This window comes from Serratia sp. CoH_134_PS_4, assembly GCF_058190535.1.
The window spans coordinates 230,397-288,067 of record NZ_JBXWKI010000004.1; the positions used below are offsets into that span (position 1 = coordinate 230,397).

Here is a 57,671-nt window from a genome sequence, read left to right on the forward strand (position 1 = left end):
GGCTGATCCAGGCCTTTAACGGGTAAGGATACCCCATCAGCGCCGGAGCAAGCTGCTCAGTGAACTGCCCCGCAACAAAGGGGTACCAAGGCCCACGGGCCGGGTACGGTTTATCGCCTTGCTCAACCTTACGGCGATACTCGTCTGATTGTTCATACGCCTGTTTGCTGCGCGACAATACCAACCCTTTTGGCTTCACCATGCCCGGGAAAGTTTTTAAGTCATAACGCGGCCCATCGGCAAACTCCTTGAACTTACCGCCGCCGACCGAGACGCCGCCCTTAAGGTTCAGGTTACCGATCAGCGCATTGAGCATCATCACCGCCCAGCTGTTATAAAAACCGTTGCCGCTCATCATACCGCCGTGGGCAATCACCGCTGCCTGCCGCTGGTAAGAGGTGAACTCTTTGGCCAACGCGGCAATGGTCTCGGCGCTGACACCACACCGGGTGCCGTATTCGGCCAACGTGAAGCGTTCAGCGGCCTGTTGCAGGCAAAGAAAACTCGAGCGTACCTGAACCTGTGAACCGTCGGCGAGACGTAACTGTTGCTCCACCCGCAACGGCCCCTGTAAAGCCTCATTCGCCGGCACTGGCTTAGCCCGCTGCGTATCCCAGACCAAAGACGGGCTTTCGGCTTCCCCGGTTGCCCCTCCGTCCAAATGCACCTGACGTAAAAACTGCCCGCACAACGGGTGATCCTCATCGGTCACAACCAAATGCGTGGCGTTGGTCCAACTCTTTTCGCCGGCGGCCTGCATCGCCACCTCGCCAGGTAATGCCAGGTAGTCGGCGTTATAGCGTTCTTGCTCAATAATCCAACGGATCATGCCCATCGCTAATGCAGAGTCCGTACCCGGCAACACCGGCACCCAACGGTTGTGATCATTGGCCAACGTGGTGGTCAGTGGCAGCGCCGGCGCCACTACCACGTAGCGGAATTCATCACGCATGCGAGCATTGGCTAACTGCCGCCCCTGTCGCTTGAACGGGTTGCCCGACTGCGCAGGGGACGTACCGAGAAATAGCCCAAAACGTAAATGATCCCAATCGGGTTTGACGTGCGCATTCGTTTCCAGATCCCCCATTAAGGCCCCGGATCCCGCGCGGTAAGCCAACCCGCAATAAGCCCCATGATGGCCGAAGTTGCGCGTCCCAAACGCATTCTGTGCAAAACGCTTGATAAAAGCATCTCGGCCTTCATCACCGGCATTAGTGACCAGCAGCTGATTGACCTTTGGCCCCAGTGAAGGTTGTTCCGGATCAAGCGGAGTTTCAAGATCGCGGATCGCCCGTAATCCCTCAACTGGCCCCTCGCCAAAAAGGTCACCGCCCTCCACCACCTCATGGATCAACTGTTCAAAGCTGATCCGTTGCCATTGGCCACTGCCACGTGACCCTACCCGCTTCATCGGCTCCAGGACGCGATAAGGGCTGGTCAGCCCTTCCAACAACGTCGCCCCACGTGCACAGGCCGTCGAGCGCTGTTCAAGACCCGCATCGCCCCCCAGGCGGTTGAGCGCATCACTCACCGGCAGCGAATAAGGAAAGTGGTGATCATGAGACAACGGATGATACGGGTTACCCGCCACGCGTAATATTTGCTGGCTTTCGCGATCCACCCGGACCCGTAAGCCACACAACGTCCAGCAACCAAAACATTGCGTCATGGACACCGCTTGCTGCGGGTTGGCCTGCCAGCCATCAGGATGCCGGGTCCCCTCTGTCGGTAGCGCGTTGGCACTGATTCTGTCCAGCGTCAATTTACCGCTGCTGCCGTCGCGCAGGCCGGTAAAGACTTTTTGCACCATCTCGCTGTAGCTGGCACCAAACAGCGTCAATCCACCCAGAGCGAGACCGCCTTTCAACCACTGACGCCGCGTTGACTTAGCCATAGTGTCTTTTCTCCATCAGCTGATGCTGCAATTCACGAATTCCAATGATTAACGCAATCCACAAACCCAGGGTGCCCAGAATCGCCAACAGCCCTTCACTGCCCAGCGGCAACACATAGGGATTAGCCACTGCATTGAATTTGGGTAACGTTTGGGTTTGCATCAGCAACATCCAACGCGTACCCCAGCAAAGCAACAGCGCCGCAATGCACTGCATCAACAGCCCATGAACACTTAGCCGCTGGTCGAACATTCGCCATGCCAACATCAACAGCAATAACGTCATCGCGATAAAGGCGATACCGGCCACCCACCAGGCAATGCCCTGAGCCGCCAACGTGTGTAACGCAGAAGAAGAGGTGCTGCCATCCACCCACCAACCAAGACAAGAAAGACACAACAGCACAAGCGTGACGGCCTGATAACGCGCCAGGCGTGGCTGCCATTGAGGTTCCTGACGTAGCCAGTAGGCCAGCAGCGGCGAAACGGCCTGCATGGCGGTAAGCAGCAGTAACCAAGGCAGCCAAAGGCTGAACCACAGCGGCTGCGACCGAAGAACGGAAACCTCACGCCCGGTATAGAGCAAGATACTGGCCGCCGACACCAAGGTCGCCAATGCCACCCAGCGCAGCCACGCTTCCTCACGCCATGCCGGTCGGACCATCAGCCAACGTGCCCAAAGCGGCAAGGTTTTTGGCCTTAACTGATTACGCAGCAGCAAGACGAAATAGCTGACCACTAACAGGGTAAACAGCGGTAAAAACAGCGAGCCGAGTGACATCCACGACCAGGGGGCGAAGTACGCGTAGAAATGCCAGATGCGCGCGGGTTGATGCAAATCGGCACTCAAGGCCAAGGGCGCAACGGTACCGCTTACCACTGCCAACGACACGGCAGCCAATTCCAGACGTGACGTCTTATTTGGATCGCGCCAACGCAGCCAAACGGCAATAATGATGCAGCCGCATGCCAGGCCAATAAAGAAAAAATACTGTACCGCCCAAGGTAACCAGGCGATCTCCTGCGGGCGGGCCATAATTTCGCGAATCATGCGTGCACCTCCTGCCACAGCGCCGGCTGTCCCCGAACGTGACTGACAAATGCCTCATCAAGCCCCAGATAGAACACCTGAGGATGGGTTCCCTGTTCAGGTTTCAGTACCTTAAGCTGCACCTGATGCTCATCCAGAGCACGCCTTAGTGCACCTTGGCGATCGTTGAGATCACCGATCATTCGCGCACCACCAACGCAAGACTCGACGCACGCAGGCAGCAGGCCGGCATCCAGCCGATGCACGCAGAAAGTACATTTATCGGCAGTCTGGGTTTCATGATTGATAAACCGTGCCTCATAAGGGCAAGCCTGTACGCAATAGGCACAGCCGACGCAACGGGTGTTATCGATCACCACAATGCCATCCTGACGCTGGAAAGTGGCCTGTACCGGACACACCGGCACGCAAGGCGGATTATCACAATGGTTGCACAACCGCGGTAACAGCACGTTGGTGGTCGAGTCCTGTCCTTCAAGAGTGACCTGGTATTGCAGTACACTGGTGCGGAATTGTCCCTGCGGCAGCCGGTTTTCTACTGCGCAACTGACTGTACAGGCCTGGCAACCGATGCAGCGGCGCAGGTCAATCAACATCGCCATGCGTCTTTTACCGTCACCTTCCCGCCGAGCTGGCTGCAACTGCCACCCTGACTGTGCCAATGGCACCAGTGCGGCACCGGCTGTCAGCGCACCGAGTCGTTGTAAAAATTGCCGTTTCCCACTGTCCATTGATTTCTCCCAATAAGTATTCGCCGGGGAATTGATACAACGGAGTGTAAAAACGGCAACCGATCGCCAATATTGTGGTTTACCACATTCCCGGCATCGGCTTGATCCAGGACAATTCAACCTGGTGATACAGGTCATAAAAGCGGAGATGATGTGAAAAGAGCGGCGCTATTCCTGTTGCTGAGCAGTTGGTTAAACGCGGCTTGGGCGGGACAATGGACTATCGCAGTACTCGCACTGCGTGGTGATGCTCATGCACTGGCCCAATGGCAACCCTTGGTCGACCATCTCAATCGTCAGTTTCCCCAGGACAGCTTTCAATTGTTGCCGGTGAGCCTGTCCGGTATGGGTGAAGCAGTCCGCAGCGAACGCGTCGATTTTTTGCTCACCAACCCGGCACAATACGTCCAGTTGGATAACCGCTACCCATTGCGTTGGCTGGTTTCACTGCGTTCCTCCCCATCGTCGCAACAGGCGTCAAACAACGTGGTCGGCAGCGTCATATTGGTGAGGCGCGACAGCCCTGTCACCACCGCCAGCCAGCTCGTCGGTCGAAAAGTTGGCGCAGTCGCCGCTGACGCATTTGGCGGTTACCTGCTGGGATATAAAGAACTCCTTGGCGCGGGTCTGCGCCCGGAAAAAGATCTGACGCTGCACTTCAGCGGTTATCCGGCAGATGCCTTGCTGTATCAGTTGCGCGATGGCGCACTGGACGCCGTGATTGTGCCCGTTTGCCTGTTGGAAAAAATGCAAACGGAAGGGTTGCTGCAAGCCAGTGGCTACCGCGCCCTGTTGGAAAAACACAGTGGCCAGCACTGCCTGACGAGCACTGAGCTTTACCCTAATTGGTCATTTGCAGCCTTAAACCACGTGCCAGATCGGCTGGCCGACGAGTTGACCCGCCAGTTACTGCAAATGGACATACCCCGTTTACCTGTTTGGGGTGCCCCAGCATCATCTCATCAGGTCAATCAGTTGCTGCATGATCTGAATATTCACCCAACGCAGCGCTCACTCTGGCAGGACGTGTCTCTTTGGGCGCAACAGCACCTGCTGTTACTCAGCGCCATTATCGGCGCGATGGTGTTGCTGGGCGCCAACCATCTGTGGATTGGTCATTTGGTGCACCGGCGTGGACGTCAGATCGAACAGATGCATCAGACGTTACGCGCCAGAGAAGCAGCCCTGGCTCAAGCGCAAAGGCTCAGCACGCTGGGCGAGATGGCCTCTGGCTTTGCTCATGAGCTGAACCAACCGCTGGCCGCAATTCGTCATTATGCGGAGGGGTGCCGCATTCGTCTTGAACGTAGCGATAGCCAACATGCGCTGCTGCCGATACTCGAACAGATTGGCCAGCAAGCACAGCGTGGTGCGGAAAGCATTGTCAATTTGCGACGCTGGGCGAGTAAAACACCGCAACATGAAAGCGCGAAGCCACTCTTGCTGCGCCCACTGGTGGAACACCTTCTAAAATTGATGCAGATCGAACAACAATACCCGCAGTGCCGTTTAACCCTTGCCATCCCGGCCCAAAGTCAGTTGTACAGCCAGGCAACGCTGTTGGAGCAAGTGCTCACCAATATATTGAGTAATAGCCTGCAAGCCGGTGCCCAACACATTTTCTTGCGGCAGGAAACCAACCAACATCAACAACGGCTAATCATAGAAGATGATGGCGGCGGCCTGAGCGCAGAACAACTGGCACTGCCGTTTGTACCCTTCCGCAGCACTAAGCAGGAAGGTCTCGGGTTGGGGCTGGTGATCTGTCAGAAACTGCTCAAGAGCCAGGGTTGCGATCTGACGCTGGAAAATTATATGGCTCCCTCACAACGGCAAGGGCTACGCGTTACCTTGCACTTCCCTGTTATTCAAAAGGAAACTCGCCATGGCGCTGATACATCTGGTCGATGACGATTTTGCGGTTACCGACGCCTGCCGCTTTTTACTCGAGGGACTGAACTACCGGGTACAGATCTGGCACGACAGCCAAAGGTTTGTCGACAAGGTCGATCTTTACCAATGTGGCGTAGTCATGTTGGATATCCGCATGCCAGGATTGGACGGGCAGCAAGTTCATCAGCAACTGCGCCGGCAGGAAAGTACGCTGGCGGTGGTGATTGTCACCGGCCACGGAGATATTTCTATGGCGGTGGCGGAAATGAAATTGGGTGCATTGGATTTCTTGCAAAAACCGATCGCCGCCGCCCCGCTGATTGAAGCGCTCGAACGCGGGTTAGCCCACTCCCAACGCCTGGTTGAGCGCCACCAACTGCAACAGCGTTTCAGTGCGCTGACGCCGCGCGAGCGTGAGATTGCCCGTGCTGTGGCCGCTGGGATGACCAATAAACTGATCGCCGACCGGCACTTTATTGCGGTTCGTACCGTAGAGGTTCATCGGGCCAAAGTGATGGAAAAAATGCAGGCAGCCAGCCTTGCGGAACTGGTGAACTCACTCAACCAACTGACGTCGATTGAGCGCCCGTAAACCCAAAAGTCATGGTCTATAGGCAAAAAAATGCCGGTCGGAATAAACCGACCGGCATTGTATTTTCAACTCACGGGCAAATCACGGCATAATCGAAGGCTGATCTGCGCCTTCTTTTTCCACTTTCTGCTGCAGCATGTGTTCGCGTTTCATACCCAGTTTCAACGCCAGCGCGGACGCCACGTAGATAGAGGATATGGTACCGATAGACACACCGATCAACATAGCCAGAGAGAAGCCATGCAGCATCGCGCCACCGAAGATGTACAGCATCAGAACAACCATCAAGGTTGTACCGGATGTCATCAGCGTACGGCTTAGCGTCTGGGTCAGTGACACGTTCATGATTTCGTAAGGCGTCCCGCGGCGGATCTTGCGGAAGTTCTCACGAATACGGTCAGAAACCACGATGCTGTCGTTCAACGAGTAACCGATAACCGACATCAATGAAGCGACGATGGTCAGGTCAATCTCAATATGGAACAACGACAACACGCCCATGGTGATGATCACGTCGTGCGCCAACGCAATAACCGCCCCCAGCGCCAAACGCCATTCGAAACGGAAACCGACGTAAATCAGAATACAGATCAGCGCAACCAGCAGCGCCATGCCGCCGTTTTGCGCCAGTTCGGTGCCCACGCTCGGGCCGACGAACTCAATCCGTTTTACGCTCGCGTTTTTATCGACCGACTCGTTAATCACGCCGATCACTTTGTTACCCAGTTCCTGGCCTGCGGTACCTGTCGCAGGTGGCATACGCACCATCACGTCACGGCTGCTGCCAAAGTTCTGAATAACCGGGTCCTGGAACCCGGCTTTTTCCAGCGTGTCGCGCATCAGATCGAGGTTGGCAGGTTTTTCCAGGCTGATTTCAATGACGGTACCGCCAGTGAAGTCCAGACCCCAGTTAAAACCACGCACCGACATAATGGCGATTGACGCGATCAACAGCACCAGCGAGATGCCGAAGGCCACGTAATCCCAGCGCATAAAGTCATAAACTTTACGGCCGTAGTTGAGTTGTTCAACAGTATAATCCTGTGCCACAACGCACTCCTCAGATAGACAGCTTATTAATGCGCTTGCCGCCGTAAAGCAGGTTGACGATGGCACGGGTACCGACAATTGCGGTGAACATGGACGTCGCCACACCGATTGCGGTGGTAATCGCAAAGCCCTTGATTGAACCGGTGCCCACTGCGTACAGAATGACTGCGGTAATCAGGGTAGTGATGTTGGCGTCAACGATACTGGAGAACGCGCCTTTATAGCCTTCATGGATCGCCTGCTGAACGGAACGCCCGTTCTTCAGCTCTTCCTTGATACGTTCGTTAATCAGTACGTTGGCATCGACAGCGACCGCCAGCGTCAGCACGATACCGGCAATCCCCGGCATGGTCAGTGTCGCCCCGGGTAACAGGGACATCACGCCGACAATCAGCACCAGGTTGGCGACCAGCGCCGTGGTGGCGATCATGCCGAACTTACGGTACCACACCACCATAAATACGATGGATGCCACCAAGCCCCACAAGCAAGCTTCCAAACCTTGGGTGATGTTCTGTTGCCCCAGGGTTGGGCCGATAGTACGCTCTTCCACAATCTGGATAGGCGCAATCAGCGCACCGGCGCGCAGCAGCAGCGAAAGCTGGCGTGCTTCGTTCGGATTGCCAATACCGGTAATACGGAAGCTGTTGCCCAGACGCGACTGAATGTTAGCCACGTTGATAACTTCTTCCTGTTTCACCAGAATTGCACGGCCGTTGGCGTCTTTCTTGCCGCTGTCCTTGTACTCCACAAACAGGGTCGCCATCGGTTTACCGATGTTGTCCTTGGTGAAGTTAGACATGGCAGTACCGCCGGCGCTATCCAGTGAGATATTAACCTGCGGCTGGTTGTATTCGTCGGTGCTGGACGTCGAGTCAGTGATGTGATCACCGGTCAGGATCACACGCTTGTACAGCACAACGGGCTGGCCTTCACGCGTGTCTTTTACTTCTGAGTCACCCGGTACACGGCCGTTGGCTGCCGCTGTGGCATCCGCATTGGTGTTAACCAGACGGAACTCCAGCGTCGCGGTAGCGCCCAGAATCTCTTTGGCGCGCGCAGTATCCTGAATACCCGGCAGCTCGACCACAATGCGGTCAGAGCCCTGACGTTGCACCAGCGGTTCGGCAACGCCGAGCTGGTTAACGCGGTTACGCAAGATAGTGATGTTTTGTTGCACCGCATATTCGCGAGCTTCGCTCAGACGGGCATCCGTCAAGCTGGCTTTCAGGGTGTTGGTGCCGTTGGCAGAGAACACCATATCGCGCTGACGCGGGCTGAGGTAGCTGATGGCCTGATCGCGGGTAGCATCGTCACGGAAGCGCACTTCCACGCCGTTGTTGTCCAGCTTGCGGATAGACGCATAAGGAATGCCCTTTTCACGCAGCTCGCTGCGCAGGGTATCCATAGTCTGCTCCTGCAGCTTGCTCAGCGCAGTGTCCATGTCCACTTCCATCAAGAAGTGCACACCACCGCGCAGGTCCAGACCGAGTTTCATCGGCTCTGCACCCAGCATGGCCAACCAGGCCGGCGTAGCCGGAGCCAGGTTCAGCGCAACGACAAACTTGTCACCCAACTCAGCCATTAAGGCTTCACGGGCGCGCAGCTGAATGTCAGGATTGCTAAAGCGAGCCAGGATAGCGCCGTTTTCCAGCGCAATCGACTTGCTCGCGATCTTGTCTTTTTCTAATACGGTACGGACTTGGTCCAGCGTAGTTTCACTGGCGGCGACACCGCGCGCGCCAGTGATTTGTACAGCCGGATCCTCACCATAGAGGTTGGGAAGCGCATAAAGCAGACCGACGATGATCACCACAATCAACATCAGATACTTCCACAAAGGATAACGGTTTAGCACGGCAATTCCCTTAGGGAAAACAAAATTACAGGGCCTTCATGGTACCTTTCGGCAGAACGGCCGCCACGAAGTCACGCTTGATCATCACTTCCGTGGTGTCGTTCAGCGCAATGGCGATGATGCCGGTGTCAGCCACTTTGGTTACGCGGCCAATCAGGCCACCCGTGGTCAGCACTTCATCACCTTTACCGATCGAGTCCATCAGTTTTTTGTGCTCTTTAGCGCGTTTCTGCTGTGGACGCAGGATCATGAAATAGAAAATCAGACCAAAAACCACCAGCATAATGATCAGAGAGTACGGGCTTCCCTGAGCCGGGGCCCCTGCGGATGCGACGGCGTCAGAAATGAAAAAGCTCATTGAAATTCCCTCATTAAGTTATCAATTATTAATTCAAGCGTTTCTACCCTTCATCTTTCAAACTGCGGCGGTGTTGGCTTTCCTCTTTCACCCCAGCCACTTAGCTATCTAAGCTCCTGGGGATTCATTCGGTTGCCGCCTTGCTGCAACGTGAAATCTATTGGGCAGTTAAAGGTGGAATCGGTTTACCGATCCGACCGTAGAAGTCCGCAACAAACAGCTCTAATTTACCCTGTTCAATGGCCTCGCGTAAACCCGCCATCAGGCGTTGGTAGTGACGCAGGTTATGAATGGTGTTCAATCGAGCACCCAGTATTTCGTTGCAACGATCGAGATGATGCAAGTAGGCGCGGCTGTAATTGCGACATGTGTAGCAATCACAGTCTTTATCCAGCGGAGAAGTATCATCCTTGTGCTTGGCATTACGGATTTTTACCACACCGTCAGTCACGAACAGATGGCCGTTACGGGCATTACGCGTTGGCATCACGCAGTCGAACATATCGATACCGCGACGCACGCCTTCAACCAGATCTTCCGGCTTGCCAACGCCCATCAGGTAACGTGGCTTATCTTCCGGAATTTGCGGGCAAACGTGTTCAAGAATACGGTGCATATCCTCTTTTGGCTCGCCTACTGCCAAGCCGCCCACAGCGTAACCATCAAAACCGATATCCACCAGCCCTTTTACTGATACATCACGTAAATCTTCGTAAACACCGCCCTGAATAATACCGAATAACGCATTCTTATTATTCAGTTCGTCAAAACGCTGGCGGCTACGCTGCGCCCAGCGCAGCGACATTTCCATCGAACGCTTCGCGTAATCCCAATCTGCCGGGTAAGGCGTACATTCGTCGAAGATCATCACGATGTCAGAACCCAGGTCATACTGGATTTCCATCGATTTTTCCGGGCTAAGGAACACCTTATCGCCGTTAATCGGGTTACGGAAATGAACGCCTTCTTCTTTAATCTTGCGCATCGCCCCCAGGCTGAACACCTGGAAGCCGCCTGAATCGGTGAGGATCGGGCCGTGCCACTGCATGAAATCATGCAGATCGCCGTGCAGCTTCATGATTTCTTGCCCTGGGCGCAGCCACAGGTGGAAGGTGTTACCCAACAAGATCTGTGCACCGGTCTCTTTCACTTCTTCCGGCGTCATGCCCTTTACCGTGCCGTAGGTGCCGACAGGCATAAAGGCCGGCGTTTCTACCACGCCACGGTCAAAAATCAGGCGGCCACGGCGGGCGCGACCATCGGTAGTGTCTAATTCGTACTTCACAAAGCCTCCAGCATCAGAGAAACAGTCTGATGTCATTAATACCCAATGATTTAGGGCATACCTCGAAAATTTATTTGCCGACGGACTCTTGTTCCGCCTGCGGGTTACGGGTGATGAACATCGCATCGCCGTAGCTAAAGAAACGGTATTGCTCGGCCACCGCCTGCTGATAGGCATGCATGGTATTTTTATAACCGGCAAAAGCGGAGACCAACATAATCAGCGTCGACTCCGGCAGGTGGAAGTTGGTCACCAGTGCGTCAACCACCTGGTAATGGTAACCCGGGAAGATAAAGATGCTGGTGTCGTCGAAGAACGGGGCAATTAATGCCTCTTTACTGGCGTTGGCGGCGCTTTCCAGCGAACGCACCGACGTGGTGCCGACGGCTACCACGCGCTTGCCGCGTGCTTTACACGCCAGCACCGCGTCAACCACATCCTGCGGCACTTCCGCGTATTCGGCGTGCATGACGTGTTCTTCAATAGTTTCGACCCGCACTGGCTGGAAGGTGCCCGCGCCCACGTGCAGGGTGACAAACGCCATCTCTATGCCTTTCTCGCGCAGCGCAGCCAACAGCGGCTCGTCGAAGTGCAGCCCGGCGGTCGGGGCCGCGACGGCACCCGGTTTTTCGCTGTAAACCGTTTGATAAAGCTCGCGGTCGGCGTCTTCGTCCGGGCGATCGATATACGGCGGCAATGGCATGTGGCCGGCAGCATTCAGGATAGTGAACACGTCGCGTTCATCGTTGAAACGCAGTTCAAAAAGCGTATCGTGACGCGCCACCATAGTCGCCGCGATACTTTCATCGTCACCCAGCAGCAGGTCGGTGCCTGGCTTGGGGGCTTTAGAAGCGCGCACATGTGCTAACACCCGATGATCGTCCAGCACGCGCTCCACCAGGACTTCAATCTTGCCGCCGCTGACCTTACGGCCGAACATACGTGCGGGGATCACACGGGTGTTGTTGAACACCAACAGGTCACCTGCTTCCAGGTTATCCAGCAGATCGGTGAAGACGCCATGCTTAAGCTCCCCGCTCGGCCCATCCAACTGCAGCAAACGGCAACCGCTGCGCTCAGGTTGGGGATAGTGGGCAATCAGGGACTCGGGAAGTTCAAACGAAAAATCGGCGACGCGCATGGCTCTATTCACTTCTTCATTGTTTATACCCGATGGCTTTCAAGTTGCAGTTAGGCAGCCAGCCTGCGCATCCCCGCAGGCTCACTTGAGTAAGTGACCGGGATGGGCAAGTGCAGCCAACAACACTGCGGCTTGAAAGGCGACGAGTATGTTGGTCATAAAAAAACAGGCGGCCTAGTCTAAAGCTGCGGGCGGTCAGCGGCAAGAAATAAGGAGGATTTGCATGACTTCAGGTATAGTTGCCCGATGAATTATCTCGCTCATCTCCATTTAGCCTCACTGGCGGAAAGCTCACTACTGGGCAATTTGTTGGCCGACTTCGTGCGTGGCAACCCCGCAGGCGAATACGCTCCCGAGGTCGTGGCCGGCATTATGATGCACCGTCGCGTCGATGTATTGACCGACAGCCTGCCGCAGGTCAAGGCCTGCCGCGACTACTTCACCGATGAGCATCGGCGCGTAGCCCCCATCACACTCGACGTCGTGTGGGATCACTTCCTTGCGCGTCACTGGCAGCAATTGGAGCCCTCTCTTAGCCTGCAGGGTTTCACGCAGCAAGCCCGTAACCAGATCGCCCCGCATCTGCCGATGACACCACCGCGCTTTCAGAATTTAAATGGTTATTTATGGCCGGAACGTTGGTTGGAGCGTTACGCAGAGCTGCCGTTTATCGGCAACGTGCTGGCCGGCATGGCTAGCCGTCGTCCACGCCTGGCGGCACTGGCTGGCTCCTTCGCCGACGTGGAACGCAACTATCATCAGCTTGAAATACAATTCTGGCAGTTTTATCCGCTGATGATGCAACAAGCCAAAGATAAAAAGCTGTAAGGCCGAAGTAAAACCGTTGAAAATGCGACGCTTTACAATAAATTGCTTTTTAACCCTTGCCCTTTTGCGGGAAAAGGTTATTTTTAAAGCTCGCTAAATTTAATTGCCGACTTTGATAGGTAAAAGCTATCTCATCGATTGGTCTTTTACCCTTTATTCACCACGTCGTGGCCCCTATACTGGCCCTTGCTTTTACATCAACCCCTTAACACCTATTACAGGAGTAATTATGGTCCTGGTAACTCGTCAAGCCCCTGACTTCACCGCAGCTGCCGTACTGGGCAGTGGCGAAATCGTTGAAAACTTCAACTTCAAGAAGCACCTGAACGGCAAACCAGCTGTCCTGTTCTTCTGGCCGATGGACTTCACCTTCGTATGTCCTTCTGAGCTGATCGCTTTCGATCACCGCTATGAAGAATTCCAGAAGCGTGGCGTTGAAGTGGTTGGCGTTTCATTCGACTCCGAATTTGTACACAACGCATGGCGTAAAACCCCCGTCGAGAATGGCGGCATCGGGGAAGTGAAATACGCAATGGTTGCTGACATCAAGCGTGAAATTCAGAAAGCTTACGGCATCGAGCACCCAGAAGCAGGCGTTGCCCTGCGTGGTTCTTTCCTGATCGACAAAGACGGTGTGGTTCGTGCTCAGGTTGTTAACGACCTGCCAATCGGCCGTAACATCGACGAAATGATCCGTACCGTTGACGCGCTGCAATTCCACGAGCAACACGGCGAAGTGTGCCCGGCTCAGTGGGAAAAAGGCAAAGCAGGTATGGGCGCATCTCCAGACGGCGTCGCTAAATACCTGTCCGAGAACGCTTCCAAGCTGTAATTTTCAGCCTGTGAGTGTATCAACCGGCCCTTGCGGCCGGTTTTTTTTGCGCCAAATTAGGGCGCGCTGCCCACTTTCCGTGCTTCATTTCCTTGTTTCCGCTCACATTTCTCCGGCTGTTTCCCGCGTAATCCCTTAACTGTAGCTAGTATCAATAGGCTGGCCCGCACTTTGCAGTGCAAACATGGCAAGCCAAACACAATAAGAAAACTGACAGGGTAGAATAACTATGTTTTTACAAAAATGGAGCAAACCGCTGACCATGGCAGCGCTGCTCGTCAGCAGCAGCCTGTATGCTGCGTCCAATCCAGCTGTTGAAGCCAAAAACGGCATGGTGGTGACATCACAACATCTGGCATCACAGGTTGGTGTCGATATCCTTAAGTTGGGCGGTAACGCGATTGATGCCGCAGTCGCTGTTGGCTATGCGCAGGCGGTGGTTAACCCATGCTGCGGCAACATCGGCGGCGGCGGTTTTATGACGGTGCATCTGGCTGACGGCACCGATACCTTTATTAACTTCCGTGAAACTGCGCCGGCAGCGGCCAGCGCCAATATGTATCTGGATGCCGACGGCAACGTGAAGAAAGGCGCCAGCCTGTACGGTTATCTGGCGGCGGGTGTCCCCGGCACCGTGCTTGGCATGGAAACCGCGCGCAAGAAATACGGCAAACTGAGCCGCGAACAGGTGATGGAACCGGCCATCAAACTGGCGCGTGAGGGCTTTGTGCTGACCCGTGCCGATACCGATATCCTCGACACCACTGTCGCACGCTTTAAGCAGGATCCGGAATCCGCCAAGATCTTCTTGCGCCCAGACGGCACGGCGCTACAGCCGGGCGATCGTCTGGTGCAAAGCGACCTGGCCAATACCCTGGAAGCCATCGCCAAAGGGGGGCCTGATGCCTTCTACAAAGGAAAAATCCCGCAGGCGGTAGAAGCGGCAGCCAAACAAGGTGGCGGTATCCTGATAGCAGCCGACTTCGCCAACTACAACGTCACCGAAACCCCGCCGATTACCTGTAGCTACCGCGGTTATAAATTTGTTTCGGCACCGCCACCCAGCTCAGGCGGCGTGACACTGTGCGAAATCCTCAACGTGGTCGAAGGTTACGATCTCAAAAGCATGGGCTTTAACTCGGCGGCAGCGATTCACACCATGACCGAAGCCATGCGCCACGCCTATATGGACCGCAATACCTACCTCGGTGACCCGGAATTCATCAAAAACCCGATCGACAGACTGGTCAGCAAAAGCTACGCCGAAGAGATCCGCAAGAAAATCGTCGCCGATAAAGCCACGCCGTCAGAGAATGTCCAACCCGGCATGGAACCTCACGAAAAACCGGAAACAACCCACTACTCGATTGTCGATCATGACGGTAACGCCGTCTCCACCACCTATACCGTCAACGGTCGCTTTGGCGCGGTGGTGATTGCTCCGGGTACCGGCTTCTTCCTCAACGATGAAATGGATGACTTCACCGTCAAAGTCGGTGAGAAAAACCTCTATGGGCTGGTGCAAGGTACCGCCAATAGCATTGCCCCCGGTAAGCGCCCACTATCGTCAATGAGCCCAACACTGGTGACCAAGGACAATAAAATCTTTATGGTGCTTGGCTCGCCGGGGGGATCACGCATCATTACTATTACCTTGCAGACGGCACTGAACGTGATCGACCACGGTATGGCTCCGCAAGAAGCCGTAGATGCGCCGCGTATCCACCATCAGTGGCTGCCGGATGAGGTTTACTACGAACAGCGTGGGGTTTCGGCCGATACGCTAAAACTTCTCAGCGGCATGGGCTACAAGATGGTAGAGCAAACGCCGTGGGGTGCAGCTGAATTGATTCTGGTCGGTTTACCCGGCGCGGTTGGCGTCAGCCCGGCCAACTCCGGCAACGACTCAGCAGTCTCTGGCAAGGTGCGCGAAGGCTACCTGTACGGAGCTAACGACGTTCGTCGCCCAGCGGGCTCTGCGGTAGGCTATTGATTTCACTGGGCGTGTGAACGCCCACTAACCCAGTCAGGGGCCGGTTTACCGGCCCCTGTACAGCGTTAACCGATTCGTCGCCACAGGGTCACTGATTCCTCGCCTAATTGCAGCGAGACAGCATTCTGCCCGTCATGCAACTCGCCGTCCCCTTCCAGCCGTTGCCATTTGCCTGCGGCCAGCAGTGGACTATGCTGCAAGGTCACTGCGCCACTGCCTCCACGCTGTAACGCCACCAGCACTTGCTCCTGTTGATAGATGCGCACAAACACCAACGTTTCACCGGAGGCGTGCAGTACCTGACAACCACCGCGGCGCAGCGCCAGGCTCCGTTTACGCAATGCCGCCATACGCTGGCACAGGGCCAACAAGCGCTGGTCCCACTGGCTTTCGTCCCACGGGAAAGGCTTGCGACAGAAGGGATCATTGGCACCATCCAGGCCAATCTCGTCGCCATAATATAAACACGGCACGCCGATCCAACTCATCAGCCACACCGCCGCCATCTGCATGCGCGCCTGATTGCCTTGCAATAGCGTCAGAAAACGTGCGGTGTCGTGGCTGTCGAGCTGGTTGAACTGGATCAGTTGGCGGCCATGTGGCAGCCCGGCTCGGTAGCCATCCATCCACTGGGCGCAGTCCGCAGCATCCATCTGCACCGGATGGTGTGCGACGTCCAGCCCAGCAAGGAACCCTCGTACCGGTAGAGCGAACCCCATGTAGTTCATTGCTGCATCTTCCACGCCGGCATGCAACCAGCGGCGTGCATCACCAAAATGCTCACCCAATACGTAAGCTTGTGGATTTTCCTGTTTTACCGCCTGATAAATACCCGCCAGATGCTGCAAATTGCCGGTAGCACCGCCGTTCTCCCCCAACATATGTACGACATCCAGTCGCCAACCATCAATGCTGTACGGCGGGCGTAGCCAGTGGCGCACCACGCTGCCATCCCCCCGGTAAATCGCCTCCGCAACCTGCGGTTCGGCAAAGTTGAGTTTTGGCAGGCTGGCATTGCCTTTCCAATCAAGCGCGCGGCCATCCGGGTAGAAATTAAACCAACCACGGTACGGCGAGTCTGGGTGGTGGCAAGCGCCGTTCTCACCTTGCTGGTGACGATCAAACCACGGATGTGAATCGCCGGTATGGTTAAACACCCCGTCTAACACCAGTTTCATCCCTACCTTGTGAGTGCTCACTCGCAAACGTTGCAACGCGGCATTACCACCGAAATAGGGATCGACCTGATAATAATCTTCGGTATCGTATTTATGCACACTCGGTGCGGTGAAAATCGGGTTCAGGTACAGTGCCGTTACGCCCAACGCCTGCAGATAAGGCAGCTTTTGGCTGATACCATCCAAATCGCCACCATAGAAGGTGGACGCGGCATGACGGTCCTCCAACGGATGTTCCCAGTCATGGCGCACAACCTCACAACCCGCTGCATGATGCCGATAGCTCCCGTTTTGAATGCCGTGCTCACCACCGCTACTGGCAAAACGGTCGGGGAAAATTTGATAAAAGACCTGATCCGCCACCCAGTCCGGGCTGCTATCAGGCACATCGACCGCCACCTGCGCCAATTGCGCAGGTGGCGTAACCAGCCCCCCTTGTGGCCCAAACCATTGCTGGCGATCGTTCCAAACCAACTTGAAGCAGTAACGGCGGGTCGGTTCTCCTTCATTTAGCGTCAGACTGGCCTGATAGCGAGACATGCCATCAACGCGCTGCACTTTCATGATCAACAGCCATTCTTCATTGTCCGGCTCGGCACGTAAAAACACGCGTTCGGGCAGATCATCCCCTTGTAACCAGAGCGTGATATCCAGGCGTTGTCCCTTTTTTACCACAAAGGGCGGGACCGGTTGATGCCAGGCATTAAGCATACTGTTCTCCTGCTGTACAAAACGAAATCGACGACGTTATTCAATGCCACGAACAATGCCACGTTGAGTGCAAGTCCCCCTCCTCTCTGGCCTGCAAACTCGGGGAGGAGCCGGGGGGTGGAGAGCGTCAGTCAGTCAGCGGCGACCCTATGTAAAAAAGGGTAAACAGGCGCACATTATGGCCCGCAGCCATTAGGCTAACGTCTTTTGAGTGTATTGGATATTTCTTGCGCATTTTTTAAGGAGCCGTAATGCAACAACAGATAACCCTTTGGCTGGAGAAGTTTGGGCTGGAATTCAGTGGGGTGATGTCTCTGCTCATGGTGCTGGGATTGATCGTGCTGATCTCGGTGGTGATCCACCTGGTGTTGCATCGCGTCGTATTGGCGGCGATCCAACGTCGTGGTCAACAATCGCAACGGGTATGGCAGCAAGCGCTTACCCAATACAAACTCTTCCAGCGCGTGGCTCTGCTACTACAAGGGGTGATCATTAATGTGCAGGCGGTACTGTGGCTGCACGCAGGCAGCCAGACACAGGCGATTATCGTCACCGCCGCACAAGTCTGGATCATGGGCTTCGCTCTGTTGTCGCTGTTTTCCCTCCTGGATACGCTGTTGGCAATGCTGCGCCAAAGCCCGATCTCAAACCAGTTACCGTTGCGCGGTATTTTTCAGGGGCTAAAGCTGGTCGCCGCCATTTTGATTGGCATCATGATTGTTTCGCTATTGATGGGCAAATCGCCATTGCTGCTGCTCAGCGGCCTGGGGGCGATGACCGCAGTGCTGATGTTGGTGTTTAAAGACCCCATTCTCGGTCTGGTGGCCGGTATTCAGCTTTCCGCCAACGATATGCTGACCATCGGCGACTGGCTGGAAATGCCGAAATACGGCGCTGATGGCGCGGTCACCGACATCGGTCTGACCACGGTAAAAGTACGCAATTGGGACAACACCGTCACGACGATTCCGACTTATGCCCTGATTTCCGACTCCTTTAAAAACTGGCGTTCAATGTCGGAGTCCGGCGGACGCCGCATTAAGCGCAGCATCAATATCGATACCACCAGCGTACATTTCTTGTCGGACGAAGAGCAACAGCGGCTGAACCGCAATCCGCTGCTGCAGCGTTATCTGAACGATAAAACGCAGGAGCTGAGCCAGCATAATCAGCAGATTGCCGTAGATCTCAGTTCTCCACTCAACGGCCGCCGTCTGACCAATCTGGGCACATTACGTGCTTATCTGGTGGCATACCTGCGCGCTCACCCAGGTATCCATCAAAATATGACGCTCATGGTGCGCCAGCTAGCCCCGCAGCCGGAGGGATTGCCGCTGGAGATTTACGCCTTCACCAACACCACGGTCTGGGCGGAATACGAAAGTATTCAATCTGATATTTTTGACCATATTCTGGCGGTGATTAACGAATTCGATCTGCGGGTGCATCAGATGCCAACCGGCAACGACATGCGCAGCATGCTCAGCCAAATGCGGCAGGCAACAGAGATTTCCTGACGCAGACTGACGTAACTGTTTCTGCCGGTAATGACTATCAACCTATGGGCAACGGATGTCTCAGACCTCTTTTCTTTCGGCATAAAAACAGCGTTAATGCGCTGATTATCGCCCGCTGAAGGAAAAGAGGATTGCAGAAAAAATTACGCCACCGACTGTTTACCCTACTGGCTGCTCTGATGTTTGTCGGCTGCCTGCACAGCGCCTCACTGGACGAAAGCCGTCTGAGCCGCACTTTGCAACCCGCACTGAGTACCCTGAGCAACAAAATGCAGGATATCCGCGAGATACTGGCACGCACCGCAGGCGATGAGCAGGAAGAACGATTGAATGACAGCAGCCTGCGCATTGAAGCCCGCGCCTCTGGTGACGACGAACCGGAAGATAAGCGATAAAAAAACACCGGCGCCAGGCCTAATGCCGATCGGCTAAGCCCGATTGGCATTTTTTATTCGGTCTCTGTAGGTTCAGTGCAGCCAGAATTGCCGTAAATATCTTATCTTTCTCTGTAGCCACAATGAACGGCAATTGGAAGGGCCGAGGGCGCGGCCCCTATGTCTTCAGTGTGACGTTGCGAGATGAAAGACAGTGGAAATGATGAGATGAGCATTCTGTTGGACGCCCTTGAAGACGTCGAACGCAAGAACAACGCATAGGCGAAACCGCCATGGACGGCGGTTTCAGGCGAGACAGGCAGGGACGCCTGTCGTAGCCGGCCGTGATGCGGCGTGATGAAGTGAGAGCCATTGGCGCAGCCAACCGTCTGAGTGGGCAAAGGCGCGGGTTGCAAGGGACCGCGCCTTACGGTCCCTTGCTCGGTCGAGGCGTATGAGCGTCAGGGTACGCTGCTCGTTTATCGACCGAAAAACGCTGAGCCCGCTAAAAAAACACCTTAAGTGACCAGCATTCGGCGCCAGGCCGGTGTCTTTATGTTCAATCCTGCTGTTGCGCCAGCAACGTCAATTTCTTCTGGCGATTAACCTTGAAGTAATAGCCCGCCAGCAGCACCACCACCCATACCAGACCGGCATACAGGGACACGCGGGTCGTTGGGAAGTAACCTATCAGACCGATGATAAACACCAGGAAAATGATCGCCACCACGGAAGTGAACACGCCGCCTCGTAGCGGGAAGGCCAGGTTCTTCACCTGTTCTTTACTCAGGCTACGGCGGAAAGCAATCTGAGAGAACAAGATCATGATCCACACCCAAACGGTAGCGAAGGTTGCCAGTGAGGCGATCACCAGGAACACATTTTCCGGCATGATGTAGTTCAGATACACCGCCAGCAGCAACGCAAACATCATCACCACAACCGTGACCCACGGAATGCCGCGTTTAGAGACCTTGCTGAACATCTTCGGCGCGTGGCCCTGTTCGGCCATGCCGTGCAACATGCGGCCTACACCAAACACATCGCTGTTAATTGCAGACAACGACGCGGTGATCACCACAAAGTTAAGAATACCCGCCGCCACGGTAATACCCATGTGTTGGAAAGTCAGTACAAACGGACTGCCGTTAGTGCCCACCTGATTCCACGGGTAGATCGACATGATGACAAACAACGTACCGACATAGAACACCAGGATACGCCACGGAACCGAGTTGATGGCCTTGGGAATCGAGGTTTTCGGGTCTTTGGCTTCGCCCGCGGTAATGCCGATGATTTCGATACCGCCGTAGGCGAACATCACCAGTTGCAGCGAGAGGATCATCCCCATAAAGCCGTTGCTGAAGAAACCGCCGTTGGACCACAGGTTATGGATCCCGGTCGGTTGCCCACCGTTGCCTATCCCCCAGATAATGATGCCGATACCGGCAGCAATCATGATGATGATGGTGGCCACTTTAAAGAACGAGAACCAAAACTCCAGTTCACCGAAGACCTTCACGCTCATCAGGTTGATGGCGCCGATCACCAGCACCACGCTAAGCACCCAAATCCAATGCGGCACCTCAGGGAACCAAATGCCCATATAGATACCGAAAGCGGTCACATCGGCAATGGCGACAATCAGGATTTCGAAACAGTAGGTCCAGCCCGTGATATACCCCGCCATAGGGCCAAGGTAGTCCTGCGCATAGCGTGAAAACGAACTGGCCTGCGGGTTGTTGACCGACATCTCGCCCAGCGCGCGCATGATAATAAAGGCGACGATACCGCCAATCAGGTAGGCCAGCAAAACGCTCGGGCCTGCCATTTTAATGGCGTCTGCCGAACCATAGAACAGACCGGTACCGATAGCCGAACCCAGAGCCATAAAGCGAATGTGACGCGTACTGAGACCGCGTTTTAGCTTATTGGCCGCAGGGACGGCAGGTGACTGTTGTTGCATGAAAATAACCCGTGTTTTTTAAACGTAAAAAAGCCACGGACAAGTCCGTGGCCCAAAATTTAGCCGGGAGATTAGGAGTGCGCGGTCACTTCAGTGCGCGTACAAACCCGGTCATAAATGGCGACCAGCACCAGTATCAACAGAGACGGCGGCAACCATGCCAACCCCTGATCCGCCAGTGGCAGGTGATTCGTCCAATTCGGCAGTAAAGACTGGAAGGTGGACGCTTTCACTGCGTCAAGGATACCAAACAACAGGCTGACTAACATCACCGGCGCGATGATACGCGGCGCGCTGTGCCACCAACGCAGGGTGAAGCTCAGCACCACCAGGACGATACACGGCGGGTAAATCGCGGTCAGCACCGGGATAGAGATCTGAATCAGATGGCTCAGGCCCAGGTTTGAAACCAACATCGAGAACAGCCCCAGGATAAACACCAGCGTCTTATAGGAGAACGGCAGGTACTGGGCGAAGAACTCGGCACAGGCGCAGGTCAGGCCCACGGCCGTTACCATACAGGCGATGAAAATCAAGGCCGCCAGGAAGAAACTGCCCAACCCACCGAAGGTGTTTTGCACGTAAGCATGCAGAATCACCGCACCGTTGGTGGCATCAGGAACCAGCACGCCGCTACCGGAACCCAGTTTGAACAGGCTCAAGTAAACCAGCGTCAGGCCGACACCGGCGATCAAACCGGCCAGAATGGTATAACGCGTCAGCAGACCGGCATCTTTAACACCACGGGAACGCGCGGCATTAACGATAACGATACCGAACACCAGCGCACCCAGCGTATCCATGGTCAGATAGCCGTTAACGAAACCGGTAGAGAACGGAACGTTCTGATAAACCTCAGTCGCCGGAATTGGCGTACCCGCAGGCCAGGCCAGCGCGGCAATGCCGAGTGCACCCAGCGCAACAATTTTCAGCGGTGCCAACACGTGTCCCACGGTATCGAGCAGACGGCCCGGATACAGGGAAATGCCGATCACCAGGGCGAAATACACCAGGCTATAAATAAACAACGGCATGGCGCCATCACCGGTCAGGGGGGCAATACCCACTTCGAAGGAAACGGTCGCGGTGCGCGGCGTAGCAAACAGTGGGCCGACGGCCAGATAGCAGACCGTTGCCAGCAGCAAACCCGCGCGACGGCCAATTGGCGTGCTCAGGGCGTCAATGCCGCCACCCACACGAGCCAAGGCAATCACGGTCATTACCGGTAGGCCGACAGCGGTAATCAGGAAGCCGATAGCTGCGGTCCAGACGTGTTCACCGGACTGTAAACCGACCATCGGCGGGAAAATGATATTCCCAGCACCGACGAATAAGGCAAAGGTCATAAAACCCAATGCAATAATATCTTTTGACGTTAAACGATGACTCATACGATGTCGTGTTGCCTGTTCAAATGAAAAAAAGTGCCCGATATCGTGGTGGCGTTATGCCCCACCCGGTTGCCGGCTTGCCATTTCATCGCGAGACCAATAAGAGCAGAAAACGCATTTTTTCCGGCGTTTTGTCCTTATTCGAAAGTGACCACTCATGATGATGGGCAGAGTTTTAAGAGTTATAAATGGAGGTTTAGTCCGACAACGAGGCCTAAGTTAAACGTTTATAGCGTTGAAAGGCAAGACGCATGACAAAAAGCAGAGCTATCGACCAGATAATCTTTAAGCACCAGTCGATCATAGTGGTTATCAATAAATATACAATACATGATTTGTATCATTTTTGAGCAACCATCTCACAAAACGTGAAACCTATAGCCAATGTCCGCGCGAAAACGCCAATAAACACTCAGTTTCCGCGCGGTATGAACGGGTTTCAGCCTTTATCAAAGCCGCCAAAAGAGGCTCATGGCGTTTTTGCAGCTTATTCCACTGCGGCTGTCTGCCAACCTTTAACATGCGTGCAAGCCGCTGCAAAACGCGGCGCTTCGCCGCCGCCCGCGCAGCGCCAAATCAGGATGCGTGTTTCTGGAGCGCTTATTTCAAGCCCAATGCCAATCGGGTTTTATGCAGGGTATCGGGGGGCAGCGGCAGATAACCGTCGTGATTAACCAGGTCTTGCCCGGTATCGGACAATACGCGATCGAGGAAGGCTGCGGTCAGCGGCTCCAACGGCTGGTTGGGCGCTTTATTGATGTAGATATACAGGTAGCGCGACAGCGGGTAGCTGCCATTGCGTACATTGGCATCATTGGGAGTGATATAGTTTTCACCAGACTCAGCCAACGGCAGTAGCCGCACACCACTGGCACGAAAACCGATGCTGGCGTAACCAATGCTATTGAGTGAACCGGCAACGGCCTGCACCACCGAGGCAGAACCGGGCAATTCATTGACGCGCGGCATAAAGTCGCCGCCGCACAGCGCACGCAGCTTGAAATAGCCGTAAGTACCGGAGGCAGAATTACGCCCAAAACGTTGCAAGGCTCGCTGCTGCCAATCACCGGTCAGCCCCAGTTCCCCCCAGCGCGTCAACGGTTGGCTTTCACCACAGCGCAGAGTGGCGGAAAAAATTCGGTCAAGCTGCTGCAGGTTAAGCCCACGCAGAGGGTTGTCCTGATGGACCAACACGACCAGCGCATCGACAGCGACCGGTACCGCCAACGGCGCATAACCGTAGCGGTGTTCGAACGCCGAAACCTCTGCCGCTTTCATCGGTCGGCTCATCGGCCCAAGCTGCGCCGCCCCTGCCGCCAATGCGGTGGGGGCAGTAGAGGACCCCGCGGCCTGGATCTGCAAATTAACGTTGGGATAATGCTGACTGAAATCTTGCGCCCACAGCGCCATGAGATTTGCCAGCGTATCGGAACCGACGCTCGACAAATTACCGGACAGCATGCCGTCCGGCTGCGCCAGCGCGCCACGACTCGCCAACAGCACCAGGCAAAGCAGTAGCCCTCGGGTAATTCGGATCATTGAGCCTCTCGCGCGTTAATTTTTCACCGCATTCTCTGATAAAGCTGCGGGAACAATCAACCGGTTAGGCAAGGTAAAAATGAATCGGGTACCCATGCCCTGTTCGCTGAGGATCTCCAGACGTGCGTCATGATGACTTAATGCATGCTTAACGATCGCCAACCCCAACCCACTGCCGCCAGTCTGGCGTGAACGCGCCTTATCAACGCGGTAAAAACGTTCGGTCAGACGTGGAATATGCTCTGCAGCGATGCCCGGCCCGTTATCACTGACCTGGAACTGCGCGCCGCTTGGCGTTTGTTGCCAGCTCACCTCAATATTGGTGCCCTTTGGCGTGTGATTCACAGCGTTATACACCAGGTTGGATACCGCACTGCGCAACTGGTCGTCGTTGCCAAAAACCTTAAGCTGTTCGTTCACCCGGAAAGTAATCTCATGGTTCCCGCCGCTCAATGACTGCGCTTCGCGTTGCAGCACTCGCAGCATCAACGGAATATCGACCCGCTCGTTCATTTCTACATTTGGCGCGGCTTCAATACGCGACAGTGTCAGCAGCTGCTTGACCAGACCATCCATGCGGCGAGTCTGTTCCTGCATGGTGCCCAACGCCTTGCCCCGCAGTGAACCATCCAGCTCTTCGTCGCTCATCATTTCCAGGTAGCCCTGCAATACCGTCAGCGGAGTACGCAACTCATGACTGACGTTGGCAAAGAAGTTGCGCCGGGCGCCTTCAAGCTGACGCATTTGTGTAACGTCACGCGCAACCATCAACAGTTGCCCTTCTGAATACGGCATCACGCGAAACTCAACGTAATGCTCATTGTTCAACTGCAGCGTTAACGGTCGAGAGAACTCCTGCTGTTGCAGATAGTGGCTGAATTCCGGATAACGCAGCAGGTTCAGGATGTGTTGGCCGTTATCTTCAGGCCAACGGAAACCCAGCAGATGCTGCGCCAACCCGTTACACCAGAAGATGTTACCTTCAACGGTCGTCATCACCACCGCATCAGGCAGTGACTCTGCGCCGCTGCGGAAACGTTTGATCAATAACGCCAGCTCACGACGTCGGCGACGGTTTCGCTGTTGCATCTGGTATAAGCCGTAAAACAGCGGTTCCCAGCTCCAGCGCCCGGGTGGCGGTGTCATGCTGCGGTCAACCCACAGCCAGTGAGAAAGTTTAAGTTGGTTGTAGAAGTTCCACACCAGCGCAGCCAGCACGGAGGCAAGCAGCAACCAGGGCAGATAACCGAAAATCAGCCCCAGTAATAAGGCAGGTAGGCAGAAAAGGGCCAGCTCCAGGGCCAGCCTCTTCCAGGATAGACGTTCTAACACGGCATATTCTCCAGCGCGGCGCGATCAGTAGCGCGTTGAGAATCGGTAGCCTGTGCCCCGAACGGTTTGAACCATTTTGTCATGACCAGTGGTCTCTAACGCCTTACGGAGTCGGCGGATATGCACGTCAACGGTGCGGTCTTCCACATAAACGTTAGTGCCCCAGACGTGATTAAGCAACTGTTCGCGGCTATAAACTCGCTCAGGGTGGGTCATAAAGAAGTGCAACAGCTTGAACTCGGTCGGCCCCATATCCAGCGCTTGCTCGTTAGCCATCACGCGGTGTGAGGAAGGGTCCAGGCTCAGCCCTTGCATTTCAATCACTTCTTCCACTGCCATGGGTGAAATACGGCGCATTACCGCCTTGATACGTGCCACCAGTTCCTTCGGCGAGAACGGTTTGGTGATGTAATCATCCGCACCGACTTCCAGACCACGAACCCGGTCTTCTTCTTCACCACGCGCTGTCAGCATCATCACCGGAATATCGCGGGTTAGCGCTTCACGCTTCATATGCTTGATAAACTGAATGCCGGATCCCCCGGGTAACATCCAGTCGAGCAACACTAAATCAGGGAACGGTTCAGACAGGCGTGTCACGGCACTGTCATAATCCTCGGCTTCCAACGGTTGGTAACCATTCTGTTCCAACACAAAGCACACCATCTCACGGATCGGCGCTTCATCTTCCACCACCAATATGCGTCTTGCCATCGTCAATCCTGCCAATGTGTTAGCTATCTGCGGGCGCCATTATGCGTCAGTTTTATGACACTTTTATGAAAAGAACACCCTGTTATAGGCAGTAAGCATAGCGATTATTTCCAACGTCAAAGAAAAATCATTCAGTTGTCATAATGATTCCGTCACGACAGCCGCCGCGGTGCCCTTTATAATCACCGCCATTAGCTTATCGCCCCGGGAGTGTCATGCGCCTGATCCACACCTCTGACTGGCATCTTGGCCAGTACTTTTTCACCAAAAGCCGTGCCGCCGAGCACCAGGCTTTTCTGCGCTGGCTGATAGACCAAATCGAGCAACATCAGGTGGATGCACTGATCGTCGCCGGGGACCTGTTCGATACCGGTTCGCCACCCAGCTATGCCCGCGAACTGTACAACCGCTTCGTGGTAGAGCTGCAACATACCGGCTGCCAATTAGTGGTGCTGGGAGGTAACCACGATTCCGTGGCGACCTTAAATGAGTCGCGTGAATTGCTTTCCTGCCTGAATACGACGGTGATCGCCAACGCGCAGGCTGAAACCGAACAGCAAATCGTGGTCCTGAACCAACGCGACGGCCAACCGGGCGCCGTGCTGTGCGCCATCCCGTTCTTACGCCCACGAGATCTGCTTACCAGCCGAGCCGGTGAGTCAGGCGTGCAAAAACAGCAGGCGCTGCAAGAGGCCATCGCAGAACATTACCAGACGCTTTATCACGCCGCCGGTGCACGCCGCGACGCGCTCGGCCTGGCACTGCCTATCGTTGCCACGGGCCACCTGACAACGGTTGGCGTCACCACGTCCGATTCCGTGCGCGATATCTATATCGGCACGCTGGATGCCTTCCCGGCGCAAGCTTTCCCACCGGCCGACTACATCGCATTGGGGCATATTCACCGTGCGCAGAACGTCGCAAAATCCGAGCACATTCGCTACAGCGGTTCGCCGATCCCACTCAGTTTCGACGAATTGGGCAAAGCAAAAAGCGTGTTCATGGTGGATTTCTCCGCAGGTGCTTTGCAACAGGTCAGTACGCTGGACATTCCCAGCTTCCAACCTATGCAGCTTATTAAGGGTGATTTAGCGCAGATCGAGCACCAATTACGGCAGTTCGCCGATTATCAAGGTGAGTTGCCGGTGTGGTTGGATATCGAGGTCGCTACGCAGGATTATCTCAGCGACATTCAGCGCCGTATCCAACTGCTGGCCGATCAACTGCCCGTAGAGGTGGTGTTGCTGCGCCGCAGTAAAGAACAGCGCCGCCAGGCGATTGAACAACAGGACAAAGAAACGCTTAACGAACTGAGCGTCAATGACGTCTTCGAACGTCGTCTGGCGCAAGAACCTGATATGGCCGATGATCGCCGGCAACGCATGAGTCAAATGTTCCAACAGGTCGTCGAAGCCGTTAGGCACCAAGATCAGGAGCCGAGCCAATGAAAATTCTCAGCCTGAGATTAAAAAATCTCAACTCCCTGCAAGGTGAATGGAAAATCGACTTCACTGCGGAGCCTTTTGCCAGCAATGGGTTGTTTGCCATCACCGGGCCAACCGGGGCAGGTAAAACCACCCTGCTGGACGCCATCTGTCTGGCGCTGTACCACCAGACGCCGCGCCTGAATGTCACACCGAGCCAAAACGAGCTGATGACACGCCATACCGCCGAGTCGCTGGCAGAGGTCGAGTTTGAGGTCAAAGGTGTCGGTTATCGCGCATTCTGGAGCCAGCGCCGCGCCAAAAATGCGCCAGACGGTAACCTGCAGGCTCCTAAAGTCGAATTGGCACTGCGTGAAGATGGCAAGATCCTGGCGGACAAAGTGCGCGACAAACTGGATCTTACCGCCGCAATTACCGGGCTGGATTTCGGGCGCTTCACCAAATCGATGATGCTGTCCCAGGGCCAGTTCGCCGCCTTCCTTAACGCTGATGCCAATGATCGCGCCGAACTGCTGGAAGAGCTAACCGGCACCGAGATCTACGGCCAGCTTTCCGAGCGGGTTTTCGAACAGCACAAACAGGCCAAGGTCGAACTGGACGCGCTGCACCAACGCGCCAGCGGTATTGAACTGCTAAATGATGAACAACGACAACTGCTGGAAAACCAGTTAGTTGAATTGGCGACACAAGAAAATACCCTCAGCGACCAAACCCGTCAGCAGCAGCAGGCGTTGAACTGGTTACAATTTTGGCAGCAAACGCAGCAAAAACAACAGGCATATCAGCGCCAACTGGACGCGGTGGAGCTAGAGCAAACCGCAGCAGAACCGCAACTACAGCAACTGGCACGCAGCGAACCGGCAGAAAAACTGCGGCCGTTGCTTAACGAACGTAACCGCTGCCGTCACGATCACCAGACGCTACAACAGCAGATTGCCCAGTTGACGCAGCAGCAGGCGCAGCAGCTCGCCCAGATGGCACCGTTGCAACAGGCTGTGGAACAGGCCCGTGTGCAACTACAGGCATATGTTGAACACCAGCAGGAACAACAGCGGTTGATCGACGATCAAGTCGTCCCGCTCGATAACCGGATTGCCCAGTTAAAGAAAACGCAGACCGAACTGCAACAGATGTGCGATAGCGCCGCACAGCAGTATGCCCAGCAAAAAACGGCGCTGGAACAACTCGAGGTTCAGCGAATCCAGTTGACCGCACAGGCCGGTCAGCATCAGGAAAAGCTTAACGCCCTCACCGCCGCGCTGACGGCGCAGCAGCAACAGCAACATGCGCTGGAAGCCCAGTCGCCCCTGGCAGCACTGCGTCAGCGTCAGGCTGAGCTGGCCGAGTTACGCCCGGTGCGCCAGCAGTTATTCACCCTCTCCTCGCTGTTCAGTCAGGTCAGAGAACGTCTGGATCAACAACGTAAAGAGTTTGCCGCCCGTCAGGCGCAACTCAGCGAACATGAAAAACAGCTCGAAGAGACGCGGCAGCAATATAAACAACAAAAAGCACACCAGTCGGACGTGGAAAAAACCCTCGAACTGGAACAGCGCATTGTCAGCCTGGAAGCCGAACGCGCCCGCCTGCAAACCGGCGAACCCTGTCCACTCTGTGGCTCTTGTAATCACCCGGCCATTGAGCAGTATCAGACGGTAAAACCTTCCGAGACCGCATTGCGCCTGGCAGAGATGCGCATCAAAACTGAGGCCTTGTACACCCTGGGTACCGAACTGCGTACCCGTTGTGAAAGCCTGAGAGAACAGCAACAGCGCCAACAGCAACTCATCGCGCAAGATGAGCAGCACGTTGTTGAGCACCAGCAAAACTGGCAACGCTTGACCGCGCCGCTGGCATTTGACTTTACCCTTCAGGACAGCGATCGCCTGAGCCAGTGGCTAACCACCTGCGACAACGAAGAACGTCAGGGTCAGGCCGCTCTGTTGCAACACGAACAAGCGTCGCACGCAGTGCAGCAGGCCAAAGACCAGTTGGCTTCACTGCAAGCACAGCAGCAACAGGCACAGCAAGACAAGGCGCGACTGGACGAGCGTTTCATTCTGCTGGAGAAAAGCCTCGCAGAAGCCCTGTTGCAACAGCAGCGCCTGCAGCAACAGTGGCAGGACGGTGAACAAGCTCTGGGCGAGCAACGCGCACAGCGGCTGGCCCTGTTTGGTGAACGGCAAATCGCGCAGGAGCGCGAACAGTTGCGCGCCAAACAAGGGCTTTGCGAACAGGCCAGTCAACAAGCCGCCGAGCACTGGCAGAAAGCGCAGGAGCAACGCGATCGTCTGAGCGGCCAACTTGCTGGATTACAGCAACAGCTGTTGCAACAAAACGAACGGCTGCAACAGGCGGAACAAGACTGGCTGCAGGCGCTAGCCGCCAGTGAATTCAGTGATGAGGCCGCGTTCAATGCCGCTCTGCTTGATGATGCCCAACGCCAACAGTTGCAACACCGCAAAGAGCAATTACAACAGCGACACGTTGAAGCCCGTGCACTGCTGGCCCAGGCTGTCGAAAGCCTGCAACAGCACCAACAACAGCGTCCGCAAGGGTTGGATGAGACCCAGACCGATCCCAAAATCCTGAGCCAGAGCCTGGAAACGCTGGCACAACGGTTAAAAACCTTGCAGCTGCAACAGGGGGAAGTGCGCAATCAGTTAGGCAGTGACGCCGCGCGCCGAATCAATCAACAGTCACTGTTTGAACACATCAGCCAGAGCCAGCAGCAGTACGACGATTGGAGCTATCTCAATCAGTTAATCGGCTCCAAAGAGGGCGACAAATTCCGTAAGTTTGCTCAGGGGTTAACCCTTGATCACCTGGTGTATTTGGCCAATAACCAGCTTGGCCGACTGCACGGACGCTATTTGCTGCAACGTAAAGCCAGCGACGCACTGGAACTGCTGGTGGTAGATACCTGGCAGGCAGACGCGCTGCGCGATACCCGCACCCTGTCCGGCGGTGAAAGTTTCCTGGTGAGTCTGGCGCTGGCACTGGCGCTATCCGATCTCGTCAGCCACAAAACCAGTATCGATTCGCTCTTCCTCGACGAAGGCTTTGGCACGCTGGATGCAGAAACCCTCGATACCGCGTTGGACGCCTTGGACAGCCTGAATGCCTCGGGGAAAACCATTGGCGTGATCAGTCACGTTGAGGCAATGAAAGACCGTATTCCGGTGCAAATTAAGGTGAAAAAGGTCAACGGCCTCGGCGTCAGTAGGCTGGAGCCACAGTTCCGGCTGGAATAGCCTGACTGGGCTGAGAAATGTGACCGCGGTGGCACTCCCTGGCGAAAAGCGTTGAGCCGCCGCGGACAAGGGTTATGATACTACCGATAACAGGATTGCTACTGTAGATATACAGGCAAAACCTGACGCACGGGATCGCTCCCGGGCGTCAGGTTTTTTCGTTTTCAGCGCGCTGAAACATCCGGGAAGAACCATGAAGATCGCTAAAATACTCAATAATAACGTGGTGATTACGCTGGACGACCGTCAGGAAGAGACGGTGGTGATGGGCAAAGGTATTGGCTTTAAAAAGAAGGCGGGGGATCTGCTGGACGAAGAGCTGATCGAGAAGATCTTTACGCTGAACGGCAGCGAAATGGCCGAGCGTTTTAAAACGCTGTTGTCTGAAATCCCACTGGCCTGCGTGACCACCGCCGACAAAATCATCACCCTCGCCCGCCAGCGCCTGCCAGGTAAGCTGCACAACATCGTCTACATCACGCTGACCGATCACATCCACTTTGCGCTGCAGCGCCATGCGCAGGGGCTGGACATTAAAAACGTGCTGCTGTGGGAAATCAAAAAACTCTACCCGGCCGAGTTTGCCGTCGGGCTTGAGGCGTTGGCGCTGATCGCCCAGCGGCTGGGCACCGCCCTGCCGGAAGATGAAGCCGGATTTATCGCCCTACACCTGGTCAACGCACAGCTGAATGATGAAATGCATAACACCCTGCACATCACCCGCGTGATGCAGGAGATTTTGAACATCGTCAAATACCACTTCCGCTTTGACTATAACGAAGAAGCTCTGAGTTATCATCGCTTTGTCACCCACCTCAAGTTCTTCGCCCAACGCCTGCTAGGGAAAAACTACGTCGACAGCGACGACGATTCGCTCTATCTGGTGGTGAAAGAGAAATACCCTGAGTCCTTCGCCTGCGCGGGGAAAATTAATCAGCACATAGAAAAGAACTACCAACACCAGTTAACCAGCGAAGAGATGATGTTTTTGACTATTCACATCGAGCGGGTACGCAGCGAAAGCGAGACGAAAGAGGGTTAGCGTCGGGCGTCAAATACCCTGATGCCATATCTTGGAAAAACGGCATCGGCGGAAACCAGTGTTAACCCTTCCGCCTGCGCCTGGGCGATCAGCATGCGGTCAAAAGGATCGTTGTGATGCGGTGGCAACTGGCCCGCCTGCTGGCCGTGAAAAGCCGTCATTGGGAGCGACAGGAAATCTTCGGCATCAATCACCTCGAAAATGTCCTCCGGCAGCACCAACTTACCCAACGCCTGCTTAATCGACATTTCCCAAATGCTGGCCGCACTGATAAACACCCTATTGCCGGGATCGGCGATCTGCTTTCTTGCCCCTTCCCCCAGGCTGGCATCGTCTATCAGCCACCACAGCAGTGCATGAGTATCCAGCAGCAGGCGCCTCATTCATCGCCCTCAAACAGCGCGGTAATGTCTGCATCGCCGTCATTGAAATTCTCCGGCACGGTAAATTTGCCCTTGGCGGCACCGGGTTGGCGGTTTTTCCCCTTGATAGCCGTCAACTGAACATATGGCTTCCCTGCTTTCGCTATAATCACGGTCTCTCCCTGTGCGGCTTTATCCGCCAGTTGGCTCAGGTTAGATTTGGCTTCGTGCATATTGGCCTGGATAGGCATACGCGACCTCCTTAGCTAAGTTAGCTAAAGCATAAAGGAGAGTCTAGTTTTTGTACAGAGAATTGATTAAAGCGCGAGCAGGCCCGCGCTTTTTTGCAACGATTACAGCTGTGGCCACAGCCAGGCAGCACCACGCACGCCGCTGGAATCACCGTGGACGGCTTTGCGGATCGGGGTTTCGCACTCGCCGCCGAAAACCCAGGACTTCACCAGCTGTGGTACGTGCTGATACAAACGATCCACATTGCTCATGCCGCCGCCCAATACCACCACGTCCGGATCAAAAATATTGATCACGTGCGCCAGCGATTTCGCCAACCGCAGTTCATAACGGCTGATGGCTTGCTCTGCCAAGGCATCGCCTTGTGCCACCAAGGACATGATCTCATGCCCTTTGAGCGGGGTGCCGCTCAAGCGTGCATAGTCAGTGGCAAAACCCGTGCCGGAAATAAAGGTCTCGATACAGCCTTGTTTGCCACAGTAACAGGGGACCTCAGCACGAAAACGCAGTTCGTCACTATCCAGCCACGGCAGCGGATTATGCCCCCATTCGCCCGATATGCCGTTACCGCCCGAGTGCGCCTGTCCGTTGATTGCCACCCCAGCACCACAGCCGGTGCCAATAATGACGGCAAACACCGTTTGTTTGCCGGCGGCTGCGCCATCGGTAGCTTCAGAAACCGCCAGACAGTTAGCATCGTTTGCAATACGCACTTCGCGCGCCAGCATTCGTGATAAATCTTTATCCAGGGGTTGCCCATTCAGCCACACCGAATTGGCATTTTTTACCAGGCCGGTAAAAGGCGACAATGTGCCGGGAATGCCGACACCGACGGAGCCCTGTTGGCCGGTATTCTCTTCCGCCAGCATCACCAGGCCGGTAATGGCATTCAGCGTTTGCTGATAGTCATGACGCGGCGTGGCAATACGATGACGGAACAGCTCCTGCCCGTCATTGGCCAACGCGATTACTTCAATTTTGGTGCCACCCAGGTCGATACCAATGCGCACGATTTTTCTCCTCAATGCACCACAACGTTGCCACAGCCTAATATATTCAGTTGCCAGGATCACTCAATGACCGCCGAGTGTGACGGTGATGGCAATTTCCACATCCGAACACGTCCGTCTGCCGCTTATTAATTGGTCATCGGGTACACTGCATTTAAGCAGTTAACCTATTGATAACATTTTCCGCATAATATAATCCGGAGAGCAGCGATGAAACCTGCCGTATTGATCGTCGATGACGATCCCGCTATCTGTGACGTACTTTGCGACGTGCTCAATGAGCACGTGTTTACCGTCCACGCCTGCCACCGGGGCAGTGAAGCGCTCACCTTGATCAACCAGCAGCCGGATATTGCACTGGTGCTGCTCGATATGATCCTGCCGGATACCAATGGCTTGCTGGTACTACAGCAGATCCATCGCCTGCGCCCGGATCTACCGGTAGTGATGCTGACGGGGCTGGGTTCCGAGTCCGACGTGGTGGTCGGTCTGGAAATGGGCGCCGACGATTACATCGCCAAACCCTTCAACCCACGCGTGGTCGTTGCCCGCGCCAAAGCCGTATTACGTCGTACCGGCGCACTGGCGCTGGAGCCGGCCCTGCTCTCCTCGAGTAAGCCCGAAGGCTGGCAGTTCAACGGCTGGTGCCTGGACACAAGCCGCTGCACATTGCATAACCCCCAGCGACAACCGGTTGACCTCACCCAGGGCGAATACGGCTTGCTGCTGGCGTTGGTACAACATGCACGTAAAGTGCTAACCCGCGATCGCCTGCTGGAACTGACCCATAGCGAAACGCTGGAGGTGTTCGATCGCACTATCGACGTTTTGATCATGCGTTTACGACGTAAGATCGAAAACAATCCACATCAGCCCGAATTGATCCGCACCATTCGTGGGCTGGGTTATGTTTTTGCTGCTGACGTCAGCCAGCCTGTGGCTGCCGTCTGATGTAATCCAACAATTCCGGCAATGGTCGTGCGCCATCGATCGCGTTGGCGCACAAGAGATTGAAACGCGCGCAGGCATGCGCTAGCTGCAACGTCTCCTTCAAAGACCCGTTTTCATGGCTGGCGTACAGCACTCCGGCACAGAAGGCATCCCCAGCACCCACGCTGCCAACAATCTCGGCGTCACTCACTGGCCATGACGGCTGCCAACGTGCTTCGCCCGACGTTTCCAGCCCGTAGGCACCTTCAGGGCAGTGGATCACCACCCGCCGCCGCACACCGGCCCGTAATAATTGTTCTGCGGCTTGGGCCATCAAGGGCTGTTGCAACGCGCCGTCGGCCGCACGCAGCGCCAGCCCGGTAAACTCCCCAGCTTCTAACTCGTTGATCACCAGGTAATCCAGCCAGCGCAGCGCGGGCAGCACCAATGGCCGATAACGCGGATCCCCTTGGCGTGACACCAGATCGAGCGAGGTTTGATACCCGCGTTGCTGCATCTGTGCCAAAAGACGTGCGCTACGCGTACCGAATTCTTCATCCGGGCGATCCAGGCTGTCGAGCAGCAACAAATAGCCTAAATGGAAAATTTTATGTTGGCTGTACAGTCCGTCAAAATCGGCCAGATCCAGCAGCCGATTGGCGCCGAGTGCATGGAAAAACGTCCGCTGCCCACCCGGTTCAGTCATCACTTGTGACATGGACGTCATCGCCGCTTCACTGCGCCGTACAAAACTGCTGTCGACCCGGTGCTGCGCCAGCATCTGCAAAATGTAGTCACCGTCGGCGTCGCAACCAATCAGCCCAAGCGCAGCCAGCGGTAAACCGGTTTCCATACGCGCCAGCGTCAACAACACATTAAGCGGCGCGCCGCCGGTGGCACGCTGGCTGTGTTCAATCTCCACCAGCCAGCCCGGCTGTGGCCAGTGGGCAATTTGATGCACATGATCCACCAGCATGTTGCCTGCCGAAAAAATACCGCGGCGGATCATCACAGGCGCCCGGCGCTGCCGAAAATATGCATTTGCTGCTGCACCACTTCAGCGATCGACTGTTCCACCGCCAGCAGCACTTCAGCAAACTCATCGTAAATCGCGTGACGTTGCGTTATCCGCTGCTCAACCGCCCCCAGCGCTGCTTGTGACATACCCGTGTAGAAATTAATTTTGTGAATCCCCAGGCCAATCGCACGTTTGAAATCGGCATCGCTGATGCCAGAACCGCCGTGCAGCACCAACGGAATTCCCGCCTGATGCTCAATAGCCGCCAGCCGCTCAAAATCGAGCTTTGGCTCACCTTTGTATTTGCCGTGCGCATTGCCAATCGCCACCGCCAACGCATCAATTCCGGTCAATTCGACAAATTCACGCGCCCGCTGCGGATCGGTAAATTTATTGCTGTCGGCTTCGCCGTACAGCGCACCGCCTTCGTCACCGCCGACCGCGCCCAGCTCTGCCTCTACAGAAACGCCGACCGCATGGCACATGCGTACCACTTCTTGCGTCTGACGCACGTTCTCTTCGTAACTCAAACCGGAACCGTCAAACATCACAGAGCTGAATCCCAGCCGCAGTGCCTGCACCACCGCGTCGAAATGCAGGCCGTGATCGAGATTCAACACCACGGGAATATCATGCTGTGCCACTTCACTTTTAATCGCCGCCACCAGAGATTCCAGCGAGACATATTTAAAGTGCACTTCTGCAATATTAATAATGAAGGGCGACCGTGCCGCCTGCGCTGCTGCAAACAGGGCCCGCAGGAAGTGGCTGTCGAGCACGTTGAACGCACCTAACGCATAACCCTGCTGACGCGCATGTGCCAGCCCCTGAGCCAATGAAATCAATGCCATGCTGGTTCTCCTTAATCGATAAAGCGCAAATAGTCGTTACACAACAACCACTGCGGCGGCTGATCTTCTTGGATCTGGCTAAAGCGCTTGAGCGGTGTCAGGAAACGGTTGTCATTGTCGTCATCGTTCACCGTGGACACTTCACCGACCAGCACGTCGCCAAAGCCCTCCTCCCCCCAAAAACTGTGGTAGATACCTGGCGTCAGGCAAATGCTTTCTCCGGGTGCCAGCCGCAGCCGCGAACCGGCAGCGTGGGTCTGTTTGCAACCGTCCAGCGTGACGGTCACGGCGCTATCGGCCAGCGCTTCCTGCGAGTCGGCATTGTGTAACTCCACGATCAGGTTGCCTCCACCACGGTTGATGATGTCTTCCCGCTTACGCCAGTGAAAATGCATCGGCGTTACCTGCGCTTCGCGGCAATGCATGATCTTTTCCGCATAGCCTTTGGCATAAGGCTGCCCGCCGGGTGAACCATTGCGCAGGGTAAACAACGTAAGTCCCTGACGGGCAAAATCATCGCCGCCGAACGCCGTAACATCCCAACCCAGCTTCAGGTCGAACACCTCTTGCCACGGCTGGCGATCAAGCTGCCGCCAAACGGGTGGGCTGAAATGGGCAAAAGGGGGTAACTGAACGTCAAAACGGGCAAAAAAGTGCTGGGTTTGCTGCAGAATATGATTCACGGCGGAACGGTTCATGGTGCCTCCGGAAGCGCTTAAAGAATGGGGGGCCCGATCTGGCAGGCCCCGTAAATATACCCAAAATCATTCAAGATGCGTCTAGCCGGCAACTGAGTGAATCCCGATGAGCTTACTCAGGTAAGTGATTCGGGTTAACAAAGGCAGCCAACAAAGAGGCAGCTTGAAGGATAAGGGTATAACGGTTATTTCACCGTCCAGCCTTTGTAGCTGCCAATATTGTTTTTATCGATCATGGTGACCGGGATCAGCACCGGACCGGTCGGTGCAGGTTTGCCCTGCAGGATTTGATAACCGATCTCGACCGCTTTGGCCGCCATAACCTGGGGATCCTGTGCTGGCGTCGCCACAAACAGTGAATTGCCGCGTTTAAGCGCTTCCTCGCCGTCCGGCGATCCGTCTACGCCAACGATAAAGAATTCGCTACGCTGTGCTTGTTTCGCCGCCAGATCGGCACCGATCGCTGTCGGATCGTTAATCGCAAAGACACCGTCGATCTTCGGATTGGCCGCCAGCAACGCGGTCATGATCTCCAACCCGCCTTCACGGCTGCCTTTCGCGTTCTGGTTATAAGACAGCAACTTGATCTCTGGGTGTTTCTTCAGCTCGGTCATGCAGCCTTCCACCCGGTTTTGCACGGCAGATACCGGTGGCCCATTGATGATCACCACGTTGCCTTTCTCTTTCAGGCGGTCGCTGATGTATTTACATGCCATGGCACCGGCCTGAGTGTTGTCCGAGGTAATGGTGGCATCGGCACCTTCGGCCGCCACGTCAACCGCCACCACCACGATACCGGCATCCTTGGCGCGTTTGACGGCTGGGCCAATGCCCTTGGAATCCGCAGCGTTCAGGATGATCATATCGACCTTGGCAGCGATAAAGTTATCAATCTGCGCCACCTGCTGACCAAGATCGTAACCGCTCGACACCAGCGTGACGTTTACCTTGTCACCGGCCAGCTCACGCGCCTTCAGCTCAGCCCCCTTGGTGATCTGCACAAAGAACGGGTTGGCCAAATCCCCTACCGTCACCCCAATCGATTTCAACTCTTTTGCCTGCACCAACGACGCACTGCCGAGCGCAGCGGTAACCAGTAAAGCGGTAATCAATGGCTTGAAACGCATAGTGTTTTCCTCATTATTTTCTAATCTATGAAAAACCTGCCCCGGTGGGCGCTAACCAACTGATTTCTCTCACTCACTCAAACTTGCTCTAGGGTTTTCAAGCTGCAGCCAGCAAGGCTGTCGCTTGAAAGACAACGGGTATTAGTGTTGATAATTACGGGTGCGGTATTTATCGATCAGCACCGCGATGATGATGACGGCCCCTTTGATCACTAATTGCCAGAAGTAAGAGACCCCCATCAGCGTCATGCCGTTGTTGAGGGTAGCGATAATCAGCGCCCCCACCAGCGTGCCGGTAATGGTGCCAATGCCGCCGACAAAGCTGGTACCGCCGAGGATCACCGCAGCAATCGCATCCAGCTCATAGCCCATACCGAGATTGCCGTTGGCGCTATAAAGCCGTGAGGCACTCATTATCCCCCCCAGCCCTGACAGCAAACCGCTCATACCGTAGACGAACAGCAGCACCGCACCCACCTTGATCCCGGTCAGACGTGCCGCCTGGATGTTGCCGCCCACGGCATAGATATGTACGCCCAGCGTGGTGCGGCGCAGGATAAACCAGCACAGCGCAATGACGGCAAAAGCGATGATCACCAGCCAAGGGATCGGCCCCAGATAAGCATTGCCGATCCATTCAAAACTGATATTGGAGTTGATAATGGTGGTACCGTCTGCCAGCAGATAAGCGGCACCACGCAGTGCGGTATAGGTCCCGAGCGTGACGATAAACGGCGGCAAACCGGCGTAGGCCACCAAGAAACCGTTAAACAACCCCATGCCCAAGCCGGCCAGAAGCGCCAGCGGAATTGACATTCCGGCGAAGCCCGGCATCAATGAGACGGCCATTGCCACCACTGCCGTGGTGCCCAGCATCGAACCGACCGAGAGATCGATACCGCCGGTCAGGATGATAAAGGTCATGCCCGCCGCCAATACGATGTTAATTGATGCCTGCCGGGCGATATTCAGTAGGTTGGCATCAGTAAAAAAGTTTGGCGCAACAAAACCGAAAACGGCAACGATCAAGATCAATATCGGCAAGATACCGACGGTTTGCATCATATCGCCCAGTAATGCCCGTTTTAGCGTAGGGTTCTTTGCACCTGGCGGCAGCGAATTTGATGTCATGGCAGGCTCCTTGAGCGTGGGGATAGAATTATTCATGCGGTTGTCACCTGCGGCTGAGGGGAGTCGACGCCGGTTGCCAGCGCCATAATATTTTCCTGGCTGATATCACCGCCGTTCAGTTCCCCAACGATGCTGCCTTCGTGCATCACGTAGACCCGGTCGCTCATACCGACCACTTCAGGCAGTTCACTGGAGATCATCAGGATCGCCACACCCTGCTGTGCCATCTGGCTCATGATGCGGTAAATTTCGCTTTTGGCACCGACGTCAACGCCGCGTGTCGGTTCATCGAGGATCAGAATGCGCGGGCCGATCGCCACCCAGCGTGAAATCAGCAGCTTTTGCTGGTTGCCGCCGGACAGCCCACCGGCACGTACCTGGGCATGCGGCACGCGGATATTCAACAAGCTGATAGCGTCACTGGAAATACGCTGTGCCTTGCGGCGATTGAGCAGGCCATAGCGGCCGTCACGTTCCAGTGTCGCCATGACGATATTTTCATGCGCTGCCAGATCGAGGAATAACCCCTGCTCTTTGCGGTTTTCCGTAAGAAAACCGATACCCATGGCAATGGCATCGCGCGGTGAATGGATATTGGCCAACGTGCCGTCAATCTCCACCGTGCCACCACTGGCCTTGCGCACGCCAAATATCAGCTGAGCCAATTCGGATCGCCCGGCGCCCACCAACCCGGCAAGGCCAACAATTTCACCGGCGCGCACTTGCAGGCTGACGGGTTTCACCTTCTTGCCATCGGTCAGGCCGTGCAGCGTCAGGCGTGGTTCGCCCACCGCAATGCCCGGTTCCTTATTGAACAAATCACTTAATGGGCGGCCCACCATCATGCGCACCAATTCGCTGGCGGACAGTTTGTCGCGCATCAGGCTACCGACATATTGTCCGTCGCGCAGGACACTGACGCGGTCCGACAGTTCATACACTTCCGCCATGCGATGGCTGATGTAAATAATCGCCATGCCCTCATCACGCAGGCGCTTGATCAGCTCGAACAATCGCTGCGTCTCACGTGAAGAAAGCGCCGCCGTCGGCTCATCCATAACCAGGATGCGGCTGTTGCGATGCAGCGCACGGGCAATCTCCACCTGTTGCTGCTCGGCGATGGTTAATTTCATCACCCGATCGCCGGCGCTGAACTGAGCCCCCAAACGATCGATCACCTTCTGCGCGTCCAGCAACATCTGTCTGCGTTTTACCAGTCCACCGCGCTGGATCTCGCTGCCCAGAAATATGTTCTCTGCCACCGTCAAGTTCGGTGCAAGGTTCATTTCCTGATAAATCAGCGTGATGCCTGCTGCCAGGGCATCTTTTGGCCCTTTAATGGCGAACGGCTGCCCATCGATAAAAATTTCCCCGCTGCTGGCGATATAAGCGCCGGCCAATATTTTCATTAAGGTACTTTTACCTGCACCGTTTTCCCCCATCAACGCGTGAATTTCCCCGCGATATACCGTCAGATTGACGCCTTTAAGCGCATAAAACTGACCAAAACGCTTGGCGATGTTGTGCATTTCCAAAATCGGGATCGCGCTCATCGTCATACCTCAGGTTAGGGTTCGGATTGAGAGCAGTTAACCACGCATAAATAAATGCAAAATGTCAGCGTCCATTCATCTTTGTCATATTGTTAATGGAACGGGGATCTATACTGCGAACAGTCAGTTACGGGAGATACGATGCGCAGATTGCCTTTCCTTGCCGGTGCTCGTGGGCGCTTGCTGATGTTCAACCTGCTGGTTGTGGCGGTGACGCTCATGGTCAGTGGGGTGGCAATCGTCGGTTTTAACCATGCGGGCAAGCTGCAGGAACAGGTGCAGGCGCAGACGCTGAAAGAGATGAACGGCAGTATGGCGTTAAGCCGGGACACGTCAAACGTGGCGACCGCCGCGATTCGGCTTTCGCAAGTGGTTGGCGCGCTGGAGTACCAAAGCGAATCCGCTCGACTGAAACAGACTCAGCTGGCGCTACAGGCTTCACTCAGTCGGTTGGCAGAAGCACCCCTGGCACACAGTGAACCGGCCCTGGTCAAACGCATCATCAGCCGCAGTAACGCGTTGGAAACCAGTGTAACCCGCATGCTGGATCTCGGCCACGCGCGGCATTTACAACGCAATATTCTTCTCAGCGGTCTGTATCAGTCACAAAGCACGCTGCGGCATATCGCCAGCCTTAACCAACGCCATAACTTGAACCAACCTTCGCAGCCGCTTCTGAGCCAAATTGATCGGCTGCTGGCCATTGCCATTCAAACCCCAACGCCCAAGGCAGCAGCCCAACAGCTCGATAGCGTGATGGCCTACTGGCCGCAAAACAGCCCAGATGCGTTGGTGGATGAGAAAATGCGGCAATTTCGGGACAATGAACAACGGTTGCTGCCTGAAACACTGGAGTTGGAGCAAAGCGATCTCGCCCTGGCCTATTACACCTACCATATCAAAGCGTTAGTCGCGATGCTCAACGATGATATCAATCTTTACGTACAGAAAGTGGCGGACGAATCGGAGCTACGTACCCACCAAACGCACCATGAACTCAGTTCCATCAGCGTATTTATCGGCCTGTTTGCACTGCTGGCGCTGGTGATTACCGGTTTCGCCGGGTTGTATATCTACCGCAACCTCGGCTCGAACCTGACCGCAATTGCTAACGCCATGACGCGGTTGGCACGGGGTGAGCGCGATGTCAGCGTACCCGCGCTGCAACGCCGCGATGAATTGGGCGAACTGGCACGCGCATTCAACGTTTTTGCACGTAATACCGCCTCACTCGAACAGACTTCCCGCCTGTTGAAAGAGAAAAGCACCCAGTTGGAAACCACGTTTCTGGCGATGCGCGACGGCTTCGCACTCTTTGATAACGACGGTCAATTGGTCGTGTGGAACCCGCAATATCCTCTCCTGTTGGGATTAAACGAACACCAATTACACCGGGGACAACACTACCGCGAGCTGCTGCAACACGTGACACCTCCGGCCGGCCAGCGTTGGGATGCGGTGTTGGCCAACCTCTCCAGCGAACTGCCGCAACCGCAGGAGCTAAGGCTGAGCGATGGGCGCACCGTCGAGCTGCGTTTTAGCCCGGTACCAAACCGTGGCGTAGTCAACGTGGTGCTGGAGCGTACCGAGCGTAAAGCGTTGGAAGAAGCACTGTTGCACAGTCAAAAAATGAAGGCAGTCGGCCAACTCACCGGCGGATTGGCGCATGATTTTAATAACCTGTTGGCGGTAATTATCGGCAGTTTGGAGCTGACGACCCAGCAGACACAGGACGCACAGACTGAGCAACGCATCGCTCGCGCACTGAAGGCTGCCGAACGCGGGGCACAGCTCACCCAGCGACTGCTGGCGTTCTCTCGTAAACAGGCACTGCACCCGCAGGCCATCACGCTTCACCTGCTGGTGGAAAATCTGCAGGAGTTGCTACGTCATTCACTGCCCACGACGCTATCCCTGGTCATTGAGTCTCAGCATCCCGGCTGGCCGGCGTGGGTTGATGCTAACCAGTTAGAAAATGCGCTGATCAATCTGGTGGTCAACGCCCGCGACGCCATGGAGGGCCGCAGCGGCATAGTGAAGATCCGGACCTACAACCAACGCGTGGTGCGCAGCGGCGGCAAGAAACAGGACATGGTGACGCTAGAGGTGATCGACACCGGCTGTGGCATGTCGGAAGAGGTCAAAGCGCAGGTGTTCGAACCCTTCTTCACCACCAAGGCCGTGGGCAGCGGCAGTGGACTGGGGCTGTCGATGGTGTACGGGTTTGTTCGCCAGTCAGGTGGCCGGGTACAGATTGAGACCACTCCGGGCCAAGGGACGCTGGTGCGCTTGCAGTTGCCACGAGCGCCTACGCCAGCACTGATAGACGCACCGGCCCTGCCAACCGAGGAAGATGACGACAGCGGCAACCTGGTACTGGTATTGGAAGATGAAAACGACGTGCGCCATACGTTGTGTGAACATCTACACCAGCTCGGCTACCTGACGCTGGACTGTGCGGACAGCCATGAAGCACTGGCGCTGTTACGTCAGACGTCGGATATCGGCGTACTGATAAGCGACCTGATGTTACCGGGCGAGCTGGACGGCGCACAGGTGATTGGGCTGGCGCGAGAGATTAATCCGCGCATCACGGCCTTGTTGATCAGCGGTCAGGATATACGTCGAAACCACGAAGACACGCTGCCTAATGTGGAATTGCTGCGCAAGCCTTTCAGCCAGCGTCAGCTGGCGATGGCGTTGCAACGGGCACGTCGTTCAAACGCGGTCGACGACGCAATTGAGAGGGAATGAGGCGATTTTTCGCCTCTGATTCGTTATTATGCCGCCCTGCTTTTGATGAATAAGCGTGCCAGATGCACGCCCAGCCAGGGATAACATTATGCTGTGGTTTAAGAATTTGATGGTTTACCGTTTGAGCCGCGAAGTTGCGCTAAACGCGGATGAAATGGAAAAACAGCTCAGCGCCTTTGCTTTCACCCCGTGCGGCAGCCAGGACATGGCGAAAACCGGCTGGGTCTCCCCGATGGGCTCGCACAGCGACGCATTGACGCATGCAGTGAATGGCCAGATCGTCATCTGTGCGCGCAAGGAAGAAAAAATCCTGCCGTCGCCGGTCATCAAGCAAGAGTTGCAGGCCAAAATTGAACGCCTGGAAGGTGAGCAACACCGTAAACTGAAGAAAACCGAGAAAGACGCACTGAAAGACGAAGTGCTGCACAGCCTGCTGCCGCGTGCCTTCAGCCGCTTTAACCAGACGTTTATGTGGATAGACACCGTCAACGATCTGATCATGGTTGATGCTGCCAGCGCCAAGCGTGCGGAAGATACACTCGCGCTGTTGCGCAAAAGCCTGGGTTCTCTGCCCGTGGTGCCGTTGACCATGGAAAGCCCAATTGAACTGACGCTGACTGAATGGGTACGCTCCGGCGAACTGCCTGCGGGCTTTATCATTCAGGACGAAGCGGAACTGAAGGCAATTCTGGAAGATGGCGGCGTTATTCGCTGCAAAAAACAGAACCTGATCAGCGATGAGATTGCGGTGCACATTGAAGCCGGCAAGCTGGTGACCAAACTGGCGGTTGACTGGCAAGAACGCATTCAACTGGTCCTGGCGGACGACGGCTCGTTGAAACGTCTGAAGTTTGCTGATGCACTGCGGGAGCAGAATGACGACATCGATCGTGACGATTTTGCCCAGCGTTTTGACGCCGACTTCATCCTGATGACCAGCGAGCTGGCGGCGTTAATCAAGAACACCATCGAAGCTCTGGGTGGCGAAGCCCAGCGTTGAGCCTGCAAAAACTGCGCCTTTGCTCCAGATGCGCAGCTTTTGCCAAATAAACAACCTACCCAAATTAATTTGAGTTGCAGCCAGGTGGCAAGTGCGAGAACCCCAGGGACTTACGCAAGTAAGTGACTGGGGTGAGTGCGCGCGGCCAACAGCGCTGCGGCGTCAAGTAAAGGGTAGGATTATTTACTTAAGTAGCGGCACAGATAGGCCGTTGCATCGGCAACCTGCAGGTTGAACTCACTGTGGCCCGGTACGAAGAACTTCTCACCCGGCATAAATACCTGCCAATCCGGCGAGCCCGGCAACAACACTTTCAACGCGCCGGTAATTACGGTCATTTCTTCCGGCTGGGCGGTGCTGAAGGTGTACTCTCCCTCTTCCATAACACCGACGCTGGTAAGGCCGATGCTGCTACTATCGAAACCGATAGACTTCACTTTTCCGGCAAAATACTCGTTCACTTTCAGCATAGACTGGCACCCGCGTAATCAACTTTATGGGGAATCCATATTGGGGGATTAAGGTTGATCTGTCACTGGTTTTTCACGCGAAATGCGATCGAGACGCAGAGTAAAGTTCTGCAGAGTGGAGATGTGCCAGATAGCCCTTCTGCATCTTGACTTCAAAAGGCACCGCATACCAGATTCAGAAAGTGGCATACAACTTTATTCGCTATTTTAATCAGTCAATTAGCAAAAAAAATGAATAAAGAAACCGGCCTTGCGCCGGCTTCTGGGGATGTCGATTAATCTTCCAGCGCAGGATCTTCGTAGCGATGCTTGGCATCAAGCGCTTCCTGCTCGGTAGGATGCTCACTGAGCAGCGTGTTCGGCTCAATGTCATCGGTACGCACCTCAAAACGGTGCATATGCAAGCTCGGATCGCCCCGGTCAACGGCGACCACTCGGGCGGTTCTCGGATAGCCAGGTCGGTCATTTTCGCGCATGCTCATCTCCCCTGTGATTCCACAAGCTTAAGTATAGCAGCGCTATTTAGACCGACACACATGACCCCAGGTCGCGATCGCTGTGCTCCCCCTCCAGCAATTGCGTCAGTTCATCGCAGGCGCTGATTTTTCCGTCACGCACAGTGAAATGTGCCAGCACCTTGACCAAGCTACTGCCACCATCGCGTTTTTCCACCCGTACCAGATGGTGCGTCAACACCGCATCGCCCTGCCCGGCAACCGCGACAAACACCAATGTCATGCTACGGGTGAGCTGCTTCAGCAACGCCATATGTTGTACAAACTGCGAATAATCGAGCCTTTTACCATCTACCTGCTGGTGGTAATCCGCATGGAAAAATTCAGCGATCAGCGCCGGTTGGTGCTGCGGGGCAGCAACCACCTGCTGCAAGGCGTCGAGCACAATGGCGGCTGGGGTCTTCAAGGTCATCAGCAATCTCCAGAATTGAATGAAGCGGAGATCATAGCGCGGCCAGAGCGTGGCATAATAAGCGTACTGGGACTTTTTATACTGTAAATCGGCCAATCAATATGATCCTGCAAAGCGAGCGACTCTGGCATGAGAAAAAACACCTGACGCCTTGGCATCAACATACCGAGGGGCAAATCTATTTGTTAACCCATGGCATGATCGCGCTGGAAACCCACGAGCGGCAATGGGCAATGACCGCGGGTAATATTGGCTGGCTGCCCCCTCATTGCGCACATCAGGCGGTGGCGTGCGGCAACGTAGCAGGCTGGAGTCTGTATGTGCCGGAAGCTTACTGTGGCGGATTACCTGAACAACCCCGGCTAAGTACCGCCTCCGGGTTGATTCAGGCGCTTGTGGAACGCATAACGCCCTTCGCCGGGCAAAAGTTGAACGCGCCGCAGCGGCGGCTATTGCATGTATTGTTAGATGAAGTCCGTGCTCAGGAAAGCGCCCCGCTCCAACTGCCGCTACCGCAGGACGCGCGGTTGTTGAAAATTGCGCGTGCACTGCTGAACGATCCTGCTGACAACCGGAGCCAGATTGAATGGGCTGCCTGGGCCGGACTGAGCGTCCGCACCCTGAGCCGCCGTTTTATTGGCGAAACTGGCGTCACTTTCGCCCGCTGGCGCCAACAAGCCCGGGTGATCCGCTCGCTGGAGCCATTGTCGCGCGGCGAGTCCGTCAATCGGATCGCCGGCGACTACGGTTACGAGAATGTCAGTGCCTACATTGCCGCTTTCCGTCAACGTTTTGGCATCACGCCGGGGCTGTATTTTACAGCGCACCCAGCCGATCAGGCACACTCGTAGTGTCCTCATCCCAACACTCAGACGCGTGAGGCGGTTCGACACGGGGGAAAGCAGGGGAAATGCAGAGAATCGGGCACAGCCTAGTGTGCCCGCACGTACCCTTTAGGTATTACTTTACCGTTTCACGCTGTAACGCGGCGAGGATCTGAGCCACCACCTGTTGTGGGTTGCCGGTACCGTCCATCACGTAATGCGCAGCTTCCTGATACAAGGCTTCGCGAGCGGCCAACACTTCCAACATCTCTTCGGCAATAGGGCGGCCGGTCAAGGTTGGGCGCTGTGCGTCTTGTGGGTATTCTTCCAGTCGTTGTGCCAGTACGTCAGCCGGCGAGCGCAGGTAAATCACCGTGCCGTGCTGACGCATAAAGCGGCGGTTCTCTTCTGCCAGGATTGCACCACCGCCGGTGGCAACTACAGTTGACGGTTGCGTCACGGTTTGCAGCGCGATGCTTTCACGGCGGCGAAACCCCAGCCAGCCTTCTTTTTCGACCATTTCCGCCACGCTCATCTGCGTGGTCTGCTGCATAAACAGATCGGTATCGATGAATTGATAGCCCAGCGCCAACGCCAGTGCATTGCCCACCGTGGTTTTACCGGCTCCGCGAGCGCCGACCATGAAAATGGTTTGTGTCATTACGGGTTGTCCCTTATACGGTGACGTGATTGCGTTTGCATGCCAGAATCTGGCGTGCAGATCGTGCGATGGCGTAGTTGCTGCATCATACCGCCATCAGCCTGTATTTCAATATTTACGACAGTGTAAATTCCATGGCACAGCGGCTGTCCGCAGCAAAACCCTGCGCACTGTCTTCAGCCAACTGATGCTTCAATGACGCACTGAGTTGCTGGGCGGCGATCGGCCTGAACCCAAGGCGCTGGTAATAGGGTGCGTTCCAGGGCACATCAATAAAAGTCGTCAACGTCAAACGCTGTGCGCCTTGCAATGCCGCCTGTGCTGCAACCTCCGCGATCAAACGTCGGCCAATGCCCTGGCGCTGCCAATTGGCGGCTACCGACAGCTCGGCGATATGCCAATCCTGTGATTGCGGTATGACGGCAATAAAGCCGGCGACCTCTCCTGACGCGCCTTCAACCAACCATTCGTGTTGCCGCTGAATAAAATCAGCATGCTGTTCTGAACTCATCACCGGGCCTTCGGCGATAAAACGCCAGGCAGGCTGTTGATGAAACAGCTGCGCCGCCGAGCGCTCAACGGCGATCAACTGAGCGATATCCTGCGGCTGCGCTAAACGGATTTGCAGGCTCATCGGGTTCTCCTTAACGTCAGGGCCGGCTATTTAATCAGATTTACCCGGCGGCAGATACCGGCCGCCGGGCAGACATTCCTGTGCGTAAAATCAGAAGTCGACGCTGGCACGCAGCACCACTTCACGTGGTTCTCCCACAGCAACGCGCAAATTGCCACCGCTGGACGGGTAATAGGTTTTGTCGAACAGGTTCTTCACGTTTAACTGCCATTTCACCTGGTAACCCTTCACCGGTAGAGTGTAAGCAGCAAAAGCGTCGGCAACAGTGTAGTTGTCGAGATTAAAACTGTTGGCGGCATCACCAGGGCGGCGCCCCACATAGCGTGCACCTGCACCCACGCGCACGTTATCTCCGCTGTATAGCCCCGTTGATCCCAGATCCTGGGTCATAAACAGCGAGGCAGTATGACGCGCCACGTTGGTCATTTCTTTGCCTTTGTTGTCGGGATCATCCACTACCCGCGCATCGGTATAAGCATAAGAACCGATCAGGCTCAACGAATCGGTAATGTTGCCTGCAACATCCAACTCCACGCCCTGAGAACGCACACGTCCTGCAGTGCGGGTGACGGTTTCACCATTTACCAATTCGTTGACCATCACGTTGCGTTTAGTGATGTCAAACAGCGCCAGCGTGCCGGTAATACCCTTTGGCAACTCAACCTTGCTCCCCACTTCCCAGGCCTTGCCTTGTTCCGGTGGCAGCGAACCAATCTGGCTGGCAATGGAAGAGTTCGGCTTGAAAGATTCGGTGTAACTGCTGTACAGCGAGACATTCGGCGTCAGCTTGTAGACCACCCCGGCACGCGGTATCAGCTTGCTGTCGGAACTGTCGGTATTGGTGACAAAGGGTCGCCCTTTCCCGGCGAAAACGTCAAAGGCGTCATAGCGCAAGCCACCCATCACCAACCACTTTTCGGTCAGTTGGATAGAATCCTGCATAAACCAGCCATAACTGGTGAGGTTTTCACGCTGATCGCTGTCTTTGGCGCTGACGGCATTCGAGGTCGGCATCAGGCCATACACCGGATTATAGATGTTGAAATCGCTGTTCTTTTTGCCGCGAATCATGTCGCCGCGGTAGGTGCGGTTATCTTCAAAATCAAACCCGAATAGCATCTGGTGGTTGGTTTTGCCCCAATCGACGTCGCCATTGAACGTCAGCTGTACCGCGTTGGCATGGCTGACAGCATGGGCCGTAGAGTCGGCCTGGCGCGACAACACCCCCGTATCAGGGTTCAGCGCCAGCGCACGTGCCTGATTATCGCTGTAGCTATTGCGGCTGTAAGCGTAGGTCAGCGAGCTTTTCCAGCTTTCATTCAGTACCTGATCGACCTGCAGCGTAACGCTGTCCTGATCGCCCCGCGTGGCGTTATAGCTTTCGTCAAAACGGCGATCGCGCGGCGTATTCACCGGCTTGCCAGTGCGTGAATCAATGATGGTCCCGCGATCAAAGGGCACCAAGTATTCCATATGTTCGTAAGCCACACGCACCGTGGTGCTTTCGCCGTACCACATCAACGAAGGCGCAATCACCGTTTGGCGATTGCGTCCAAAATTGCGCCAGTAATCGGTTTCATCGTGATCGACAATCATCCGATAGGCAAAACCAGAGGTGCCCAGCGGCCCGGTAACGTCTAACTGGCCGCCGCCGCCTTTAAAGCTGCTGCCCCACCCTTCCACATGCGTGTGCTGCTGCAACTGCGGCTTTTTGGTGATCATATTGATCATCCCGCCCGGCTCGCCCATGCCGTATAGCATAGATGCCGGACCTTTCAATACCTCAACCCGCTCAGTGGTCGGGGTAAAGTTGCGTGCCTGAACCGAACGCACGCCGTCGCGCAGAATGGAGCCATCGCGGTTATCGCCAAAGCCACGTTTCATTACCGCGTCCTGGGTGCCTCCCAACGTGTTTGCCTGTGTGATGCCGCTGACGTTATACAGCGCCTCGTCCAGGCTGCTGACAGCCTGATCGGTAATCACTTGTTGCGGGACAACGTCGATAGCCTGCGGCACGTTCAGCAGAGAGGTTTCGCTACGGGTACCGGTCACGCTTGTCAGCGGCTGGTAGCTTTTTACACCGTCCGATGGTGGTTGACCCACCACCACCAGGGTTTCACTCTTTTCTGCTGTTTTGTCGACGCTGAACGCCGGGGCCGATGCACAGGCCGCCAGAGGCAATGCGCACCACCAGCCACGCTGGGTGTTATTCATTATTTAACTGACTCCAATAAGTCCCTGAAAAAGGTAACGGCAAAAATTGTTGATATAACTGCTTAAAGGTCTGCTGCGGGTTGATGTCTGCAAACAGATCCGGGTAGAAAGCTTTAGCGAACATCTCAACGGCCACAACGTGGTAAGGGCTGAGATAGAAGTTGTGCCAGATGCTCCAGGCCTGGTGGTTTTTTACCGCTTTCAGGTTGGCGAGCATCGGCTGCTTTTGCATGATCATCCGGAAGCTTTCGTCAGCTTCCTTCTGGGTGACCAAGGGCCCAAGGCGCAGATCGGAAAAACGCTTGCCCTCTGGCCCGGCCATGCCGGTAGCAATATAGATATCGGGATTAGCGGTCAAAATGGTTTCCGGGTTCAGCTCACCATAAACGCCTTTGATGCTGGCATTGGCGATATTGTCCCCGCCGGCAAAAGCCAGCAGATCGCCGAGGTTGCCATGTGCCGCCGTAGTGCAACAGGTTTCACGCCGCCCAAGGTGCAAATGCAGCATTACCTTGGGTTTTGGCCCCTTGTAGCCTGCCAATCGCTGCTGGATCACCGCCATATGCTGCTGGTAGAAGCTGATGAACTGCTCCGCGCGCTGCTGACGATTGAGAACTTCCCCCAGCAAACGGACACTCGGCACGGTGTTATTCAGCAAGTCGACCCGTAAATCGACGTAGATCACGGCGATTCCGGCCTTACTCAGCGTATTGAGCAACAAATCACTGTCACCCTCTTCCCGCGCGTAACGTGCGAGAATCACCAGATCCGGCTTTAACTTGATCAGGTTTTCGCTATTAACCTGGCGGAAATTCCCCTTGCTAATGGAAGGGATCGCTTTGATCTGCGGAAACTTTTGTGTGTAAAGCTGCCAGCTTTGCGCATCAAAACGCGCCATGTCTTCCGGCCAGCCGACGATACGCTGAGCGGGATTCCCCGGCTCCAAGAGCGCCAGCGTATACAACATGCGGCTTTCGCCCAACACGATGCGTTGCGGGTTATCCGGCACATCGACCTGACGACCGGTAATGTCAGTCACCATTTTCGCCTGAACGCTAAAAACGCCGAGCAACAGAGAAAGCAGCAGTAAAACGAGGGGATTGCGCATGAACAGGCCGGATCAAGGTAAGAATATGCGCGCATGATAATCACTCTCATTAACACTTTCAATCACAACCCGCGCCAGGCGGCCTAAATCCGCTGAATGACGCTGTTTCGCCGCTGATACATGCAAAACCGCTGTAAATACGGTTTTATAAAGTTAAAAAATCGGGCGATAATTCAATAAAAGGTGGGCTAGCGTGGCAGGTAATCCAGGAGGAACAACGATGACCCAACGTATTATCCCATTGGTGGAATGTCCCCATTTTAGCGACGTCTGTGCCGCATGGGCATTTGGTCAGTGGGGCTCCCAGCGTGGCGGTTCGCTGGAACGCACGCGCCAACGATTTGCACAGTGCGCACAACCCAGTGAAGACTACACCACGCTGTTGGTGCTCGAGGGGGAATGCCCGCTGGGTATGGCTAGCCTATGGCCAAGTGACGATCATCACCGGATGGATCTTTCCCCTTGGCTGGCAGGCGTATTTGTTCATCCAGACCACAGACGACAAGGTATCGCTCAGCGCCTGGAGGCGGCCATCGTGCAACTGGCGCGCCAGCGCAACCACCCTGTCCTGCATCTGATTACCGATAAATCCGAGGCGTTGTATTCAGGCTGGGGCTGGCAAACCATTGAGCGTCGCCAGCAATATGGCGGCGACGTGGTAGTGATGGAAAAAAGGCTTTAGTTAACGCGGCGTGCAGATATAGACCAACGCCGGGGGGAAATTACGGACGACCCGTAGCCGTTTCCAATGGAAATAGCGAGACAACAGCTTTTCCGACAAATGGCTGTATTGAAACAACACCAGCGTGCCATTGCGCGCGCGCAAGCAGTGCTGCGCCTGTTGCAAAATACGAATACTGATTTTAAGCGGGATGGATAACAAGGGCAGGCAAGAGAATATCACGTCGTAATCGCGGGCCATCTCTTCGGCGGAACGGTCCATTACCTGCAAACGACGGTCGTCAATTTTCCGCAGTTGATGCACAAAATGAGATTGAATTTCAAAGGCCTCAAGCGAGGCATCGGCGCGCATACGTCCCAATATACGCTTGGTCAACACGCCGTCAGCCGCGCCTAATTCTGCAATGGACAGTGCCCCGGTCCATTCAATCTGATTCAGCATCGCCTGGCATAACCAAGGGGAAGAAGGCGCCAGCGTACCGACAGTACGCGGCGAAGCCATAAACTGCTGGAGATAGCTAAAGTGGTTCTTCAGTTGCAGCCGTGTCGCATTTAACATTGGGGCCTCCTTACGTTGAGTAGCCACCAATCTGAACTCAATTTCTTAAGTATTCATTAACATGTTTCCTAAAACCACCGACACAGTTGTAATGAAATGCAACCGACAGACGAAAAGATAAAAAAAGGCTGCGAAAATAATCTTCAGGTAATCAATAAACAGCATTACCGGTCAGATTATATTCCACAGCCGTTTGTTTTATCGGCCACCCTTTACAGTGACCGAGGTTTATTTACTGCCAGGCGATTAACGGTATATTTCTGCATTACCACGCCAGTTGCTGGAATCCCCCGGGGTGTCCAGCCCGATAATACGAATACTGCTGGCGCCATCCGCCTGCGCTTTTTCTTTCAGCGCGTGAACCGCATCGGCTGGAGAGCCACTAACGCCGGAAACCGACACTACGCCAAGGCTTTGCATGCTGCTGGCCTGTTCAGTATTCACCTGTTTTACTGATGACAGCGGCGCTGCAAATGAAGGAAATGAAGCGGCTGCCAAAAGAACTGCTGCGATGCCAGGTAATAGTTTCATGATTAACTCCAGATGTTTTTGTTTATTTTCTCGTATCAGTGGAGTTAATTATCTACCAGGCAATGAAAGCAGACGTAATCCAATGTAAAGAACATCAATCATTGTGATGAAAATAAGGAGGAAGTGCATGCAGATATGTCTTTGGCTGGGTAACGCGGGGGTAATGTTGCCACTCTACCCCTGGCAGATGACAATTAAAAGTCCGTTTGGCCAAATGCGATAAAAATCCTCATCTTTAAGATTCTTCTCTTAGCACCCGCGACTGAACTACGCTATTTCTGAAGGTTATCATTATGGAAGGACTCCCTATGTCGCAAACCTTACTGCGTGTGCGTGATGGCCATGGTGCCTCGGTTTCATTTTCAGAACTGCTGTTCGATCTGATTTACGTTTTTGCCGTTACCCAGCTCTCTCACTATCTATTGCACCACCTGACACTGACCGGCGCGCTCGAAACGCTGTTGCTTTGGTTCGCCGTCTGGCTGGCCTGGCAGTACACCGCTTGGGTCACCAACTGGTTTAACCCGGATACCCGCCCTATCCGCATCCTGCTGTTCGGCATCATGCTATTGGGGTTGTTCGCCTCTTCTGCGCTGCCACACGCGTTTGGCGAGCGTGGCCTGCTGTTCGCACTGTTTTACGTGGCTATCCAGGTTGGGCGTTCACTGGTGATCTTAAATCTACTGCCCATCGGCCACCCATTAAAACAAAATTTCCGCCGCATTCTTGGCTGGATGTGCATTTCAGCGGTGTTCTGGATCCTGGGCGGGTTGGCGGAAGGCAACTACCGGCTGTTGCTGTGGGCAATAGCCGTATTGTGCGAATACGTTTCGCCCATGTTCGGTTTCCGCTTGCCGGTACTCGGTCGTTCCGACAGCAGTAGCGAATGGACTATCGAAGGCCATCACCTGGCGGAGCGCTGCCAATTGTTCGTGATCGTGGCGCTGGGTGAAACCATTCTGATTACCGGTTCGACCCTTAGCGAAATGGCGTCCTGGAACCCACCGGTACTGATTGCCTCGCTGGTTGCCTTTCTCGGCAGCCTGGCGATGTGGTGGGTTTATTTCGATACCAGCAGCAAAGCCGGCAGTCACGCCATTAGCCAGGCGGAAAACCCGGGCCAACTGGGCGCCAACTTCCACTATGTTCACGTGATACTCGTCGGTGCCATCATCGTTTGCGCCGTCGCCAACGAACTGGTGATTGCTCATCCTGACGGCCATATTAACAACGTTACGGCAGCGGTACTGCTCCTCGGTCCTGCAATCTACCTGTTCGCTAACGCCTTGTATAAAAGGTTGGTTTATCGTCGCTTTCCCCTATCGCATCTGGTGGGGCTCATTGCGCTGGCAGTGCTGGCACCAATCGCCTACCTCACCGATTTACTGATGGTGAACGGTTTGACCACGTTGATTATGGTGGCGGTCGCGGTGTGGGAGAGCATTTCACGAGGCAGGACGCCGCAGGTCAGCGGCACTCACGGATAAAAACAGGGGGCATCGGCCCCCTGTTGCCGTCTCTACTTCAGCGGCTGCGGCAGCGTCAGCACCCACAATTCGCTGAGCGACTCCGGTTTCTCCAGCGGTTGCAGCTCAATACGGGCCGACACGGTTTTACCGTCCAGGCTCAGGTTACCCTGCTTATCCAACTGATAGTCGCCGATTTTCTTCGCCTTGGGCTGTGCGTCCACCAGCTTGGCCTGCAGGCCAAAATCGTTATCGTTAATCACCGCCAGAGTGTGATCGTCGATCAGCGATAGACCCTCTACCTTCTCCTGCTGCCAACCCAATTTGCGCAGATCAACCACTTCACGCTTCTGCGCCAGCTTCACGTCGCGCTTGGCGAGCGCTTGCGCATCGTCAAACTCCAGCGCTTTGCCCTTGCCTTCGAAGGCCGTCAGATCGGTCGCCTGACTGAGATCGACCAGATAGATCTTGTTGATCATCTGCTTGTCTTTATCGCTGCCCTGCTCAACCAACAGGATGTGTTGGTTGTCTACAGCCACAATGTCACCCACTTTGGCGTCTTTGGCCTTTTTATAGCTGTCGATATCGATCGGGTAGCCGTACATCGCCGTTTTGCCGCTGGCCGGATCAAAACTGACCAAGCGCGTAAACTGTGCTTTGTTCTTGGTCTTGCCGTCCACGTCGAGCGTGCTCTGCACCGCCGCCAGAATACGCCCGTCCGGCAGGCGGGTGATGCCTTCAAAACCGCGGTTCGGCTGACGCCATTTGATGATATTCGGCAATCCGCCTGCCACCGCGTGCTCTCCCTGCTCCGGCGTCGGGCCGTATTTGGCGAGGATCTTGCCCTGATTGTCGATATGGATCAGGAACGGGCCATATTCATCACACAGCCAATAACCGCCTTTTCCATCCGCCGTAATGCCTTCGGTATCCAGCCCGCGCGGATCGCCCTGCAAGATTTTCAGCGTATCACTCAACGCAACTTCATTGGTTGAACCAATCAGACCTGCCGGCAGCGGCAGCCCGCTAATCGGCCCTTGCTGGTCATGCAGTGGGCGTGAATTGCTGGCAACCGCCTTCCCCCCACCGACACGAATGTCCATCAACAGCGGAACGAAAGCAGGGTTAGCGAAAATTTTGGCGTCCTGTTCACCGACCGTAGGCGCATCGGCATTCGGGCCGCGATCGGTCACTGTCGTCAACAGCAGGTCATTGCCTTCACGACTATTGAATACCAGACCCGAGCCGATACCTACCGGCAATCCCTGTGGGAAGTGCTTAGCGAATGCGCCCTGGTAACTCACATGCTCACCACCAGGAAAACTGACAATATAGCGTGCAACCTCAACGTCAGTGGCGGCATAGGACAACAGAGGGAATAACGAACTGATTAACAGTGAAACCGATTTTATTTTCATGGTTATGGCTCAAAATTAAGAATGTAGGCTTGGCAGTTTGCCAATGTATTCGCTCCACATGACAATCTTATGACAAGCCCACTAATACCATGAATTGGCTTGAAAATTAAAGATGGCAAATAGGAATTAACAATTAACGCGGACAAAACCAATGGAAAAAACATAGGAGAGTGAAAATTTAACGCTAGCTATTTTCAACAAAAAAAACCTGTCGCTTAAGCTTAGGGTAAATTCTTATAACAAAGATAAAAAAAACAGCAAACGCGCCGTAATTAGAAAAATATAGCCGTATTCGCATAGACAAAGTTAATTCCCAGGGATTTAATATCCACCGTTATTCAAGGTGCATTAAGAAAATATTGATAGAAACCTGCATTAACTTAAAAAGGTGTTCTATAGTTTTTAGTGCTAACGCCCGTTAGTATTTTCCGTAGGATGGAATCTATGTCAAAGCGACTTTTTGCCGAATTTTTTGGCACATTTTGGTTGGTGTTCGGTGGTTGTGGTAGCGCCGTATTAGCAGCAGCATTCCCACAGCTGGGTATTGGTTTTCTCGGTGTCGCACTCGCTTTTGGTCTTACCGTGGTAACAATGGCCTATGCCGTTGGCCATATTTCTGGCGGGCATTTTAACCCAGCCATTACCGTGGGGTTATTTGCCGGTGGCCGTTTTGCCGCAAAAGATGTTATTCCTTACGTGATTGCTCAGGTGATTGGCGGGATTGCTGCAGCGGCGGTGTTGTATTTAATCGCCAGCGGTAAAGCAGGTTTCGATGCCACTGCTGGCGGCTTTGCCTCCAACGGTTACGGTGAACACTCACCGGGTGGTTATTCTCTGCAATCTGCTATCGTCATTGAATTGGTGCTGACAGCATTTTTCCTGATCGTTATTCATGGTGTCACGGACAAACGTGCGCCAGCCGGTTTTGCTCCCTTAGCGATTGGTTTGACATTAACGCTGATTCACTTGATCAGTATTCCGGTAACCAATACTTCTGTTAACCCTGCGCGCAGTACCGGCGTGGCCATCTTCCAAGGTACCTGGGCATTGCAACAGCTTTGGGTATTCTGGCTAGTCCCCTTAGTGGGCGGTGCTATCGGTGGCCTGATTTATCGCTGCCTGTTGGAAGACAAAAAGTAATTTATACCCGGTAATACTCTGTCAGGGCAGCCGCTATATCCGATGGTTTTCCGCGTATTTCTCGCGGAAAGAGGAAGGGTATATTGGTTGCCCTGACGTTATTTATCCCCTGCTCACTTCAAACATCATGATATCGCTGGTAAATGATCCGTCTGGCTGGATGGCGAAATGCCGCAGCACATCTTCAGAAACCCCTTGTTGAAACGCACGAATAGCCGTAACGAAATGCTCTGGCGTACGCATGCGCGCCACCCAGCTGCTAAATTCCAGATACAACCGATCTGACGTCACCTCTCGTACCTGCAACCCAGATTCTGTTATCAAGCTCAGCCATTCGCCCGGTGCATAATTGCGGACATGTGACGTATCGCGCAGGACTTCAACGG

The 57,671-nt window shown here is 54.9% G+C and carries 51 protein-coding genes (2 of these 51 cut by a window edge); 17 read left to right on the top strand and 34 right to left on the bottom strand.

What is annotated here, in order from left to right:
• The 3 genes in view from ttrA to ttrB are tightly spaced (each overlapping or abutting the next) and all read right to left on the bottom strand, a layout consistent with a single transcriptional unit that may run on beyond the window.
• Positions 1 to 1,894, bottom strand: the 5' portion of a protein-coding gene (gene ttrA, locus AC2FCQ_RS09435; RefSeq protein ID WP_490308092.1) for a tetrathionate reductase subunit TtrA. 1,190 nt of this gene lie to the left of the window's left edge; 1,894 of the gene's 3,084 nt are visible here — the first part of the coding sequence; its start codon is at positions 1,892 to 1,894; its stop codon lies beyond the left edge, outside the window.
• On the bottom strand, positions 1,887 to 2,945 hold the full coding sequence (gene ttrC, locus AC2FCQ_RS09440; protein WP_209636570.1) for a tetrathionate reductase subunit TtrC: 1,059 nt from the start codon (positions 2,943 to 2,945) through the stop codon (positions 1,887 to 1,889). Before ttrC ends, ttrA begins: the two co-directional genes overlap by 8 nt.
• Positions 2,942 to 3,676, bottom strand: coding sequence for a tetrathionate reductase subunit TtrB (gene ttrB / locus AC2FCQ_RS09445; RefSeq protein ID WP_490308093.1), 735 nt, complete (start codon positions 3,674 to 3,676; stop codon positions 2,942 to 2,944). The genes ttrC and ttrB overlap by 4 nt, the downstream gene beginning before the upstream one ends.
• A gap of 153 nt (positions 3,677 to 3,829) precedes the next feature.
• Here ttrB and ttrS point away from each other — a divergent pair, with 153 nt between their 5' ends.
• Together ttrS and ttrR are read left to right on the top strand one after the other, a co-directional pair.
• Positions 3,830 to 5,587 (top strand): tetrathionate respiration histidine kinase TtrS, encoded by a 1,758-nt coding sequence (gene ttrS / locus AC2FCQ_RS09450; protein WP_209636574.1) that lies wholly within the window; start codon positions 3,830 to 3,832, stop codon positions 5,585 to 5,587.
• Positions 5,562 to 6,161, top strand: a complete 600-nt coding sequence (gene ttrR, locus AC2FCQ_RS09455) for a tetrathionate respiration response regulator TtrR (protein ID WP_490308094.1) — start codon at positions 5,562 to 5,564, stop codon at positions 6,159 to 6,161. The genes ttrS and ttrR overlap by 26 nt, the downstream gene beginning before the upstream one ends.
• Positions 6,162 to 6,242: 81 nt before the next feature.
• Here the strand turns inward: ttrR and secF are convergent, their stop codons facing one another.
• From secF to queA, 5 genes are all read right to left on the bottom strand, one after another.
• Entirely contained in the window at positions 6,243 to 7,211 is a 969-nt protein-coding gene (secF, locus tag AC2FCQ_RS09460) for a protein translocase subunit SecF (RefSeq protein WP_209636579.1), read from the bottom strand.
• A gap of 10 nt (positions 7,212 to 7,221) precedes the next feature.
• Positions 7,222 to 9,069 (bottom strand): protein translocase subunit SecD, encoded by a 1,848-nt coding sequence (secD, locus tag AC2FCQ_RS09465; RefSeq protein ID WP_209636581.1) that lies wholly within the window; start codon positions 9,067 to 9,069, stop codon positions 7,222 to 7,224.
• A 25-nt stretch (positions 9,070 to 9,094) separates the two neighbouring features.
• Entirely contained in the window at positions 9,095 to 9,427 is a 333-nt protein-coding gene (gene yajC, locus AC2FCQ_RS09470) for a preprotein translocase subunit YajC (RefSeq protein ID WP_004949246.1), read from the bottom strand.
• Positions 9,428 to 9,584: 157 nt separating this feature from the next.
• Positions 9,585 to 10,712 (bottom strand): tRNA guanosine(34) transglycosylase Tgt, encoded by a 1,128-nt coding sequence (tgt, locus tag AC2FCQ_RS09475; RefSeq protein WP_209636583.1) that lies wholly within the window; start codon positions 10,710 to 10,712, stop codon positions 9,585 to 9,587.
• Between the two features lie 70 nt (positions 10,713 to 10,782).
• Complete coding sequence (gene queA, locus AC2FCQ_RS09480) at positions 10,783 to 11,853, bottom strand: tRNA preQ1(34) S-adenosylmethionine ribosyltransferase-isomerase QueA (protein ID WP_490308096.1); 1,071 nt, start codon at positions 11,851 to 11,853, stop codon at positions 10,783 to 10,785.
• Positions 11,854 to 12,099: 246 nt separating this feature from the next.
• Here queA and AC2FCQ_RS09485 point away from each other — a divergent pair, with 246 nt between their 5' ends.
• The 3 genes from AC2FCQ_RS09485 to ggt all read left to right on the top strand — a co-directional run bounded on the left by AC2FCQ_RS09485 (position 12,100) and on the right by ggt (position 15,506).
• Positions 12,100 to 12,681: an ACP phosphodiesterase gene (locus AC2FCQ_RS09485; RefSeq protein WP_209636588.1), complete on the top strand. Its 582-nt coding sequence runs from the start codon at positions 12,100 to 12,102 to the stop codon at positions 12,679 to 12,681.
• A 229-nt stretch (positions 12,682 to 12,910) separates the two neighbouring features.
• Positions 12,911 to 13,513, top strand: coding sequence for a peroxiredoxin C (locus AC2FCQ_RS09490; protein WP_012005499.1), 603 nt, complete (start codon positions 12,911 to 12,913; stop codon positions 13,511 to 13,513).
• Positions 13,514 to 13,742: 229 nt separating this feature from the next.
• Positions 13,743 to 15,506, top strand: coding sequence for a gamma-glutamyltransferase (ggt, locus tag AC2FCQ_RS09495; RefSeq protein WP_490308098.1), 1,764 nt, complete (start codon positions 13,743 to 13,745; stop codon positions 15,504 to 15,506).
• Between the two features lie 65 nt (positions 15,507 to 15,571).
• Here ggt and malZ read toward each other — a convergent pair whose 3' ends face one another.
• Complete coding sequence (gene malZ / locus AC2FCQ_RS09500; RefSeq protein ID WP_490308099.1) at positions 15,572 to 17,395, bottom strand: maltodextrin glucosidase; 1,824 nt, start codon at positions 17,393 to 17,395, stop codon at positions 15,572 to 15,574.
• Between the two features lie 251 nt (positions 17,396 to 17,646).
• On the opposite strand from malZ, the gene AC2FCQ_RS09505 reads away from it, so the two are divergent.
• Together AC2FCQ_RS09505 and AC2FCQ_RS09510 are read left to right on the top strand one after the other, a co-directional pair.
• A complete protein-coding gene (locus AC2FCQ_RS09505) occupies positions 17,647 to 18,912 on the top strand; it encodes a mechanosensitive ion channel family protein (RefSeq protein WP_209636594.1) in 1,266 nt (421 codons plus the stop codon).
• A 131-nt stretch (positions 18,913 to 19,043) separates the two neighbouring features.
• Positions 19,044 to 19,307, top strand: coding sequence for a hypothetical protein (locus AC2FCQ_RS09510; protein ID WP_209636596.1), 264 nt, complete (start codon positions 19,044 to 19,046; stop codon positions 19,305 to 19,307).
• Between the two features lie 538 nt (positions 19,308 to 19,845).
• Here the strand turns inward: AC2FCQ_RS09510 and proY are convergent.
• From proY to phoB, 5 genes are all read right to left on the bottom strand, one after another.
• Positions 19,846 to 21,252, bottom strand: coding sequence for a proline-specific permease ProY (proY, locus tag AC2FCQ_RS09515; protein ID WP_265554642.1), 1,407 nt, complete (start codon positions 21,250 to 21,252; stop codon positions 19,846 to 19,848).
• Between the two features lie 71 nt (positions 21,253 to 21,323).
• Complete coding sequence (gene brnQ / locus AC2FCQ_RS09520; RefSeq protein WP_209636599.1) at positions 21,324 to 22,643, bottom strand: branched-chain amino acid transport system II carrier protein; 1,320 nt, start codon at positions 22,641 to 22,643, stop codon at positions 21,324 to 21,326.
• Between the two features lie 600 nt (positions 22,644 to 23,243).
• On the bottom strand, positions 23,244 to 24,182 hold the full coding sequence (locus AC2FCQ_RS09525) for a PstS family phosphate ABC transporter substrate-binding protein (protein ID WP_209636602.1): 939 nt from the start codon (positions 24,180 to 24,182) through the stop codon (positions 23,244 to 23,246).
• A 15-nt stretch (positions 24,183 to 24,197) separates the two neighbouring features.
• Positions 24,198 to 25,514, bottom strand: a complete 1,317-nt coding sequence (gene phoR / locus AC2FCQ_RS09530; RefSeq protein ID WP_209636604.1) for a phosphate regulon sensor histidine kinase PhoR — start codon at positions 25,512 to 25,514, stop codon at positions 24,198 to 24,200.
• A gap of 24 nt (positions 25,515 to 25,538) precedes the next feature.
• The gene (gene phoB, locus AC2FCQ_RS09535; RefSeq protein WP_004949222.1) at positions 25,539 to 26,228 is read right to left on the bottom strand and encodes a phosphate response regulator transcription factor PhoB; all 690 of its coding nucleotides are present in this window, start codon (positions 26,226 to 26,228) and stop codon (positions 25,539 to 25,541) included.
• A 215-nt stretch (positions 26,229 to 26,443) separates the two neighbouring features.
• Here phoB and sbcD point away from each other — a divergent pair, with 215 nt between their 5' ends.
• The 3 genes from sbcD to licT all read left to right on the top strand — a co-directional run bounded on the left by sbcD (position 26,444) and on the right by licT (position 31,966).
• Entirely contained in the window at positions 26,444 to 27,676 is a 1,233-nt protein-coding gene (sbcD, locus tag AC2FCQ_RS09540) for an exonuclease subunit SbcD (RefSeq protein WP_490308100.1), read from the top strand.
• The gene (sbcC, locus tag AC2FCQ_RS09545; protein WP_490308102.1) at positions 27,673 to 30,924 is read left to right on the top strand and encodes an exonuclease subunit SbcC; all 3,252 of its coding nucleotides are present in this window, start codon (positions 27,673 to 27,675) and stop codon (positions 30,922 to 30,924) included. The genes sbcD and sbcC overlap by 4 nt, the downstream gene beginning before the upstream one ends.
• Before the next feature lie 193 nt (positions 30,925 to 31,117).
• Positions 31,118 to 31,966 (top strand): BglG family transcription antiterminator LicT, encoded by an 849-nt coding sequence (gene licT, locus AC2FCQ_RS09550; protein ID WP_209636611.1) that lies wholly within the window; start codon positions 31,118 to 31,120, stop codon positions 31,964 to 31,966.
• On the opposite strand, the gene AC2FCQ_RS09555 is transcribed toward licT, so the two are convergent.
• The 3 genes from AC2FCQ_RS09555 to mak form a co-directional block, all read right to left on the bottom strand.
• A complete protein-coding gene (locus tag AC2FCQ_RS09555; RefSeq protein ID WP_490308104.1) occupies positions 31,963 to 32,349 on the bottom strand; it encodes a type II toxin-antitoxin system VapC family toxin in 387 nt (128 codons plus the stop codon). The two genes, licT and AC2FCQ_RS09555, sit on opposite strands and share 4 nt — an antisense overlap.
• Positions 32,346 to 32,579 (bottom strand): type II toxin-antitoxin system Phd/YefM family antitoxin, encoded by a 234-nt coding sequence (locus AC2FCQ_RS09560; protein WP_209636615.1) that lies wholly within the window; start codon positions 32,577 to 32,579, stop codon positions 32,346 to 32,348. The genes AC2FCQ_RS09555 and AC2FCQ_RS09560 overlap by 4 nt, the downstream gene beginning before the upstream one ends.
• Before the next feature lie 102 nt (positions 32,580 to 32,681).
• The gene (mak, locus tag AC2FCQ_RS09565) at positions 32,682 to 33,590 is read right to left on the bottom strand and encodes a fructokinase (RefSeq protein WP_404760184.1); all 909 of its coding nucleotides are present in this window, start codon (positions 33,588 to 33,590) and stop codon (positions 32,682 to 32,684) included.
• A gap of 210 nt (positions 33,591 to 33,800) precedes the next feature.
• On the opposite strand from mak, the gene AC2FCQ_RS09570 reads away from it, so the two are divergent.
• A complete protein-coding gene (locus AC2FCQ_RS09570; protein WP_209636619.1) occupies positions 33,801 to 34,541 on the top strand; it encodes a response regulator in 741 nt (246 codons plus the stop codon).
• Here the strand turns inward: AC2FCQ_RS09570 and AC2FCQ_RS09575 are convergent.
• From AC2FCQ_RS09575 to AC2FCQ_RS09600, 6 genes are all read right to left on the bottom strand, one after another.
• Entirely contained in the window at positions 34,516 to 35,529 is a 1,014-nt protein-coding gene (locus tag AC2FCQ_RS09575) for a carbohydrate kinase family protein (protein WP_404760185.1), read from the bottom strand. The genes AC2FCQ_RS09570 and AC2FCQ_RS09575 overlap by 26 nt on opposite strands.
• A complete protein-coding gene (locus tag AC2FCQ_RS09580; protein ID WP_209636623.1) occupies positions 35,529 to 36,389 on the bottom strand; it encodes a ketose 1,6-bisphosphate aldolase in 861 nt (286 codons plus the stop codon). Before AC2FCQ_RS09580 ends, AC2FCQ_RS09575 begins: the two co-directional genes overlap by 1 nt.
• An 11-nt stretch (positions 36,390 to 36,400) precedes the next feature.
• On the bottom strand, positions 36,401 to 37,087 hold the full coding sequence (locus tag AC2FCQ_RS09585) for a D-lyxose/D-mannose isomerase (RefSeq protein WP_209636625.1): 687 nt from the start codon (positions 37,085 to 37,087) through the stop codon (positions 36,401 to 36,403).
• Positions 37,088 to 37,272: 185 nt separating this feature from the next.
• Complete coding sequence (locus AC2FCQ_RS09590) at positions 37,273 to 38,214, bottom strand: ABC transporter substrate-binding protein (RefSeq protein ID WP_265554668.1); 942 nt, start codon at positions 38,212 to 38,214, stop codon at positions 37,273 to 37,275.
• 141 nt (positions 38,215 to 38,355) lie between these two features.
• Positions 38,356 to 39,345, bottom strand: coding sequence for an ABC transporter permease subunit (locus AC2FCQ_RS09595; protein ID WP_209636630.1), 990 nt, complete (start codon positions 39,343 to 39,345; stop codon positions 38,356 to 38,358).
• Positions 39,346 to 39,377: 32 nt separating this feature from the next.
• Positions 39,378 to 40,898, bottom strand: coding sequence for a sugar ABC transporter ATP-binding protein (locus AC2FCQ_RS09600; protein WP_490308105.1), 1,521 nt, complete (start codon positions 40,896 to 40,898; stop codon positions 39,378 to 39,380).
• A 141-nt stretch (positions 40,899 to 41,039) separates the two neighbouring features.
• Here AC2FCQ_RS09600 and AC2FCQ_RS09605 point away from each other — a divergent pair, with 141 nt between their 5' ends.
• Both AC2FCQ_RS09605 and rdgC read left to right on the top strand, forming a co-directional pair.
• Positions 41,040 to 43,652, top strand: a complete 2,613-nt coding sequence (locus AC2FCQ_RS09605) for an ATP-binding protein (RefSeq protein ID WP_265554671.1) — start codon at positions 41,040 to 41,042, stop codon at positions 43,650 to 43,652.
• An 88-nt stretch (positions 43,653 to 43,740) separates the two neighbouring features.
• Entirely contained in the window at positions 43,741 to 44,652 is a 912-nt protein-coding gene (gene rdgC, locus AC2FCQ_RS09610; protein ID WP_006321205.1) for a recombination-associated protein RdgC, read from the top strand.
• Positions 44,653 to 44,831: 179 nt separating this feature from the next.
• Here the strand turns inward: rdgC and ppnP are convergent, their stop codons facing one another.
• The 3 genes from ppnP to AC2FCQ_RS09625 all read right to left on the bottom strand — a co-directional run bounded on the left by ppnP (position 44,832) and on the right by AC2FCQ_RS09625 (position 46,049).
• Positions 44,832 to 45,122, bottom strand: coding sequence for a pyrimidine/purine nucleoside phosphorylase (gene ppnP / locus AC2FCQ_RS09615; protein WP_044548616.1), 291 nt, complete (start codon positions 45,120 to 45,122; stop codon positions 44,832 to 44,834).
• 275 nt (positions 45,123 to 45,397) lie between these two features.
• On the bottom strand, positions 45,398 to 45,598 hold the full coding sequence (locus AC2FCQ_RS09620; RefSeq protein ID WP_037423273.1) for a YaiA family protein: 201 nt from the start codon (positions 45,596 to 45,598) through the stop codon (positions 45,398 to 45,400).
• 46 nt (positions 45,599 to 45,644) lie between these two features.
• Positions 45,645 to 46,049 carry a nuclear transport factor 2 family protein gene (locus AC2FCQ_RS09625; RefSeq protein WP_490308107.1) on the bottom strand — a complete coding sequence of 135 codons (405 nt, stop codon included), beginning with the start codon at positions 46,047 to 46,049 and terminating at the stop codon, positions 45,645 to 45,647.
• A 101-nt stretch (positions 46,050 to 46,150) separates the two neighbouring features.
• On the opposite strand from AC2FCQ_RS09625, the gene AC2FCQ_RS09630 reads away from it, so the two are divergent.
• Positions 46,151 to 46,900, top strand: coding sequence for an AraC family transcriptional regulator (locus AC2FCQ_RS09630; protein WP_209636641.1), 750 nt, complete (start codon positions 46,151 to 46,153; stop codon positions 46,898 to 46,900).
• Positions 46,901 to 47,009: 109 nt separating this feature from the next.
• Here the strand turns inward: AC2FCQ_RS09630 and aroL are convergent, their stop codons facing one another.
• From aroL to AC2FCQ_RS09650, 4 genes are all read right to left on the bottom strand, one after another.
• Positions 47,010 to 47,534 carry a shikimate kinase AroL gene (aroL, locus tag AC2FCQ_RS09635; protein ID WP_037423282.1) on the bottom strand — a complete coding sequence of 175 codons (525 nt, stop codon included), beginning with the start codon at positions 47,532 to 47,534 and terminating at the stop codon, positions 47,010 to 47,012.
• Positions 47,535 to 47,649: 115 nt separating this feature from the next.
• A complete protein-coding gene (locus AC2FCQ_RS09640) occupies positions 47,650 to 48,168 on the bottom strand; it encodes a GNAT family N-acetyltransferase (protein WP_209636643.1) in 519 nt (172 codons plus the stop codon).
• A 90-nt stretch (positions 48,169 to 48,258) separates the two neighbouring features.
• Positions 48,259 to 50,382, bottom strand: coding sequence for a TonB-dependent siderophore receptor (locus AC2FCQ_RS09645; protein WP_490308109.1), 2,124 nt, complete (start codon positions 50,380 to 50,382; stop codon positions 48,259 to 48,261).
• The gene (locus tag AC2FCQ_RS09650; RefSeq protein ID WP_490308111.1) at positions 50,375 to 51,490 is read right to left on the bottom strand and encodes an ABC transporter substrate-binding protein; all 1,116 of its coding nucleotides are present in this window, start codon (positions 51,488 to 51,490) and stop codon (positions 50,375 to 50,377) included. The genes AC2FCQ_RS09645 and AC2FCQ_RS09650 overlap by 8 nt, the downstream gene beginning before the upstream one ends.
• A gap of 220 nt (positions 51,491 to 51,710) precedes the next feature.
• On the opposite strand from AC2FCQ_RS09650, the gene AC2FCQ_RS09655 reads away from it, so the two are divergent.
• The gene (locus AC2FCQ_RS09655) at positions 51,711 to 52,172 is read left to right on the top strand and encodes a GNAT family N-acetyltransferase (RefSeq protein WP_209636649.1); all 462 of its coding nucleotides are present in this window, start codon (positions 51,711 to 51,713) and stop codon (positions 52,170 to 52,172) included.
• Here AC2FCQ_RS09655 and AC2FCQ_RS09660 read toward each other — a convergent pair whose 3' ends face one another.
• Entirely contained in the window at positions 52,173 to 52,730 is a 558-nt protein-coding gene (locus tag AC2FCQ_RS09660; RefSeq protein ID WP_209636651.1) for a class I SAM-dependent methyltransferase, read from the bottom strand.
• 246 nt (positions 52,731 to 52,976) lie between these two features.
• On the bottom strand, positions 52,977 to 53,261 hold the full coding sequence (locus AC2FCQ_RS09665) for a YdgH/BhsA/McbA family protein (RefSeq protein ID WP_490308112.1): 285 nt from the start codon (positions 53,259 to 53,261) through the stop codon (positions 52,977 to 52,979).
• 308 nt (positions 53,262 to 53,569) lie between these two features.
• On the opposite strand from AC2FCQ_RS09665, the gene AC2FCQ_RS09670 reads away from it, so the two are divergent.
• Positions 53,570 to 54,748 carry a low temperature requirement protein A gene (locus AC2FCQ_RS09670; RefSeq protein ID WP_209636654.1) on the top strand — a complete coding sequence of 393 codons (1,179 nt, stop codon included), beginning with the start codon at positions 53,570 to 53,572 and terminating at the stop codon, positions 54,746 to 54,748.
• 32 nt (positions 54,749 to 54,780) lie between these two features.
• On the opposite strand, the gene AC2FCQ_RS09675 is transcribed toward AC2FCQ_RS09670, so the two are convergent.
• Positions 54,781 to 56,145: an esterase-like activity of phytase family protein gene (locus tag AC2FCQ_RS09675; protein WP_490308114.1), complete on the bottom strand. Its 1,365-nt coding sequence runs from the start codon at positions 56,143 to 56,145 to the stop codon at positions 54,781 to 54,783.
• 444 nt (positions 56,146 to 56,589) lie between these two features.
• Between AC2FCQ_RS09675 and aqpZ the strand changes: the two genes are divergently transcribed.
• Positions 56,590 to 57,285: an aquaporin Z gene (gene aqpZ, locus AC2FCQ_RS09680; RefSeq protein WP_037423302.1), complete on the top strand. Its 696-nt coding sequence runs from the start codon at positions 56,590 to 56,592 to the stop codon at positions 57,283 to 57,285.
• A gap of 102 nt (positions 57,286 to 57,387) precedes the next feature.
• On the opposite strand, the gene AC2FCQ_RS09685 is transcribed toward aqpZ, so the two are convergent.
• A protein-coding gene (locus AC2FCQ_RS09685) for a class I SAM-dependent methyltransferase (RefSeq protein ID WP_490308115.1) crosses the window boundary here: on the bottom strand, positions 57,388 to 57,671 show its end. It continues 487 nt past the right edge of the window; only the last 284 of its 771 coding nucleotides appear in the window; the start codon falls outside the window, past its right edge; it ends in the stop codon at positions 57,388 to 57,390.

Coding starts and splice junctions, on each gene's coding strand:
- AC2FCQ_RS09655 (WP_209636649.1), top strand. CDS start 51,711: ATGACCCAACGTATTATCCCATTGGTGGAATGTCCCCATTTTAGCGAC.
- sbcC (WP_490308102.1), top strand. CDS start 27,673: ATGAAAATTCTCAGCCTGAGATTAAAAAATCTCAACTCCCTGCAAGGT.
- AC2FCQ_RS09645 (WP_490308109.1), bottom strand. CDS start 50,382: ATGAATAACACCCAGCGTGGCTGGTGGTGCGCATTGCCTCTGGCGGCC.
- AC2FCQ_RS09630 (WP_209636641.1), top strand. CDS start 46,151: ATGATCCTGCAAAGCGAGCGACTCTGGCATGAGAAAAAACACCTGACG.
- phoB (WP_004949222.1), bottom strand. CDS start 26,228: ATGGCAAGACGCATATTGGTGGTGGAAGATGAAGCGCCGATCCGTGAG.
- AC2FCQ_RS09595 (WP_209636630.1), bottom strand. CDS start 39,345: ATGACATCAAATTCGCTGCCGCCAGGTGCAAAGAACCCTACGCTAAAA.
- sbcD (WP_490308100.1), top strand. CDS start 26,444: ATGCGCCTGATCCACACCTCTGACTGGCATCTTGGCCAGTACTTTTTC.
- AC2FCQ_RS09665 (WP_490308112.1), bottom strand. CDS start 53,261: ATGAAACTATTACCTGGCATCGCAGCAGTTCTTTTGGCAGCCGCTTCA.
- AC2FCQ_RS09575 (WP_404760185.1), bottom strand. CDS start 35,529: ATGATCCGCCGCGGTATTTTTTCGGCAGGCAACATGCTGGTGGATCAT.
- aroL (WP_037423282.1), bottom strand. CDS start 47,534: ATGACACAAACCATTTTCATGGTCGGCGCTCGCGGAGCCGGTAAAACC.
- ggt (WP_490308098.1), top strand. CDS start 13,743: ATGTTTTTACAAAAATGGAGCAAACCGCTGACCATGGCAGCGCTGCTC.
- AC2FCQ_RS09485 (WP_209636588.1), top strand. CDS start 12,100: ATGAATTATCTCGCTCATCTCCATTTAGCCTCACTGGCGGAAAGCTCA.
- ttrR (WP_490308094.1), top strand. CDS start 5,562: ATGGCGCTGATACATCTGGTCGATGACGATTTTGCGGTTACCGACGCC.
- AC2FCQ_RS09625 (WP_490308107.1), bottom strand. CDS start 46,049: ATGACCTTGAAGACCCCAGCCGCCATTGTGCTCGACGCCTTGCAGCAG.
- AC2FCQ_RS09620 (WP_037423273.1), bottom strand. CDS start 45,598: ATGCGCGAAAATGACCGACCTGGCTATCCGAGAACCGCCCGAGTGGTC.
- aqpZ (WP_037423302.1), top strand. CDS start 56,590: ATGTCAAAGCGACTTTTTGCCGAATTTTTTGGCACATTTTGGTTGGTG.
- AC2FCQ_RS09585 (WP_209636625.1), bottom strand. CDS start 37,087: ATGAACCGTTCCGCCGTGAATCATATTCTGCAGCAAACCCAGCACTTT.
- malZ (WP_490308099.1), bottom strand. CDS start 17,395: ATGCTTAATGCCTGGCATCAACCGGTCCCGCCCTTTGTGGTAAAAAAG.
- brnQ (WP_209636599.1), bottom strand. CDS start 22,643: ATGAGTCATCGTTTAACGTCAAAAGATATTATTGCATTGGGTTTTATG.
- ttrB (WP_490308093.1), bottom strand. CDS start 3,676: ATGGACAGTGGGAAACGGCAATTTTTACAACGACTCGGTGCGCTGACA.
- AC2FCQ_RS09580 (WP_209636623.1), bottom strand. CDS start 36,389: ATGGCATTGATTTCATTGGCTCAGGGGCTGGCACATGCGCGTCAGCAG.
- AC2FCQ_RS09570 (WP_209636619.1), top strand. CDS start 33,801: ATGAAACCTGCCGTATTGATCGTCGATGACGATCCCGCTATCTGTGAC.
- AC2FCQ_RS09650 (WP_490308111.1), bottom strand. CDS start 51,490: ATGCGCAATCCCCTCGTTTTACTGCTGCTTTCTCTGTTGCTCGGCGTT.
- AC2FCQ_RS09525 (WP_209636602.1), bottom strand. CDS start 24,182: ATGATCCGAATTACCCGAGGGCTACTGCTTTGCCTGGTGCTGTTGGCG.
- AC2FCQ_RS09605 (WP_265554671.1), top strand. CDS start 41,040: ATGCGCAGATTGCCTTTCCTTGCCGGTGCTCGTGGGCGCTTGCTGATG.
- AC2FCQ_RS09555 (WP_490308104.1), bottom strand. CDS start 32,349: ATGAGGCGCCTGCTGCTGGATACTCATGCACTGCTGTGGTGGCTGATA.
- queA (WP_490308096.1), bottom strand. CDS start 11,853: ATGCGCGTCGCCGATTTTTCGTTTGAACTTCCCGAGTCCCTGATTGCC.
- AC2FCQ_RS09660 (WP_209636651.1), bottom strand. CDS start 52,730: ATGTTAAATGCGACACGGCTGCAACTGAAGAACCACTTTAGCTATCTC.
- AC2FCQ_RS09640 (WP_209636643.1), bottom strand. CDS start 48,168: ATGAGCCTGCAAATCCGTTTAGCGCAGCCGCAGGATATCGCTCAGTTG.
- AC2FCQ_RS09590 (WP_265554668.1), bottom strand. CDS start 38,214: ATGCGTTTCAAGCCATTGATTACCGCTTTACTGGTTACCGCTGCGCTC.
- rdgC (WP_006321205.1), top strand. CDS start 43,741: ATGCTGTGGTTTAAGAATTTGATGGTTTACCGTTTGAGCCGCGAAGTT.
- AC2FCQ_RS09600 (WP_490308105.1), bottom strand. CDS start 40,898: ATGAGCGCGATCCCGATTTTGGAAATGCACAACATCGCCAAGCGTTTT.
- AC2FCQ_RS09670 (WP_209636654.1), top strand. CDS start 53,570: ATGTCGCAAACCTTACTGCGTGTGCGTGATGGCCATGGTGCCTCGGTT.
- yajC (WP_004949246.1), bottom strand. CDS start 9,427: ATGAGCTTTTTCATTTCTGACGCCGTCGCATCCGCAGGGGCCCCGGCT.
- proY (WP_265554642.1), bottom strand. CDS start 21,252: ATGCAACAACAGTCACCTGCCGTCCCTGCGGCCAATAAGCTAAAACGC.
- ppnP (WP_044548616.1), bottom strand. CDS start 45,122: ATGCTGAAAGTGAACGAGTATTTTGCCGGAAAAGTGAAGTCTATCGGT.
- AC2FCQ_RS09505 (WP_209636594.1), top strand. CDS start 17,647: ATGCAACAACAGATAACCCTTTGGCTGGAGAAGTTTGGGCTGGAATTC.
- AC2FCQ_RS09675 (WP_490308114.1), bottom strand. CDS start 56,145: ATGAAAATAAAATCGGTTTCACTGTTAATCAGTTCGTTATTCCCTCTG.
- licT (WP_209636611.1), top strand. CDS start 31,118: ATGAAGATCGCTAAAATACTCAATAATAACGTGGTGATTACGCTGGAC.
- AC2FCQ_RS09560 (WP_209636615.1), bottom strand. CDS start 32,579: ATGCCTATCCAGGCCAATATGCACGAAGCCAAATCTAACCTGAGCCAA.
- ttrC (WP_209636570.1), bottom strand. CDS start 2,945: ATGATTCGCGAAATTATGGCCCGCCCGCAGGAGATCGCCTGGTTACCT.
- AC2FCQ_RS09490 (WP_012005499.1), top strand. CDS start 12,911: ATGGTCCTGGTAACTCGTCAAGCCCCTGACTTCACCGCAGCTGCCGTA.